Annotated in this window: 44 protein-coding genes and 1 tRNA gene (2 of these 45 cut by a window edge); 30 read left to right on the top strand and 15 right to left on the bottom strand. The window is 70.8% G+C overall.

Annotated elements, in window-relative coordinates; all coding sequences use genetic code 11:
- From G6N64_RS23935 to G6N64_RS30725, 6 genes are all read right to left on the bottom strand, one after another.
- A protein-coding gene (locus G6N64_RS23935) for a S53 family peptidase (protein ID WP_163800322.1) crosses the window boundary here: on the bottom strand, positions 1-502 show its start. The gene continues 1,124 nt to the left of window position 1, outside the view; the window shows 502 of its 1,626 coding nt (coding positions 1-502); it begins with the start codon at positions 500-502; its stop codon lies off the left edge, out of view.
- Positions 503-587: 85 nt separating this feature from the next.
- Positions 588-839 carry a hypothetical protein gene (locus G6N64_RS23930; RefSeq protein WP_308206627.1) on the bottom strand — a complete coding sequence of 84 codons (252 nt, stop codon included), beginning with the start codon at positions 837-839 and terminating at the stop codon, positions 588-590.
- A gap of 186 nt (positions 840-1,025) precedes the next feature.
- The gene (locus G6N64_RS23925) at positions 1,026-1,745 is read right to left on the bottom strand and encodes a sirohydrochlorin chelatase (RefSeq protein WP_246230781.1); all 720 of its coding nucleotides are present in this window, start codon (positions 1,743-1,745) and stop codon (positions 1,026-1,028) included.
- A gap of 4 nt (positions 1,746-1,749) precedes the next feature.
- Positions 1,750-2,454, bottom strand: coding sequence for a phosphoadenylyl-sulfate reductase (locus G6N64_RS23920; RefSeq protein WP_163800320.1), 705 nt, complete (start codon positions 2,452-2,454; stop codon positions 1,750-1,752).
- Positions 2,455-2,457: 3 nt separating this feature from the next.
- Positions 2,458-4,149, bottom strand: a complete 1,692-nt coding sequence (locus tag G6N64_RS23915; protein ID WP_163800319.1) for a nitrite/sulfite reductase — start codon at positions 4,147-4,149, stop codon at positions 2,458-2,460.
- Between the two features lie 115 nt (positions 4,150-4,264).
- On the bottom strand, positions 4,265-4,378 hold the full coding sequence (locus G6N64_RS30725) for an Ms4527A family Cys-rich leader peptide (RefSeq protein ID WP_409370781.1): 114 nt from the start codon (positions 4,376-4,378) through the stop codon (positions 4,265-4,267).
- Between the two features lie 83 nt (positions 4,379-4,461).
- Between G6N64_RS30725 and hemW the strand changes: the two genes are divergently transcribed.
- Complete coding sequence (hemW, locus tag G6N64_RS23910) at positions 4,462-5,604, top strand: radical SAM family heme chaperone HemW (RefSeq protein ID WP_163800318.1); 1,143 nt, start codon at positions 4,462-4,464, stop codon at positions 5,602-5,604.
- Positions 5,605-5,672: 68 nt separating this feature from the next.
- Positions 5,673-10,892 (top strand): type I polyketide synthase, encoded by a 5,220-nt coding sequence (locus G6N64_RS23905; protein WP_163800317.1) that lies wholly within the window; start codon positions 5,673-5,675, stop codon positions 10,890-10,892.
- A 17-nt stretch (positions 10,893-10,909) separates the two neighbouring features.
- Here the strand turns inward: G6N64_RS23905 and G6N64_RS23900 are convergent, their stop codons facing one another.
- Positions 10,910-12,562 (bottom strand): (2,3-dihydroxybenzoyl)adenylate synthase, encoded by a 1,653-nt coding sequence (locus tag G6N64_RS23900; protein ID WP_163800316.1) that lies wholly within the window; start codon positions 12,560-12,562, stop codon positions 10,910-10,912.
- Positions 12,563-12,663: 101 nt separating this feature from the next.
- On the opposite strand from G6N64_RS23900, the gene G6N64_RS23895 reads away from it, so the two are divergent.
- The 9 genes from G6N64_RS23895 (at position 12,664) to G6N64_RS23855 (ending at position 33,155) form a co-directional block, all read left to right on the top strand.
- Entirely contained in the window at positions 12,664-16,158 is a 3,495-nt protein-coding gene (locus G6N64_RS23895; protein ID WP_163800315.1) for a non-ribosomal peptide synthetase, read from the top strand.
- A 13-nt stretch (positions 16,159-16,171) separates the two neighbouring features.
- A complete protein-coding gene (locus tag G6N64_RS23890) occupies positions 16,172-16,921 on the top strand; it encodes a thioesterase II family protein (protein ID WP_163800314.1) in 750 nt (249 codons plus the stop codon).
- A complete protein-coding gene (locus G6N64_RS23885; protein WP_163800313.1) occupies positions 16,911-18,218 on the top strand; it encodes a beta-ketoacyl [acyl carrier protein] synthase domain-containing protein in 1,308 nt (435 codons plus the stop codon). Before G6N64_RS23890 ends, G6N64_RS23885 begins: the two co-directional genes overlap by 11 nt.
- On the top strand, positions 18,218-21,181 hold the full coding sequence (gene mbtD / locus G6N64_RS23880) for a mycobactin polyketide synthase MbtD (RefSeq protein ID WP_163800312.1): 2,964 nt from the start codon (positions 18,218-18,220) through the stop codon (positions 21,179-21,181). Before G6N64_RS23885 ends, mbtD begins: the two co-directional genes overlap by 1 nt.
- Positions 21,178-26,577, top strand: coding sequence for a non-ribosomal peptide synthetase (locus G6N64_RS23875; protein ID WP_409370780.1), 5,400 nt, complete (start codon positions 21,178-21,180; stop codon positions 26,575-26,577). Before mbtD ends, G6N64_RS23875 begins: the two co-directional genes overlap by 4 nt.
- On the top strand, positions 26,565-30,935 hold the full coding sequence (locus G6N64_RS23870) for a non-ribosomal peptide synthetase (protein ID WP_163802077.1): 4,371 nt from the start codon (positions 26,565-26,567) through the stop codon (positions 30,933-30,935). The genes G6N64_RS23875 and G6N64_RS23870 overlap by 13 nt, the downstream gene beginning before the upstream one ends.
- The gene (gene mbtG, locus G6N64_RS23865; protein WP_163800311.1) at positions 30,936-32,228 is read left to right on the top strand and encodes an NADPH-dependent L-lysine N(6)-monooxygenase MbtG; all 1,293 of its coding nucleotides are present in this window, start codon (positions 30,936-30,938) and stop codon (positions 32,226-32,228) included.
- Positions 32,206-32,421 carry an MbtH family protein gene (locus tag G6N64_RS23860; protein ID WP_163800310.1) on the top strand — a complete coding sequence of 72 codons (216 nt, stop codon included), beginning with the start codon at positions 32,206-32,208 and terminating at the stop codon, positions 32,419-32,421. Before mbtG ends, G6N64_RS23860 begins: the two co-directional genes overlap by 23 nt.
- Positions 32,422-32,549: 128 nt before the next feature.
- A complete protein-coding gene (locus G6N64_RS23855; protein WP_163800309.1) occupies positions 32,550-33,155 on the top strand; it encodes a DUF998 domain-containing protein in 606 nt (201 codons plus the stop codon).
- Positions 33,156-33,209: 54 nt separating this feature from the next.
- Here the strand turns inward: G6N64_RS23855 and G6N64_RS23850 are convergent, their stop codons facing one another.
- On the bottom strand, positions 33,210-33,539 hold the full coding sequence (locus tag G6N64_RS23850; protein ID WP_163800308.1) for a type II toxin-antitoxin system VapB family antitoxin: 330 nt from the start codon (positions 33,537-33,539) through the stop codon (positions 33,210-33,212).
- 177 nt (positions 33,540-33,716) lie between these two features.
- Here G6N64_RS23850 and hrcA point away from each other — a divergent pair, with 177 nt between their 5' ends.
- The 8 genes from hrcA to era all read left to right on the top strand — a co-directional run bounded on the left by hrcA (position 33,717) and on the right by era (position 40,886).
- Positions 33,717-34,748 carry a heat-inducible transcriptional repressor HrcA gene (gene hrcA, locus G6N64_RS23845; RefSeq protein WP_163800307.1) on the top strand — a complete coding sequence of 344 codons (1,032 nt, stop codon included), beginning with the start codon at positions 33,717-33,719 and terminating at the stop codon, positions 34,746-34,748.
- Between the two features lie 49 nt (positions 34,749-34,797).
- On the top strand, positions 34,798-35,943 hold the full coding sequence (gene dnaJ, locus G6N64_RS23840; RefSeq protein ID WP_163800306.1) for a molecular chaperone DnaJ: 1,146 nt from the start codon (positions 34,798-34,800) through the stop codon (positions 35,941-35,943).
- Positions 35,944-35,950: 7 nt separating this feature from the next.
- Positions 35,951-36,715 carry a 16S rRNA (uracil(1498)-N(3))-methyltransferase gene (locus tag G6N64_RS23835; RefSeq protein ID WP_163800305.1) on the top strand — a complete coding sequence of 255 codons (765 nt, stop codon included), beginning with the start codon at positions 35,951-35,953 and terminating at the stop codon, positions 36,713-36,715.
- Between the two features lie 83 nt (positions 36,716-36,798).
- Positions 36,799-37,851 carry a PhoH family protein gene (locus tag G6N64_RS23830; RefSeq protein ID WP_163800304.1) on the top strand — a complete coding sequence of 351 codons (1,053 nt, stop codon included), beginning with the start codon at positions 36,799-36,801 and terminating at the stop codon, positions 37,849-37,851.
- Positions 37,848-38,384, top strand: coding sequence for an rRNA maturation RNase YbeY (gene ybeY, locus G6N64_RS23825; protein ID WP_163800303.1), 537 nt, complete (start codon positions 37,848-37,850; stop codon positions 38,382-38,384). The genes G6N64_RS23830 and ybeY overlap by 4 nt, the downstream gene beginning before the upstream one ends.
- Positions 38,381-39,670, top strand: coding sequence for a hemolysin family protein (locus G6N64_RS23820; RefSeq protein ID WP_163800302.1), 1,290 nt, complete (start codon positions 38,381-38,383; stop codon positions 39,668-39,670). Before ybeY ends, G6N64_RS23820 begins: the two co-directional genes overlap by 4 nt.
- Before the next feature lie 56 nt (positions 39,671-39,726).
- Positions 39,727-39,990, top strand: coding sequence for a cytidine deaminase-like protein (locus G6N64_RS23815; RefSeq protein ID WP_163802076.1), 264 nt, complete (start codon positions 39,727-39,729; stop codon positions 39,988-39,990).
- Positions 39,987-40,886 carry a GTPase Era gene (era, locus tag G6N64_RS23810; protein ID WP_163800301.1) on the top strand — a complete coding sequence of 300 codons (900 nt, stop codon included), beginning with the start codon at positions 39,987-39,989 and terminating at the stop codon, positions 40,884-40,886. Before G6N64_RS23815 ends, era begins: the two co-directional genes overlap by 4 nt.
- Positions 40,887-40,901: 15 nt before the next feature.
- Here era and G6N64_RS23805 read toward each other — a convergent pair whose 3' ends face one another.
- Positions 40,902-42,347 (bottom strand): amidase, encoded by a 1,446-nt coding sequence (locus G6N64_RS23805; RefSeq protein ID WP_163800300.1) that lies wholly within the window; start codon positions 42,345-42,347, stop codon positions 40,902-40,904.
- A 78-nt stretch (positions 42,348-42,425) separates the two neighbouring features.
- Between G6N64_RS23805 and recO the strand changes: the two genes are divergently transcribed.
- Genes recO through G6N64_RS23790 form a run of 3 tightly spaced genes read left to right on the top strand, consistent with a single transcriptional unit; the run spans position 42,426 to position 44,595 of the window.
- Entirely contained in the window at positions 42,426-43,268 is an 843-nt protein-coding gene (gene recO / locus G6N64_RS23800; protein ID WP_163800299.1) for a DNA repair protein RecO, read from the top strand.
- Positions 43,216-44,100, top strand: a complete 885-nt coding sequence (locus G6N64_RS23795) for a decaprenyl diphosphate synthase (RefSeq protein WP_163800298.1) — start codon at positions 43,216-43,218, stop codon at positions 44,098-44,100. Before recO ends, G6N64_RS23795 begins: the two co-directional genes overlap by 53 nt.
- Before the next feature lie 48 nt (positions 44,101-44,148).
- Entirely contained in the window at positions 44,149-44,595 is a 447-nt protein-coding gene (locus G6N64_RS23790; protein WP_163800297.1) for a hypothetical protein, read from the top strand.
- Here the strand turns inward: G6N64_RS23790 and G6N64_RS23785 are convergent.
- A complete protein-coding gene (locus G6N64_RS23785; protein ID WP_163800296.1) occupies positions 44,585-44,983 on the bottom strand; it encodes a Fur family transcriptional regulator in 399 nt (132 codons plus the stop codon). The genes G6N64_RS23790 and G6N64_RS23785 overlap by 11 nt on opposite strands.
- Positions 44,980-45,354, bottom strand: a complete 375-nt coding sequence (locus G6N64_RS23780; RefSeq protein WP_163800295.1) for an ArsR/SmtB family transcription factor — start codon at positions 45,352-45,354, stop codon at positions 44,980-44,982. Before G6N64_RS23780 ends, G6N64_RS23785 begins: the two co-directional genes overlap by 4 nt.
- 82 nt (positions 45,355-45,436) lie before the next feature.
- Between G6N64_RS23780 and G6N64_RS23775 the strand changes: the two genes are divergently transcribed.
- Both G6N64_RS23775 and G6N64_RS23770 read left to right on the top strand, forming a co-directional pair.
- A complete protein-coding gene (locus G6N64_RS23775; protein ID WP_163800294.1) occupies positions 45,437-46,822 on the top strand; it encodes a glycine--tRNA ligase in 1,386 nt (461 codons plus the stop codon).
- Between the two features lie 161 nt (positions 46,823-46,983).
- Entirely contained in the window at positions 46,984-47,871 is an 888-nt protein-coding gene (locus G6N64_RS23770; RefSeq protein ID WP_163800293.1) for a type IV toxin-antitoxin system AbiEi family antitoxin, read from the top strand.
- Between the two features lie 74 nt (positions 47,872-47,945).
- Here G6N64_RS23770 and G6N64_RS23765 read toward each other — a convergent pair whose 3' ends face one another.
- Complete coding sequence (locus tag G6N64_RS23765) at positions 47,946-49,949, bottom strand: TPM domain-containing protein (RefSeq protein ID WP_246230779.1); 2,004 nt, start codon at positions 49,947-49,949, stop codon at positions 47,946-47,948.
- A 63-nt stretch (positions 49,950-50,012) separates the two neighbouring features.
- On the opposite strand from G6N64_RS23765, the gene G6N64_RS23760 reads away from it, so the two are divergent.
- The 3 genes from G6N64_RS23760 (at position 50,013) to G6N64_RS23750 (ending at position 53,546) form a co-directional block, all read left to right on the top strand.
- Complete coding sequence (locus G6N64_RS23760) at positions 50,013-51,287, top strand: deoxyguanosinetriphosphate triphosphohydrolase (protein ID WP_163800292.1); 1,275 nt, start codon at positions 50,013-50,015, stop codon at positions 51,285-51,287.
- 4 nt (positions 51,288-51,291) lie between these two features.
- The gene (gene dnaG / locus G6N64_RS23755; RefSeq protein ID WP_163800291.1) at positions 51,292-53,202 is read left to right on the top strand and encodes a DNA primase; all 1,911 of its coding nucleotides are present in this window, start codon (positions 51,292-51,294) and stop codon (positions 53,200-53,202) included.
- A gap of 65 nt (positions 53,203-53,267) precedes the next feature.
- Positions 53,268-53,546 carry a DUF7155 family protein gene (locus G6N64_RS23750; protein ID WP_163800290.1) on the top strand — a complete coding sequence of 93 codons (279 nt, stop codon included), beginning with the start codon at positions 53,268-53,270 and terminating at the stop codon, positions 53,544-53,546.
- Here the strand turns inward: G6N64_RS23750 and G6N64_RS23745 are convergent.
- Complete coding sequence (locus tag G6N64_RS23745) at positions 53,543-53,788, bottom strand: hypothetical protein (RefSeq protein ID WP_163800289.1); 246 nt, start codon at positions 53,786-53,788, stop codon at positions 53,543-53,545. The two genes, G6N64_RS23750 and G6N64_RS23745, sit on opposite strands and share 4 nt — an antisense overlap.
- Before the next feature lie 157 nt (positions 53,789-53,945).
- Here G6N64_RS23745 and G6N64_RS23740 point away from each other — a divergent pair.
- Together G6N64_RS23740 and G6N64_RS23735 are read left to right on the top strand one after the other, a co-directional pair.
- Positions 53,946-54,021 (top strand) — tRNA-Asn (locus G6N64_RS23740).
- 15 nt (positions 54,022-54,036) lie between these two features.
- Positions 54,037-54,516 carry an LppP/LprE family lipoprotein gene (locus G6N64_RS23735; protein ID WP_163800288.1) on the top strand — a complete coding sequence of 160 codons (480 nt, stop codon included), beginning with the start codon at positions 54,037-54,039 and terminating at the stop codon, positions 54,514-54,516.
- 83 nt (positions 54,517-54,599) lie between these two features.
- Here the strand turns inward: G6N64_RS23735 and G6N64_RS23730 are convergent, their stop codons facing one another.
- Positions 54,600-56,570, bottom strand: coding sequence for an acyl-CoA dehydrogenase family protein (locus G6N64_RS23730; protein ID WP_163800287.1), 1,971 nt, complete (start codon positions 56,568-56,570; stop codon positions 54,600-54,602).
- 101 nt (positions 56,571-56,671) lie between these two features.
- On the opposite strand from G6N64_RS23730, the gene G6N64_RS23725 reads away from it, so the two are divergent.
- Positions 56,672-57,403: a VIT1/CCC1 transporter family protein gene (locus tag G6N64_RS23725; RefSeq protein WP_163800286.1), complete on the top strand. Its 732-nt coding sequence runs from the start codon at positions 56,672-56,674 to the stop codon at positions 57,401-57,403.
- Here G6N64_RS23725 and G6N64_RS23720 read toward each other — a convergent pair.
- A protein-coding gene (locus tag G6N64_RS23720; RefSeq protein ID WP_163800285.1) for an MFS transporter crosses the window boundary here: on the bottom strand, positions 57,400-57,671 show its final stretch. It continues 940 nt past the right edge of the window; 272 of the gene's 1,212 nt are visible here — the last part of the coding sequence; its start codon lies off the right edge, out of view — the gene reads right to left on this strand; its stop codon occupies positions 57,400-57,402. The two genes, G6N64_RS23725 and G6N64_RS23720, sit on opposite strands and share 4 nt — an antisense overlap.

The raw sequence follows: 57,671 nt of genomic DNA, 5'->3' as shown, positions 1-57,671 counted from the left end.
GGACGTCCAGCGGGAACGTTCCCGGCCGTGCCTCGCGGTGCGGGGTGAAGCCGAGGATGCGGCCGAGGTCGGTGACGCCGTCGCGGACCGCCTCCGGAACCGCGGGCTGGCTGGGCGATGCGTAGAACACCTCGTCCCGCCGACCGCGGTAGTCGTGCACGGGCACGTCGAAGGCATCGGCGACGGCGTCGGCCGAGCCCTCGACGATGGCCCAGTCCTCGCCCGGGTGCCAGCGCACGCCGAGACCCACCCCGTCGGCCCACCGCATCAGGGCCGATGGGTGCGCAGAATCCCGGAGCGCCACTGTCAGTCGAGCGTCGGCCCGACGGGAGGGGCCGAGATCCACCGCGCTGGCCAGCAGCGCGGCGTACGGGCCGCCGATGGTCGAGGAGGCCTCCGGTCGCTGCCCGGGATCAGGCGCGAGCACGGTCGTGGCCAACAGCATCGTCACCGTCAGCCAGCCGCCGAGGATCAACCTCGCCGGTCCGCGTGTACGTGTCATGACGTCGTCGTCGATGAGCCGATGTCCCGTGCGCCTCCCGCGGAGCGACGACGCCGTCGCGCTCCGCCGGAGCCGCTGGACACGATCAGCTGCGGTGGCCGCCGTTCTCGCGGTGGTTTCCGGGTCCCTGAGTCGGGGCCGGCGGCGCCAGGACGGGAGGCGAGAAGCTGTTCGCGCCGCCGGGGGTGAGCCCCTTCTCCGTCGGCGTGGGAGCGACGGCGGACGTCGTGGTGGTGGTCGTCGGCGTGGTCGACGGAGTCGGCTCCTCGCTCGTGCCACAGCCGGCGGTGAGTGCACCCATCGCGATGATCGCTCCGCCGCCGGCAACGAGTGCCAAGCGACGGGTGATACGACCTGAAATCATGGTGTTGTCCATTCTCATCCCCGGGATTGGCACCGACCGCTGCTGTACGAGTGGTCGGCGTTGCAACACTGACGTCAATATGATGCCACAGATTTGACGGACCGAAGCGTAGCCGCAAACCACACGGCTGTGCGACGAACCTCCTGGATCGGCAGCCGGTCAGGCAGCGGCGTACGCGGACAGCGTTTCGTCGAAGCGGTCCAGCAATGTCGCGGCCACCAGGTTGTGGGCACCCAGCGGAGCGGCGACCGAGCAGCCGAGGGCTGCCGCCGAGACCGCGACGCGGTCGGTGATGCGGCCGGGCGCCAGGAACCAGGGCGCCACGACCAGACGTCGGGCCCCGCGCAGGCGCAGCGCGCGTGCCGCGTCGGCGACGGTCGGCTCCGGCCGCGTCGCGAACGCCACCTCCGCACCCGCCCAGTCCGTGGCGGACTCGAGTGTCGTCGCGACGGACGCCGTGCGCGCGTTCGCGGCGTCGCTCGACGATCCGACCGAGGTCACGATCACGCCGAGTTCGGGATCGTCCGGTGCGACGCCGTGCTCGGCGAGGCGCTGACCGAGCAACCCGATGAGCGCCGGGTCCTCGCCGAGGACGTCGGCCAGCCGGACGTGTGCGCCGGACGCCTCGATCATCCGCGGGATGTCGACCCGTGCGTGGTACGCGCCGGCGAGCAGCATCGGCACGACGACCGCGGAATCCCCGCGGGTGGCGACGTCGGCGAGAACGTCGGCCAGGTTGGGCTCCGACTGTTCGACGAAGGCCACCCGGACGTCCAGCCACGGGCGCAACCGGCGCATCCGTCCCGCCAACGCGTGCGCGACCGCGGACGACCGCGGATCGGCGCTGCCGTGTGCGGTCAGGACGAGTACCTCGGTCACGAGGTCACGAGGCGTGTAGCCCGCACTCCGTCTTGGCCAGCCCGGCCCAACGCCCGCTGCGGGGATCGGCGCCGGCGATCGGCTTGGCGGTGCAGGGCAGGCAGCCGATGGACGGGTAGCCCTCGTCCACCAGAGGGTTGACCAGGATGCCATGCTCGTCGATGTAGTCCTGCATCTCGTCGTCCGACCAGGGCGCGATCGGGTTGATCTTCACCAGACCGAAGGCCTTGTCGAAGCTGATCAGCGGGGCGTTCGCGCGCGTCGGCGCCTCGACCCGCCGGATGCCGGTCACCCACGCGGAGTAGCCCTTGAGGGCCCGTCCGAGGGGTTCGACCTTGCGCATCCCGCAGCACGCCCCGGGATCGCGGGCGAACAGGTCTTTGCCGTGAATCGAGTCCTGTTCGGCCATCGACTTCTCGGGCCGCACGTTGACCACGTTCACGTCGTAGACCGCCTCGACGGCGTCACGGGTGCCGATCGTCTCGACGAAGTGGTAGCCGGTGTCGAGGAACAGCACGTCCACACCCGGCCGGATCTTCGCGGCCAGGTCGACGAGGACGGCGTCCTGCATGTTGGAGGCCACGATGTAATCGCCCGCGAAGTGGTCGTCGGTCCAGCGCAGCAGTTCCACCGCCGACGCGTCGGCCATCTCCCGTGCGCCGCGCTCGGCGAGTTCGATCAGGTCGTGCTCTGTGCGCAAATCAGTCATGTGCTACCTCAAATCGGCTTCGTCTGCTCGTACTGCCCACGTAGCGAAACGCTCGCCGTCCTCGCGTTGTTTCACGAAGTTGCGAACGACCCGCTCGATGTAGTCGCCGAGTTCGTCCGACGTCACCTTGTGCTGACGCAGTTTGCGGCCGAAACCGCTGTCCAACCCCAGGCTGCCACCGAGGTGGACCTGGAAACCCTCGACCTGTTCGCCGTTGCCGTCGTCCACCATCTGGCCCTTGAAGCCGATGTCGGCGACCTGGATCCGGGCGCACGAGTTGGGGCAGCCGTTGATGTTGATCGTCACCGGCACGTCGAGCTGGGCGTTGAGGTCGTCGAGCCGCTGCTCCAGTTCGGGCACCAGCACCTGAGACCGACTGCGGGTCTCGGCGAACGACAGCTTGCAGAACTCGATTCCCGTGCAAGCCATCAGGTTTCGACGCCAGTGCGACGGTTGGGAGGGCAGGCCCAGCTCGTCGAGTCCCGCGCGCAGCGCATCCAACTGGTCGTCCGGAACGTCCAGGATGATCAGCTTCTGGTACGGCGTGAACCGGATCCGGTCACTGCCCGCGGCCTCCGCCAGGTCGGCGACCTTGGTGAGGATCGTGCCCGACACGCGCCCGGCGATCGGCGCGACGCCCACCGCGTTGAGCCCGTTCTTGAGCTTCTGCACGCCGACGTGGTCGATCGGCCGGGTCGCCGGCGTCGGGGCGGGGCCATCGATCAGCGGACGCTTCAGGTACTCGGTCTCGAGCACCTGGCGGAACTTCTCGACACCCCAGTCCTTGATGAGGAACTTGAGACGCGCCTTCGCGCGCAGACGGCGGTAGCCGTAGTCGCGGAAGACGCTGACCACGCCCTCCCAGACGTCGGGCACCTCGTCCAGCGGCACCCATGCGCCGACGCGCTGGCCGAGCATCGGGTTGGTGGACAGCCCGCCGCCGACCCACAGGTCGAAGCCGGGGCCGTGCTCGGGATGCTCGACGCCGATGAAGGCGACGTCGTTGACCTCGTGCACCACGTCCTGAAGGCCGGAGATCGCGGTCTTGAACTTGCGCGGCAGGTTCGAGTACTCGGGCTTGCCGACGTAGCGCTTGACGATCTCGTGGACCGCGGGGGTGCCGTCGATCACCTCGTCGAGGGACTCGCCCGCGAGCGGGGAGCCCAGCACCACGCGGGGGCAGTCGCCGCACGCCTCGGTGGTCTGCAGGCCGACCTCGTCGAGGCGACGCCAGATCTCCGGCATGTTCTCCACGCCGATCCAGTGGAACTGGACGTTCTGCCGGTCCGAGATGTCGGCGGTGTCCCGTCCGAAGTCGGTGGAGATTCCGCCGAGGGTGCGCAGCGATGCCGCGGTCAGCGCGCCGCCGTCGCTGCGGACGCGCAGCATGAAGAACTCGTCCTCGAGCATGTCGGTGTTGTCGTCACCGGTCCACGTGCCGTCGTACCCGGGCTTGCGCTGGGTGTAGAGGCCCCACCAGCGGAAGCGGCCACGCAGGTCGCCCTTGTCGATGCTCTCGAATCCGCCCTTGGCGTAGATGCTCTCGATGCGTTCGCGGACGTTGAGCGGGTTGTCGTCCTTCTTGGCCTGCTCGTTCGCGTTGAGCGGTTCCCGGTAGCCGAGCGCCCACTGGCCTTCGCCGCGAGGACGCTTGGCGGGCTTGGCCTTGGGCGGCGTGGATTCTGCTGTGGTCATGGGGTTCGCCCCTTCTCGCAAGGAGCCGGCGTTCGGATCGCTACGCACCGGGGGCTGTCCGGCGTCGAGGATCCGGAGCGGCCAGCTGAAGTTCAGTGTGGCTGGTGGTCCGAGATCAAACGTTGCAGGGAAGACAGCAACTGCTACAGACCCGCTTGAAGTCGACATGCCGCCGGGCCACCAGCGATACGCGGGTGGGCGAGCTGAAGGCGACAGTCACGGAGCCCATTCTGCCACGGTCGGCCCATCGCGCCCTAATGGGGCCAGATTCAGGCTCGTGGTGAGCAAAAGTCGTTCTGGGACACTGGTCGGGTGAGCATCGCGGTCGGTCGAGGGGCATTCGGCATCTACGTACACGTCCCGTTCTGTGCCACCCGCTGCGGATACTGCGACTTCAACACCTACACGCCGTCGGAGTTGGGTGGGGCGAACCCCCGGGGCTGGCTCGAGGCGCTGAAGCAGGAACTGGCGCTGGCCGCCGCGACGCCTGCGGGCGCACGCGCGGTGAACACGGTGTTCGTCGGCGGCGGGACGCCGTCCATGCTGGGTTCCGACGGCCTCGCCGAGGTGCTGGACGCGATCCGGTCCGAGTTCGTCCTGGCGCCCGGCGCGGAGGTCACCACCGAGTCCAACCCGGAGTCGACGTCGTCCGAGTTCTTCGCGAGGCTGCTCGACGCCGGGTTCACCCGGATCTCGCTGGGCATGCAGTCGACCGCCCCGCACGTGCTCAGGGTGCTCGACCGCGTGCACTCGCCCGGCCGGGCAGTGGAGGCGGCGCTGGAGGCCCGGTCCGTCGGGTTCGACCACGTCAACCTGGACCTGATCTACGGCACGCCGGGAGAGACCGACGACGATCTCCGTCGTTCCATCGACGCCGCGATCGGCGCCGACGTGGACCACGTGTCGGCGTACGCACTGATCGTCGAGGACGGCACGGCGCTGGCACGCAGGGTGCGCCGGGGCGAGGTCGTCTCGCCGGACGACGACGTGATGGCGACCCGCTACGAGCTGCTCGACGAGCGTCTGGCCGCCGCCGGCCTCGACTGGTACGAGGTGTCGAACTGGTGCCGTCCCGGCGGCGAGTGCCTGCACAACATGGGCTACTGGGCGGGCGGCGAGTGGTGGGGTGCGGGTCCGGGGGCGCACGGGTACGTCGACGGCAGGCGCTGGTGGAACGTCAAGCACCCCAGCACGTACGCCGAGACGCTGGCGCGCGGAGAGCTGCCGGTCGCGGGCTTCGAGGAGCCGTCGACCGCCGAACGCCACCTCGAGGACGTGATGCTGCGGATGCGGCTGCGCGACGGCCTGTCCGTGGACCTGCTGGAGGACCGCGAGCGGGCACGTGCCGAGAGTCTGTGCCAGGACGGGCTTCTCCTCGGCGGCGACGGTCGCCTGGTACTGACCGACCGCGGCCGGCTGCTGGCCGACGCCGTCGTGCGCGACCTCCTGGACTGACCGCTCGGGGCCTGGTCCCCGGTCCGGGTAGTCGTCCGTCGCGGGTGTCCTCGTGCCAAGATTCTGGCATGAACTTAGGCAAGGCTATCCAGAGTTCGGACGGTGGCCCGCTGCCCACGCCCATCGCCGTCATCGGCCTCGGCTGCCGCGTCGCCGGTGCGGTCGGCACCCCCGCCGACTTCTGGACCTTCCTGCTCGACGGTCGCAGCGACGTCCGCGAGGTGCCCGAGGAGCGCTGGGAGCCCTACCTGCACCGTGATCCGCGCAACGCCGCCGTGCTGCGGGAGACCACCCGATGGGGGACCTTCCTCGACGACCTGCCCGGCTTCGACGCGGAGTTCTTCGGCGTCTCTCCCCGCGAGGCGGAGCTGATGGATCCGCAGCAGCGGCTCGCCCTCGAGGTCAGCTGGGAGGCGCTCGAGCACGCCGGTGTCCCGCCGTCGTCGCTGGCGGGCAGCGACACGGCCGTGCTCATGGGCGTGAACTCCGACGACTACGGCAAGCTGATCATGGAGGACCTGTCCGGCGTCGAGGCATGGACCGGGATCGGAACGTCGTTGTGCGGCATCGCCAATCGCGTGTCGCATCTGCTCGACCTCCGCGGTCCGAGCGTCGCGCTGGACGCTGCCTGCGCCGCCTCGCTGGTCGCCGTCCACCAGGCCTGCCAGATGCTCCGGGCTGGCGAGACGTCGCTGGCGCTGGCGGGCGGCGTCAGCGCGCTGATCGGTCCGGGGCTGGTCCGGGTCCTCGACGAGGCCGGCGCCACCGCCCCGGACGGACGGTGCAAGACGTTCGACGCCGCGGCCGACGGCTACGGCCGCGGCGAGGGAGCGGGCGTCGTCGTCCTCAAGAGACTGGACGACGCCCGCCGCGACGGCGACCGCGTGCTCGCCGTCGTCCGGGGCGGCGCGATCGCCCAGGACGGCAGGACCGTCGGGATCATGTCGCCCAACGGGGAGGCCCAGGCGGACATGTTCCGGCGGGCCTGCGCCACCGCCGGCGTCGACCCGGGGAGCGTCGGCTTCGTCGAGGCGCACGGCACCGGCACGCCGACGGGTGATCCCACCGAGGTGCGGGCCATCGCCGAGGTCTACGGCGTCGGCCGCAGCGCCGGCGACGCCTGCCGGATCGGATCGGTGAAGCCCAACGTCGGCCACCTCGAGGGCGGTGCAGGGGTGATCGGGTTGATCAAGGCGGTCCTCGCCCTGCACCACGAGGTGATCCCGCCGACTGCCGGTCTCCGCCGATTGACCCCGGCCGTGGACTGGGCGGGCAGTGGTCTGCGGGTCCCGACCGAGGTGGAGCCCTGGCCCCGCTCCGCGACGCCGCGGCGTGCCGCGGTGTGCAGCTACGGCTACGGGGGCACGATCGCGCACGTCCTGCTGGAGGAGGCGCCCGCCGCCGTCGCGCCGCGGAACCGCGACGTCGCCGGACCGCTGGTGGTCCCGGTGTCGGCCCGCTCGGGGAGCCGCCTGGCGAGCCAGGCCGAGGCACTCGCCGACCACCTGCGGACCGCCGACGTCCCCGTCGACCGGGTCGCCGCGACGGCCTGGACCCGTCGGGGCCACGAACGGTTCCGGGCCGCCGTGGTCGCCGAGCGCCCGCACCAGCTGACGGGTGCCCTCGACGCCCTCGCCCGCGGGGAGGCCGCCACCGACCTGGTGACCGGAACCGTGCCCGCCGACGGCGGCGCGGACGCGGTGTGGGTGTTCTCCGGGCACGGCTCACACTGGCCGGGCATGGGCCGCGAACTGCTCGCCGCCGAGCCGGTCTTCGCCCGCGTCGTCGACGAGGTCGACGAGGTGTTCGCCACCGAACTGGGGTTCTCCGCCCGCGCGGCCCTCGAGTCGGGAGACCTCGGCGGAACCGACCGGGTGCAGGCACTGACGTTCGCGATGCAGGTCGGGTTGGCGGCCGTGCTCCGCGAACGCGGCGTGACGCCCGCGGCCGTCATCGGTCACTCCGTCGGCGAGGTGGCGGCATGCGTCGTGTCCGGTGTCTTCACGCTCCGCCACGGTGCGGCCGTCGCCTGCCACCGTGCCCGCGGGTTCCGGTCGGTGGCGGGGGAGGGCGCCATGGCGCTGGTCCGGTTGCCGTTCGACGAGGCCGAGCGCCGGCTCGCCGGCCGGACCGACGTGGTCGCGGCGATCAGCGCGTCGCCGGAGTCGACGGTGATCTCCGGGCTCGTCGACGCCGTCGAGGCCGTCGGCGCTTCGTGGTCCGACGACGGCGTCGTGGTGCGCCGCGTCAACACCGACGTCGCATTCCACAGCCCGGCGATGGACGCGCTCACCGGTGACCTCGCGCGCAACGTGGCGGCGCTCGCGCCGTCGCTGGACGCCGACGTCCCGCTCTACTCGACCGCGCTCACCGATCCGAGGTCGACCGCCGCGCGCGACGCCGCCTACTGGGTGGCCAACCTGCGCGGCAGGGTGCGCTTCGCCGAGGCGGTCACCGCGGCCGCCGAGGACGGTCACCGGCTGTTCCTCGAGGTGTCCGCGCACCCGGTGGTCTCGCACTCCATCGCCGAGACCCTGCTGACCCTCGGCATCGACGAGCACGCCGCCGTGCCGGTGCTGCGCCGCGACGCCCCCGAGATGCGTGCCGTCGCCACCGCGGTGGCGTGGCTGTACTGCCACGGCGCGTCGATCGACCACGGTCTCTCCACGACGGACGCTTGGGCGGGCGACCTGCCCGGCACCCGGTGGCAGCACCGCCGCTTCTGGCGGACCCCGACCCCGCCGCCCGGTGGCAGCGGCCTGCACGACACGTCGACCCACACGCTGCTGGGCGGGCGGACCGACGTCACCGCCGGCGTGCCCACCGCGATGTGGCAGACCCGCCTCGACTACGACAGTCGCCCATATCCCGGCACGCACCCCGTTCGGGGCACCGAGATCGTTCCCGCGGCAGTGCTTCTCACCACCTTCCTGGCGGCGGCGCGCACCGGACGATCCGTCCGCACGGGTGGCTGCGAGGGTATCGGGCTCGCAGACGTCCGCCTGCGCACCCCGGTCGCGCCGGCGCGCGCCCGCGACCTCCAGATCGTCCTGCAGGACCGCGAGCTGACGCTGTCGTCGCGGCTGGTGGACGGGCCCGAGGGCGGGTGGCTCGTCCACAGTCGTGCGGTGGTCGCCGTCGGGGACGACATCGACGAACTCCTCGCCACCACCTGCGACCTGGCGGCCGTTCGACGGAGATGCGCCGAGGTGCTGCCCGCGCCTCACGTCGTCGACGCGCTGGCCGGTCTGGGTGTCGCAGACATGGGATTCGATTGGGACGTAGACGATCTCCGTCGTGGCGACGGTGAACTGCTGGCCGTGGTGGCCGCGGCCCGCGACGGATCGGTGCCGGCGTCGTGGGCACCGCTCGTCGATGCGGCGACGTCCGCGGCGTCGGTGATCTTCGACGGTCCACCGCGGCTGCGCATGCCCGCCCGAATCGAACGCGTGCACGTGCACGGCGAACCCCCCGCCGTCGCGACGCTGGTGGTCCGACGCAGGCCGGACACCACGGTCACGGACGTCTGGATCACCGACGAGTCGGGGTCGGTGCTGATGTCGATCACCGGGATGGGCTTCGAGGAACTCGAGAACCCCGGTTCGGAACCCCTCGCCGACGACGTCGGCCGGATGCTGCACCACGTGGCATGGCGCGAGGTGGCGTGCCCGCCCGGGGTGAGGCCGACGCACGTGCTGCTCGTGGGTGGGGACGCCGATGGTCTCGCCGCCGCCGTTCGCGACGTCTCGGCCGCCGGGGTGCCCTACCGCGCGGTGGAGGATCCCCGCGAACTGGTCAGTTCGAGCGAGAGTGATTCGACCCCAGCAGATCTCGGCGCCGGGGCAGTGGTGCTGGTACTCCCGCGCCGCGACGACGATCCGGTGCAATCCGTCGACCTCGTCGTCCGGACGCTGCGCCGGATGCAGGAGCTGGCGTCGACCGCGCGTCTATGGGTCCTGACCACCGGCGTGCACGAGGGTGCCAACCTCGCACACTCGCCGCTGTGGGGTCTCGCCCGGATCGCCGCAGCCGAACACCCGAATCTGTGGGGTGGTGTCGTCGACGTGGCGGACGGCCGTCCACCCCTCGCGGCACTCGCGTCGTTGCACGGGCACGGTGTCGTCGTCGTCCGTGACGACACCGCACTGGTCGCCCGGCTCGCGCCGATCGAGCCGTCGGCCGGCGTCCCCATGGAGTGCTCACCCGGTGGCACGTACCTGGTCACCGGTGGCACGGGCGCTCTCGGTCTGCTCGTCGCGCAGCGACTCGCCGATCTCGGCGCCCGCAGACTGGTCCTGCTGTCGCGCTCGGGTCTGCCGGAGCGGTCCGCGTGGGGCGGGGCCGGCCAGTCCGCGGCGGTTCGCGGCGTCGCGGCGCTCGAGGACCGCGGCGTGTCGGTCACGATCGCCGCCGTCGACCTCGGTGCGCCGGGCTCCGCCGACGACCTGCGGGCGGTCCTGCGCGACCTTCCCCCGGTCCGCGGCGTCGTCCACGCCGCGGGAGTGGAAGCCGGTGCGCTGCTTGCCACTACGACACCGTCCGACTTCGCGGCCGCGATGCATCCGAAGGTGCGCGGCACGCTCGTCCTGCACGAGGTGTTCCCGCCCGAGCAGCTGGACTGGATGGTGCTGTTCTCGTCGTGCGGGTACCTGGCCGGCTTCCCCGGGCAGGGCGCCTACGCCTGCGCGAACTCGTTCCTCGACGTGATGGCTCGCCAGCGGCGCAGCCTGGGTGACCGCACGACGGCGATCGCGTGGACGGCATGGCGCGGGCAGGGGATGGGCTCGTCGTCCGAGTTCGTCGCCGCGCAGCTCGACGCGCTGGGCATGGGTACCGTCGGCGTCGACGACGCGATGCGCGCACTCGACCTCGCGATGCGCGACGACGATCCGAATGTCGTCGTGCTGCCGCTGCTATCGGCGGCGGCACGGGTGCCGATGCTCGCCGAGGTGGCACCTGCGGCACGCCGCGACGGCTCGGACGGGGAGTCGGATGCCGACCCCCGGGTCGAGTCGGGACCTGCCGACCCGGAGTGGGTGAGTGGTCAGGTCCTCGCGGCGGTGGCCGCACAGGTCGGTCTGCCCGAGAGCGACGTCGACCTCGACCTGCCGCTCGTCGAACTCGGGGTCGACTCGATCATGACCGTTCGCCTGCGCCGCCAGCTCGAGAAGCAGACCGGCCTGTCGCTGTCGCCCACGCTGCTGTGGGAGCACCCCACCGCGGCCGCGGTCATCGAGATGCTCTCCGAGCTGCTGTCGGCCGAGGAACGGACGGCCCCGGCGCGCTGATCCGCGGCAGGCGCGGGTCAGTGCGCCGACACCGCGGCGATCACCTTCTTCTTGTCCACCTTGCCGACCGCCGTCATCGGCAGCGACGGCATCGGCACCAAGACGTCGGGACGGGCGTGCGTCGACGCGCCACGCTCGTCGAGGAAGCCGTTCAGTTCGGCCAGTCCGACGGGGGTGCCCCTGAAGACGACTGCGGCGCAGATCTTCTCGCCGAGGTACTCATCGGGCAGGGCGACCGCCGCGGCGGCGTAGACGGCCGGATGGGTGAGCAGGTGGTCCTCGAGGTCCGTCGCGGACACGGTCTCGCCGCCTCGGTGTATCACGTCCTTGATGCGCCCGACCACCTCGACGTTCCCGGCCAGCGGCCCGTCGGCGAAGATGCGCACCCGGTCACCCGACCGGTAGAAGCCGTCCGGGCTGAACGACCGGGCGTTGGCCTCGTCGGCACGGTAGTAGCCGTTGAGCGTGTAGGGCCCGCGCACCAGGAGTTCGCCCACCGCGCCGGGCGTCACGTCGACACCGGCCTCGTCGACGACGCGCAGTTCGTCGTGCGGCGAGACGGGCCGCCCCTGCGTGTTGGCGACGACCTCGACGGAATCGCCGGGGCGGGTGAACTGCAGCATCCCCTCGGCCATGCCGAAGATCTGCTGCAGGCCGGTGGTCAGACCGTCGTAGATGTAGCGAGCCTCGTCGGGCGACAGCCGTGAGCCGCCCACCTGGACCAGGCGCAGCGACGTCGGGAGCACCGGCTCCCACTCGCACGCCTGGGTCCACAGCTTCGCCAGCGCGTTGACCAGAGCGGTGACCGTGACGCGGTGCCGTTCGATGAGGGGGAACGCCGACTCCGGGCTGGGGTCGTCGGTGAAGACGGTGGTGGCCCCGACCGTCATCGAGCCGAGCATGCCGGGGCACGCGAACGGGAAGTTGTGGCCCGCTGGGAGCACCACCAGGTACACGTCGTCGTGGACCAGGCCGCACGCTCGGGCGCTGGCCGTTGCGTTGTAGACGTAGTCGTCGTGCGTGCGGGGGATCAGCTTGGGCAGTCCCGTGGTGCCGCCGGACACGAGCAGCAGAGCGGGTGCCGACGTGTCGACGACGACGTCCGGCGGTCCGGTGGGCGTCTCGTCGGCGAGCGCGGACCACGATTCGTGCGGGCCCGGGTCGCCGAGCACCAGGACGTGACGCAAGCCGGGATTCGCCGCGGCGACGTCGGTTGCCATGTCGCGGTAGTCGAATCCGGCGACGACGTCCGGGATGACCATGCCGACCGCGCCGCTGACCGAGGCGAAGTGACCCATCTCGGCAGAGCGGTGGCCGGGCAGGCACAGCACGGGCACGATGCCGGCCCGCAGGAGTGCGAACGCGGCGACGGCGAACTCCCGGGAGTTCGGCAGCTGCAGCAGCACACGGTCGCCGGGACGCAGCCCGCGTGCGGCGAGTGCGGCGGCGATGCGGTCGGCCAGGGCGTCCAGTTCGGCGAAGCCGTACGAGCCGCCCGCGTCGACGACGGCCGCCTTGTCCGGCCACTGCGCCGCGGCCTGCCGAAGGATGGTGTCGAGCGCACGCCCCTCCCAGTAACCGGCCTGCCGGTACACGGCCGCCCGGTCGTCGGGAAACGGGACGAAACCCCGCGTGAGATCACGTTGCTGGTGGTCGAAACCGGTGCTCATGGGTGACCGCTGGCCCTCCGGGTAGGTGTGTTCGGCACGTCGAGGATAGGGTAGCCTCCCCCAAGTTAGGGCAGCCTTTACTAATTGTTGGAGGATCCACCGTGGGTGTCGCCGCGACGAGTCCGCAGACCGTGCGCGAGGAGGTCGCCGAACTGCTCGGCATCTCGTCCGACGCCCTCGACCCGCACGCCGACCTCATCGCGTCCGGCCTGGACTCGATCCGCATGATGTCGCTGTCCGGCCGATGGCGCAAGCAGGGGATCGACGTCGGGTTCGCCGCGCTCGCAGCGCAACCCACGGTCGAGGCCTGGGCGGCCCTCGTCGCCGAACGCACCGGTGTGGAGCGTTCCGAGCCGGCGCCGGACACGATCGACCCCGGTGATCCCGACGCGCCGTTCCCCCTCGCCCCGATCCAGCACGCGATGTGGGTGGGCCGGCACGGCGAGCAGGAACTCGGTGGCGTCGCCGCGCACCTCTACGTCGAGTTCGACGGTTCGGGAGTCGATCCCTCGCGCCTCGCCGCCGCGGCGGCCAGACTCGCCGAGCGCCATCCCATGCTGCGCCAGGAGATCCTGCCCGACGGGACGCAGCTGATCGGCGATCGGGAACTGCCCGTCACGGTCGCCGACCTCCGCGACCTCGATGCCGCGGACGCCGAGGCCGAACTCCTGCGGATCCGCGACGCGAAGTCCCACCAGCTGCTCGACGGCGAGGTGCTGCAGATCGCGCTGTCGCTACTCCCCGGCGGTCGCACCCGCCTGCACGTCGACATGGACATGCAGGCAGCCGACGCCGTCAGCTACCGCAACTTCATGGCCGACCTCGCGGCGTACTACCGGGGTGCCGACCTTCCCGGCCTCGGCTACACCTACCGCGAGTACCGCGCGAGGCTGACCGCGACCACGCCGCCTCCACCGGAGGAGGACGTGCGGTGGTGGGCCGAGCGGATTCCGGATCTGCCCGAACCCCCTGCGCTGCCGCTCATCCCGCGCGACGAGCAGCAGGACCCGTTGCGCAGCATCCGGCTCTGGCACGTCTTCGACGTGCCCACCCGCGACGCGCTGTTCGATGCCGCACACCGGCGTGGCATCACCCCCGCGATGGCCGTCGCCGCCACCTACTCGAACGCGCTCGCGCACTGGTCGACCGACTCCCGGTTCCTGTTGAACCTGCCCATGTTCGGCCGGGAGCCCTACCATCCCGACGTCGACGCGCTGGTGGGCGACTTCACCTCGTCGCTGATGCTCGACATCGACCTCGCCGGCACCGACACCCCCGCCTCGCGGGCGCGTGCCGTCCAGGAGGTGCTGCACGCGACCGCCCGGCACTCCTCGGTGTCCGGCCTCGACGTGCTCCGCGACGTCAGCCGTCACCGCGGCACGCAGACCCTGGCCACCATCGTGTACACCAGCGCGCTCGGCCTTGGCGATCTGTTCGCCGGTGACGTCACCGACCAGTTCGGCGAGCCGGTGTGGACCATCTCGCAGGGGCCGCAGGTGCTCATCGACGCCCAGGCGACGCCGTTGACCGACGGGTTGATGATCAACTGGGACGTCCGCAGGGACGCCTTCCCGCCAGGGGTGCCCCAGGCGATGTTCGCCCATCAGCTCGGCGAACTGGCCCGACTCGCCACCGACGACGCCGCCTGGGACGCGCCCGACCCGCCGGCACTGGCACCGGAGTCCCGCGCGGTCCGCGACGCCGTCAACGCCACCACGGCCACCCCGAGCGGCGAGACGCTCGTCGACGGCTTCCACCGGCACGCCCGGGACTCTCCCGGCGCGATCGCCGTGATCTCCGACGGCGGCACGCTGACCTACGGCGAGCTGCGTGACGAGGCGCTGGCCATCGCCGCCGCGCTGCAGTCGCGCGGTGTGCACCGCGGCGACGTGGTGGCGCTGATGGGGCCGAAGGACGCCGAGCAGATCCCGGCGCTGCTCGGAATCCTCACCGCCGGTGCGGCGTACCTGCCGGTCGGCGTCGAACAGCCCGCCGAGCGCGCTGCCCGGATGCTCGAGACCGGCGGCGTCGAGTTCGCGCTCGCGACGGGTGACCGGCTGCCCGACGTCCTCGACGACTGCGGCATCCCTGGGCTGACCGTCGCCGACGCCGGGATCGTCGGCGATCCGGCGCACTTCGACCGGCCGGCCATCGGACCGGACGACCTGGCGTACGTCCTGTTCACCTCAGGGTCGACCGGTGTGCCCAAGGGCGTCGAACTCACCCACGACGCCGTGCTGAACACGCTCGAATTCCTCTACCAGCACTTCGAGATCGACGCCCGCGACCGCGCGCTGGCGCTGTCGCACCTGGAATCCGACATGTCGGTGCCCGACGTCTTCGGCACGCTCCGCGTGGGCGCGGCCCTCGTCGTGGTCGACGAGGAGGATCGCCGCAACCCCGACGCCTGGGCACGGCTCATCGCACGGCACGGGGTGTCGGTGGTCAACTTCCTGCCGGGCTGGCTGGAGATGCTCGTCGAGGTGCCGGGCGACCTGTCGTCGCTGCGCGTGGCGATGATCGGCGGCGACCTGGTGCGGCCGAGCCTCGTGCGCGCTGTGCGCGAGCGCTCCCCGCTCGTCCGGTTCGCCGGCCTCGGCGGCGCGACGGAGACCGCGGTGCACGGCACGATCTTCGAGGTCGGCCCCGACGTCGACCAGGCGCTGCCCACGCACGCGCCGCTGGTGCCCTACGGAATCCCGTTCCCCAACAACGCCTGCCGGGTGGTCGACGCCCGCGGCGAGGACTGCCCCGACTGGGTGTCGGGTGAGTTGTGGTTCACGGGTAGGGGGATCGCCCGCGGGTACCGGGGCAGACCGGACCTGACGGCGGAGAAGTTCGTCGAGCACGAGGGCCGCACCTGGTACCGGACCGGTGACCTCGCCCGCTACCGTCCGGACGGCACGCTTGAGTTCGTCGGGCGCGCCGACCACCGCGTCAAGATCAGCGGTTACCGGATCGAACTTGGCGAGGTGGAGGCAGCGCTGGCCCGCACGCCCGGCGTCGGCGCGGCGGTCGCCGCGGTGGTCCCCATCGACGGCGGCCGCGACGTCCTCGGTGCGCTGCTGCGCATCGACGACCCGGCCCTCGACACCGCCGCCGTCGCCGCGCGCCTCGCCGACGTACTGCCCGCCCACATGGTCCCGCAGGTGCTCGTCGCGGCGGACCGGATCCCGTTCCACAACGGCAAGATCGACCGCAGGGCCGTCGCCCGGCGCCTCGCCGAGGAAGGCATCGACGCCGAGCGGAGCTACCGCGCGCCGTCGACGCCGCTGGAACTCGCGCTCACCGCGATCGTCGGCGACGTGCTGGGCCGCGACGAGGTCGGCATGGACGACGACTTCTTCGCGCTCGGTGGTGATTCCGTGCAGGCGACCGCAACCGTCGCCCGGATCCGCGACTGGTTGGACACGCCCACCGTGATGGTGCCGGACGTGTTCGCGACCAGGACCGTCGCGGCGCTGGCTCGTCGGCTCGTCGAGCGCGAGTCGGGGAGCGACCGGCTCGAGCAGGTCGCCGAGCTGTATCTGGAGATCTCCGCAATGGACGGCGCCGAGGTCGACTCGGAGCTGGACCGCGCGTCGGCGTCGCGATGAGCGGAGGGCCACGATGAGCGACGTCGACCAGCTCGGCTTCCAGCGCTGGATCAAGCGGTATCCGGCGGCGGGGCAGTCCGATTCCGGTTCCACGGTCGTGTTCCCGCATGCGGGCGGCGCTGCACTGGCGTACCGCTCGCTCGGCACCGCGCTGGCCGAGGCAGGCACCGACGCCTACGTGATGCAGTACCCCCAGCGCGGGGACAGGCTCGGCCATGCCGCGCCCGCCACCGTCGCCGACCTGGCGCGCGACCTCTTCGATGCGGGCGACTGGGCGGCACTGAGTCCGCTTCGTCTCTTCGGGCACTGCATGGGTGCGGTGGTGGCCTTCGAATTCGCCCGGCTCGCGGAACGGCGTGGCGTCGCCGTCGACGCGCTGTGGGTATCGGCCAGCGAGGCGCCCTCGACCGTCGCCGCTCGACCCGATCTGCCGATGGCGCAGGACGAGATCCTCGCCGAGATTGTCGACCTCGGCGGCACCGACCCACGGCTGCTCGACGACGACGACTTCGTCGAACTGCTGCTGATGGCCGTGCGGGCGGACTACGCCGCGTTCAACCGCTACGGGTGCGGTCCCGACGTCGCGATCGCCGCCGACGTCCACGCCCTCGGAGGTGAGACCGACCACCGGGTCAGCGAGGACATGCTGCGGCACTGGGAGACCCACACTCGCGGTGCGTTCACGCTGTCGATGTTCGATGGCGGGCACTTCTACGTGAACGACCACGTCGCGGACGTCGCGGAGTTGATCAGTGACCTCTGATCCCGATCCGGTGGTGATCGTCGGGATGGCCGTCGAGGCTCCCGGCGGTATCGCCACCGCGGCCGACTACTGGTCGCTGCTCACCGAGCAGCGCGAGGGTCTCGGACACCTTCCCACCGACCGTGGCTGGTCGATCCGCGAACTGCTCGACGGCTCCCGACGCGACGGCTTCAAGCCGATCCACGACCTCGGCGGCTTCCTCACCGACGCAGGCAGTTTCGACCCCGCCTTCTTCGGGATCTCGCCGCGCGAGGCCGTGGCGATGGACCCGCAGCAGCGGGTGGCGCTTCGGCTCGCGTGGCGTGCGCTCGAGGACGCCGGGATCAACCCCGACGAGGTCGCCGGCCACGACGTGGGCTGCTACGTCGGGGCGTCCTACCTGGAATACGGTCCCGAGCTGGCCGAGTTCTCCAAGCACAGCGGACACCTCATCACCGGTACGTCCCTCGGCGTGATCTCCGGACGCATCGCGTACACCCTGGACCTCGCCGGGCCGGCGATGACCGTGGACACGTCGTGCTCGTCGGCGCTGACGGCGTTGCACCTCGCCGTGCAGGCCGTCCGCTCGGGGGACTGCGACATGGCGCTCACCGGCGGTGTGTGCGTGATGGGCACGCCCGGTTACTTCGTCGAGTTCTCCAAGCAGCACGCCCTGTCCGACGACGGACACTGCCGGCCCTACGGCGCGTTGGCCAGCGGGACGGTCTGGGCCGAGGGCGCGGCGATGTTCGTGCTCCAGCGCAGATCCCGCGCGCTGGCCGACGGGCGCCACGTCCTGGCCGAGGTCCGCGCCACCTGCGTCAACCAGGACGGCCGAACGATCGGGCTGACCGCCCCGAGCGGCACCGCCCAGGCCCGGCTGTTCACCCGCGCGATGCAGGTTGCGGACGTGCGGCCCGAGGACGTCGGCATGATCGAGGGACACGGCACGGGGACCCGTCTCGGCGATCGCACCGAATTGCGTTCCCTCGCAAGCACGTACGGAGCCACCGCACCGGGTGCGGGCGCACTTCTCGGGTCGGTCAAGTCGAACGTCGGTCACGCCCAGGCCGCCGCGGGTGGTCTGGGGCTGGCGAAGGTACTGCTCGCCGCACGCCACGGCGTCGTACCGGCGACGCTGCACGTGGACGAGGCCAGCCGCGAGATCGACTGGGACGAACAGGGCCTGCGCCTCGCCGTCAAGCAGACCCCCTGGCCCGCGCTCGACGGCCGACGGACCGCCGCGGTCTCCGCGTTCGGCATGAGCGGCACCAACGCCCACGTCGTCGTGTCGATGCCCGACGGGCAGGCCGCCTGATGCCCGGCCCCACGCTCGCCGCCCTACTGCCCGACGGCCGCACCCCGGTGCTGCTCAGCGCACACGCCGAGGATCTGCTCGGCCGGGACGCCGCCGCCATCGTCGCGTACCTCGACGCACGAGACCCGGCGCCCGACGTCGTGGACGTCGCCGGGACGGTCCTGCGCACCCGGCGGCTCCGACGCCACCGGGCCGTCGTCCGTGCCGCCGACCGGGCCGAGATGCGCGCCGGTCTCACCGCACTGGCCGACGGCGTGGACCATCCGCTGGTCACGCGCAGCACCGCGGCGGGTGCCCACGCCGACCCGGCACGCATCGCGTTCGTCTTTCCCGGCCAGGGCAGCCAGTGGCCCGCCATGGGGCACGACGCCTACGAGCGGCTGCCCGAATACCGTGCCGAGGCGGACGCGTGCGCCGCGCTGTTCACCGCCGCGGGGGCGGCTTCACCGCTGGACTACCTGCTGGCCGAGCCGAGTGCGGTGACCAACGACTTCAGCCAGGTGCAGATCCAGGGCGCGCAGTTCGTGCACGGCGTCGCCCTCGCCCGGGTGTGGCGGTCCGCGGGCGTCGTACCCGACATCACGGTGGGTCACAGCCTCGGGGAGATCGGTGCGGCCTACGTGGCCGGCTCGCTCACCCCGGCGGTCGCGGTGGACGTCGTCATCGCGCGCGCCACGCTCCTCGACCGACTCACCGGCCCCTACCGGGTCGCCGTCCTCGGGATCACGGCCGATGAGGCCCGCGACGTGATCGCCGGTACGCCGGGCTGGCTCGAGCTGTCGGTGGTGAACTCCCGGTCCTCCGTCGCGATCTCCGGCGACGGTGATGCCGTCGCGGCGGCGGTGCGCACGGTCGGCGCCCGCGGCTCCTTCGCCAAGGAGATCGAGATGTGGTTCCCGGCGCACACGACCGCGCTGGACCCGATGCGGGCGGACCTGGAGGCACTCCTTCCTCGCGGTGCCTTCACCGACACCGCCGTGCACGTCATCGGTTCGGCGACCGGAGGCGTCGTCGCCCCCGGCACCTCGTTCGCCGACTACTGGTACGCCAACCTGCGATCCACCGTCCGATTCGACCTCGCCGTCGAGGCCGCCGTCGCCGCGGGCGCTCGGATCTTCGTCGAGATGTCCGCCCATCCCGCACTGCTGTTCGCGATCGGCGACGTCCTCGACGGTCTCGACGTGCCCGACGGCGCGGTCACCGTGGTCGGATCGGGTCGTCGCGACGAACCCGTCGTCGAACGGCTGTCGGCCAACCTCGTCGCGGTCGCACTGGCCGATCCCGGACACCGGTGGGCCGACGCCCTCGGTGGTCGACGGGATGCGCTGCGCGAGTTCCCCTTCGCGCCCATGCGCAGCGATCACCTCTGGGCCGCACCCGAACCGCTCCCACCGGTGGCCGGGCTCACCGTCGCGCTCGAGCACTGGGAACCGACGCAGGCGCCGGCACCGTCGACCGTGCGACGGGTCGCGATCCTCGGCGCCGGCGAACTCGCGGCCCGACTGCGCGACGCCGTCGCACGCCTCGACCGCACCGAGTCCGCCGACCCTGCCCATGCCGACCTGCTCGTCGTCGTCGCTCCCGAGGTGGGTCACGATGACGTCGCCGCCGCGGTGGACGATCTTGCGCGCCGCGTCGGCCACGGACCGTTCGCCCACATGGACGCCATCGGGGCGTCGACCCGCGCGGTGTGGCTGGTGACGACCGGCGGCGAACGGGTCACCGCCACCGACCCCACGCCGTCGCCCACACACGCCGCGCTGGCGGCCATGCACCGCAGCGTCGGGTTCGAGTTCCCGGAGCAGCACTTCGGTCACCTCGACCTGCCCCGCCGGAACGTCGACGCCGATGCGGCGGTCGCGGCCATGCTCGGCGACGACGACGTGATCGCGCTGCGGGACGGTCGGATTCACCGTCGAGGCATGCGGGACGTCACCACGCAGGCTCCACCGTGGACGCGGGCGTCCGGGATCCTCGACGAGGTGGTGATCACCGGTGGCGGGGGAGCGATCGGGATGCACTACGCGCGTGGGCTGGCGCAGCGTGGCGCCCGCCGCGTCACCCTGCTGAGTCGCGGCGGCGCGGATGCCGCCGTACTGGCCGGCCTGACCGAGGCGTACGGCACCGAGTTCCGGGCACCGCGTTGCGACGTCACCGACGGCGACCGGGTCGCCGCCGCGGCGATCGAGATCGGTGTGGGCGCGGCGTCTCTGGTGATCCACGCCGCCGGTACGGCCGTCGTCGCACCGCACCGCGAACTGACCGCGGCGGCCGCACACGACACGTTCGCCGCGAAGGTCCTCGGACTGGCGACTCTGATCACGAACTGGCCCATCCGGTCCGACGCTCGCATCCTGGCGTGCTCGTCGGTGTCCGGGCCGTGGGGCGGGCGCGGGCACGCGGTGTACTCGGCGGCCAACAGGCTGCTCGACGTGCTGGTGGCCCAGCTGCGCTCGGCCGGCCGGGACGCGACGGCGATCCGCTGGGGACTCTGGGAGGGCGCGGGGATCATCGACGCCTCGGCCATGGAGGACGTCGAGCGATCCGGACTGCGGGCGATGCGCCCCGACCGTGCCGTCGAGGAGAGTCTGCGCGACCACGTCGGCGACCCCCTCGTGTTCTCCGCGGACCCGATCCGTCTGCGCGCCTTCCTCGGTGAGCGGGTGACGGTCACCGAGAACGCGCGCCCACCCGTCGAGGACGCCGAGACCCGGCTGGACGCCACCGGTGCGTTCCGCCTCGCGCTCGGATCGGTCCTCGACCTGCCCGACGACGGGCCGCTCGACCTCGATGCCTCCCTGCTCGACCTGGGGGTCGACTCGCTGCTCGCGCTCGATCTGCGCAAGCGGCTCAAGAAGGCCACGGGGCGCACGGTGCCCCTGGCCACCATCCTCGGCGGGGCCACGGCCACTGAGGTCATCGGACTGCTGGACACACCCGAGGAAGGGGCACGCGAGACGTGACCGACATCGCAGACTCGCGGCTGGAACTCATGCGGCGCAGGCTCGCCGAGCGCGGGCTCTCGTCGTCCCGGGCCACCACCGGCGTCGAGGTCGACCCGTCGGCGCTCACCGACGGTCAGCGCCGCATGTGGTTCGTACAGGCCGTCGATCCCGGCGGCGTGCTGCTCAACATCTGCCTGTCCTACCGGCTCACCGGCGCACTCGACGCGGACCGGGTCCGTCGGGCCCTCGCGGCCGTCGCACGGCGACACCCCATCCTGCGCACCACCTACGCCGCCGACGAGAACGGCGACCCCCGTGCCACCGTGCACGACGACCTGCTGCCGGCCTGGGCGGTCCACGACCTGTCCGACAAGTCGGAACGGGCGCGCAACCTCCGCCTCGAGGTGCTCGCCCAACGCGAGTTCGGCACGCCCTTCGACCTGACCACGGACTCGCCGCTGCGGATCACCCTGATCCGCACCGCGGCGGCGGAACACGTGATGCTGCTGGTCGCGCACCACATCGCCTGGGACGACGGGTCGTGGGGCGTGTTCTTCGGTGACCTCACCCACGCCTACGACGGGGTGCCGCTCGCCCCGATGCCACGACCGCAGGCGGCGCCCGCCGACACCGTCGCCGAGGACCTCGAGTACTGGCGGACGGTGATGGCGAATCCGCCCGAGCCGCTGGAGCTTCCGGGCCCGAACGGCTCCGCCGTGCCGACGAGCTTCCGGAGCCGACGCAGCACCGTCCGACTCCAGGCATCCACCGTCGAGGCGGTGTCGACCTTCGCGCGGGACACGGGGGCCACGCCGTACATGGTGCTGCTCGCGGCATTCGGCGTCCTCATCCACCGCTACACCCACACCGACGACTTCCTGGTCGCCTCGCCCGTGCTCAACAGGGACACCGACGACACCATCGGCTACTACGGCAACACCGTCGCGATGCGGTTGCGACCCACGGCGGCCATGGCCTTCCGCGACGTCGTCGCGGCAGCCCGGGACACGGCACTCGGCGCGTTCGCCCACCAGCGGGTGAACCTCGACCGCGTCGTCCGGGAACTCAACCCGGACCGCCGCCACGGCGCCGAACGGATGACCCGGGTCAGCTTCGGGTTCCGCGAACCCGACGGCGGCGGGTTCAGCCCCGAAGGCGTGCACAGCGCCCGCGCGGAGCTGCGTGGCCACACCACCCAGCTGCCACTGGGTTTCATGATCGAACTCGACGAGACCGGTGCGACCGTCGAGGCCGAGCACCTGACCGAGATCATCGACGCCCGGCTCGCCGCGCAGATGCTCGATCACTTCGCGGTGCTGCTGGACGACGCACTCGCCCGCCCGGACGTCCCGCTGTCGCGGCTGCGCGTCCTCTCCGCCGATGACGCCGCGTGGATGCGCCGCGTGGAGACCGGTGAGGACTTCCAAGTGCCGGGCACCACGCTGGGCGACCTCGTCACCGAGCAGGCCGCCCGCACCCCGGACGCGGTGGCCGTCGTCTACGAGGGCCGCCACCACACCTACCGCGAGATCAACGAGGCCGCGAATCGACTGGCGCACTGGCTGATCCGGCAGGGAATCGGTACCGAGGACCGGGTCGCCGTCCTGCTGGAGAAGTCACCGGACCTGGTCGTCACCGCACTGGGCATCGCCAAGGCCGGCGCCGTCTACCTGCCGGTCGACCCCACGTATCCCGAGGACCGGCTGGCCTTCGTCCTCGCCGACTCCGACCCGATGCTCGTCGTCGACAAGCCGGTCACCGGGCTCGACGATTACCCCTCGACCGATCCGACCGACGCCGACCGGGTCCGGCCGCTGCTGCCGGACAACACCGCGTACCTGATCTACACGTCGGGATCGACCGGCCTGCCCAAGGGCGTGCCCGTGCCGCACCGGCCGATCGCCGAGTACTTCGCGTGGTTCGGACCCGAATACGGAGTCTCGCAGGAGGATCGCCTGCTGCAGGTGGCCTCGCAGAGCTTCGACGTGTCGATCGGCGAGATCTTCGGCATGCTCGCCGCCGGTGCGCGCCTGGTCATTCCGAAGCCGGGTGGGCTCAACGACATCGGATACCTGACCGAGCTGCTCCGCACCGAGGGCATCACCTCGATGCACTTCGTGCCATCTCTGCTCGGACTGTTCCTGTCGCTCCCGGGCGTCAACGAATGGCGCACCCTGCGACGGGTCCCGATCGGCGGTGAGGCACTGCCGGGTGAGATCGCGGACAAGTTCCTTGCCACCTTCGACTCACTTCTGCACAACTTCTACGGCCCCACCGAGACCGTCCTGAACTGCACCCGGTTCAAGGTCGAGGGGAAGCAGGGCACCCGCATCGTGCCGATCGGCACCCCGAAGATCAATACCCGCATCTACCTCCTCGACGATGCGCTCGCACCGGTACCGGTCGACGTCATCGGGGAGATCTACATCGGCGGAACGCACGTCGCGCACGGCTATCACGACCGCTTCGGTCTGACCGCCGAGCGCTTCGTGGCCGACCCGTTCAACCCGGCCGGCCGGATGTACCGGTCCGGTGACCTCGCGCGCCGCAACGCCGACGGTGACGTCGAGTTCGTCGGCCGCGCCGACGAACAGGTAAAGGTGCGCGGCTTCCGCATCGAACTCGGCGAGGTGGCCGCCGCCATCTCCGTCGATCCGTCCGTGGGCCAGGCGGTCGTGGTGGTCAGCGAGCTGCCCACCCTCGGGCGGAGCCTGGTCGCGTACGTCACGCCGGCCGGCGGCGGCGGCGACGTCGAGGTCGACCGCATCCGGGCGCGCGTCGCCGCGGCGCTGCCGGACTACATGGTCCCCGCCGCCTACGTCGCGATCGACGAGATCCCGATCACCGCCAACGGCAAGATCGATCGACGGGCGCTGCCGGAGCCGGACATCCAGGCGGCGACGGCCTACCGCGAACCGGCGACCGACACCGAGATGGTGGTGGCGAGGTTGTTCGGCACCCTGCTCGACCGCGACTCCGTGGGCGCCGACGACTCCTTCTTCGAACTCGGCGGGCACTCGCTGCTGGCCACCAAGCTCGTCTCCGCCGTTCGCGCGGAGTGCCGCGTGGACGTCGGCGTGCAGGACGTGTTCGAACTCGCCACCGTCGCGGCCCTCGCGGCGCGCGTCGACGAACTCGCCGCAGCCGGTGGCGACACGAGGCGTCCGCCCATCGAGGCGATCCCGCACGACGGCCCGCTTGAGATGTCGGCCGCCCAACTGCGCCAGTGGTTCCAGTTCCGCATCGACGGCCCCAACCCGGTGAACAACATCCCGTTCGCCGCGCGGATCACCGGACCCAGCGACCCCGACAGCCTCGTCGCCGCGATCAACGACGTCGTCGGTCGGCACGAGATCCTGCGCACCACCTATCGCGAGATCGGCGGCGCGCCCTACCAGCTGGTCGAGCCGATGGCCCCGCTGACGGTGCGCCGAGCGCGCGGCGCCGACGACGAGTGGTTGCGCGGCGAACTCGACGCCGAACGCAAGTACTGCTTCGACCTCGAGACCGACTGGCCCATCCGCGCGGCCGTGCTGTCGACGCCGGACCATCACGTGCTGTCGATCGTCGTGCACCACATCGCCGCCGACCACTGGTCGGCCGGCGTCCTCTTCACGGACGTACTCACCGCCTACCGAGCGCACCGTGCGGGGGAGCAGGCCGCGTTGCCACCGTTGGCCATCCAGTACGCGGACTTCGCCTCCTGGCAGGCGGGGCTGCTGGCCGACGACGGCGACGCGGTCGTCGCCCAGCGCGAGTACTGGACACGACGGCTGGCCGGTCTCCCCGAGGAGAACGGCCTGCGACCGGACTTCCCGCGGCCACCCGTCCCGGCCGGCGGCGGCGACGCGTTCGCCTTCACGATCGACGCGGACACCCGGACGAAGCTGACCGAGCTGACCCGCGAACTCGGCGTCACCGAATTCATGCTGCTGCAGGCCGCCGTCGCGGTGGCGCTGTACGCCGCGGGCGAGGGCGTCGACATCCCTTTGGGCACACCGGTGGCGGGCCGGACGGAGCCGCAACTCGACCAGCTGATCGGCTTCTTCATCAACATCGTGGTGCTCCGCAACGACCTGTCGGGCAACCCGTCGCTGCGCGAGGTGCTGCGCCGCTCGCGCGAGATGGCGCTCGCCGCCTACGAGCACCAGGATCTGCCGTTCGACCGCGTCGTCGACGCCGTCAGCCCGGTGCGGTCGCTGTCGCGCAACCCGCTCTTCGGGGTCGTCGTCCACGTGCGCGAGGAACTCCCGGCCGACCGCGTGATCGACAGCGGACCGGAGGGCGAGACCCGCTTCACAGCACTGGAACCCACGTTCGACGTGGCGCACGCCGACCTGTCGCTGAACTTCTTCGCCACCGACGGCGCGGGGTATCAGGGGACCGTCGTCTACCGGACCGAACTCTACGAGCGGTCCACCGCGGAACGGCTCGTCGCGTCTCTGACGAGGATCGTCGACGCGTTCGCGAACGACGCCCACCAGACGCTGCGCGACCTCGTGGTCGTCGACCCGGCCGAGCGCAGGCTCGTCGTCGACGAGTGGAGCCGACGGGCCGTGCCGCCCGCCGGCCTGCCGCAGACCGAGGGCGCCGACCGCGTCTACGTGCTCGACGAGTGGCTGGACCCGACCGGTGCCGGGGTCATCGGCGACGTCTTCTACGGCGGGGGCGCAGTCGACGCGTCCGCCGCCGCCGCGAACGCCGTCAGCCGGACCCGGTTCGTGCCGAGCCCCTTCGCCGACGGCGCACACCTCTACCGCACCGGGGACCGTGCGCGGTGGACCGAGGACGGCCGGCTCGACGTCGTCGACACCGGCGACCATCGGGTGCAGGCCGCGCTCGAGGCAATCGACGGGGTCGCCGCGGCAGCCACGCGCGCGTGGCCGGGCAGGGTGGGCACGCAGCTCGCCGCCTACGTCGTATCAGCACGGCCCATTCCCGCCGCGGCCGACCGCGACGCGTTCGTCGACGCCCTGCTCGCCACGCTGCCCGACGACCTGCGGCCGCCGTCGCTCACCGTCGTCGACGACGTGACCCGAGACGCGTTGCGGCGGCCGGTGTTCACCGTCGTCACGTCGACCGAGCCGGCGCGCACCGACACCGAGCGCGCGCTCGCGGCCATGCTGACCGAGGTGCTCGGCGCGCCGACCGTCGGGCGTCGGGACGACTTCTTCACACTCGGCGGGGACAGCATCCTGGCCGTCCAGCTGGCGGCGCGATCACGCGACGCCGGTGTCCCGCTCACCGCGCGCATGGTCTTCGAGCACCCCGAACTCGCCGCACTCGCCGCGGCTGTGGACGCCAAGGGCCTTGTCGGCGAGCATGATTCCGTCGACACCCACCACGCGCCGATGGCGGCGTCGGGACTGTCGCCGGACGAACTCGCGGCACTGACCGCGGGCTGGCGCCCGTGAGCGCACCCCCCGGCGTCGACGATGTCCTCGCGCTGAGCCCCCTGCAGCAGGGGCTGTACTCGCTGGCGGGCCTGACCGACCACGACGGCGCCGACCCCTACGTCATCGCGATGGCGGCCGACGTGACCGGAGCCGTCGACGTCGAGTTGCTCCGGTCGTGCGCCGAGAAGATGCTGGTGCGCCACCCGAACCTGCGATCGAGCTTCTTCCAGGGGAACCTCAGCAGGCCCGTTGCCGTCGTGCCCACGGCGGTCGACGTGCCGTGGCGGCACGTGCGCGCCGGCGAGGCCGAGGCGGTCGCGATCGAGGCGGACGAACGGCTGCGCCCCTTCGACCTCGGCCGCGGACCGGTGATCCGGTTCCTCCTCGTCGAGAAGCCCGAAGACCACTGGCGACTGGTCGTCGTCGCGCACCACATCGTCATCGACGGCTGGTCACTCCCCGTCTTCGTCGGCGAACTCATCGCGCTGTACGCCGCCCGCGGGGACGTCGGCGCACTCCCGGCCGCACCGCGGCCCTACCGCGACTACATCGGGTGGCTCGCCGGACGCGATCCGGAGGTCAGCCGGGCCCGCTGGCGCAGTCACCTCGCCCACCTCGACGGACCCACCCTGCTCGCTCCGGCGCTGTCCGAACGCGAGGCCGCACCCGGCCTGCCGCACCGCACCGAGGTCAGCCTCGACGAGCAGGCCACCGCTGATCTACTGGACGCCGGCAGGGTCCGCGGCGTCACCGTCAACACGCTGTTCCAGATGGCCTGGGCCTCGATACTGTCGACGTTCACCGACCGCACCGACGTGGTCTACGGCGTCACCGTCTCCGGACGGCCGGACGACCTGTCCGGGGTGGAGACCATGGTCGGCCTCTTCGTCAACACGGTCCCGCTGCGCGTGCGACTCGATCCCACGGACACGGTGCGAAACCAATGCCTGGCGCTGCAACGGGAGTCCGCCGACCTACGCGACCACGGCTACCTCAGCCACGCGGACATCCGCTCGCTGGGGGGTGTCGGAGAACTGTTCGACACGCTCCTGGTCTACGAGAACTTCCCACCCGGCGGCCTGGTGGGGAGCGACGAGTTCGCCCTCGGCGCAGCGGTGTTGACGCCGTCGGCTCTGGAGAGCCTGTCGCACTTCCCGGTCACGATCGCCGCACACCCGACCCATGGCCGGTTGACCGTCCTGGTCGAGACGCTGCCCGGCGCGCTGGGCCCGATGTCCGCCGAGAGCCTGGGGCGACGCATCCTCGTCGTCGTTCGGCGCCTCCTGACGTCGTGGGACCGGCCGCTGCGGGAGGTCCCCGTCACCCTGGACGACGAACGGCGAATCACGGCAAGGCCGGAGACGGTGCGGCGGGGCGGCTTCCACACCGCCTTCGAGGCGGTGGCTGCGCAGAACCCGGACTCGATCGCGCTCAGCTGGAACGGCGGCGACCTGGACTACCGGGCGCTGGATCGGGCCGCCGACCGGCTTGCCGCCGACCTGGTGCGGCGAGGGGTGCGGGCGGAGACGCCGGTCCCGATCCTGCTGCGCCGCGGCCCCGACTACGTCGTCGCGATGCTCGCGGTGCTGAAGGCGGGCGGGCTCATCGTGCCGTTGGACCCGTCGGTGCCCGCCGATCGGATCGACGAGATCATCGCGCAGACGGATGCGACGATCGTCATCGACGATGCCGCGGCGGCCTCCGGCGACGCGGTGCCGGACTTCCGCTCGGCGGACGTGGCACCGGGGCAGGGCGCGTACGTCGTCTTCACCTCCGGCACCACCGGAAAACCGAAGGGCGTCATCGGAACCCACGAGGCACTACTGGCCTACGGCGCCGACCACGCGCGCCATGTCCTGCGCCCCGGAGCGGAACGCATCGGCCGGCCGCTGCGCATCGCACACGCCTGGTCGTTCACCTTCGACGCGGCGTGGCAGCCGCTGGTCGCGCTGCTCGACGGCCACTGCGTGCACATCGTCGGCGATTCCGTTCAGCGCGACGCCGAGTCGCTCGTCGCGGAGATCGACCGCCACCGCATCGACATGATCGACACCACACCATCGATGTTCACCCAGTTGCGCTCGGCCGGGCTGCTGTCGACGGTGCCGTTGGCCGTCCTCGCGCTGGGCGGGGAGGCCATCGACACCGCCGCCTGGCACGGCATCCAGGCCGAGTGCGCACGGACCGGCATGTCCGCGCACAACTGCTACGGCCCCACCGAGACCACCGTCGAAGCGGTGGTGGCCGCCATCGCCGACCACGAGTCCCCGTGCATCGGGCACCCGACCGACTCGACCACCGCCCACGTACTCGACTCCTGGCTGCGGCCCGTGCCTGACGGCGTTGCCGGCGAGCTGTACCTGACCGGCGGGCAACTCACCCGCGGCTACCTGGGCCGTCCCGGTGAGACGTCGGGCCGCTTCGTCGCCGATCCCGTCACCGCCGGCGCGCGGATGTACCGCACCGGGGACGTGGTGCGTCGCAACCCCCTGGGCGCCATCGAATTTCTCGGCCGCAGCGACGACCAGGTCAAGATCCGCGGCTTCCGCGTCGAGCCCGGCGAGGTCGTCGCCGCGCTGCGCAGGCATCCGGGGGTGCGCGGCGCGCACGTCGCCGTGCGGCGCCATCGCAGCGGTCCGCGGCTGACCGCGTACGTGGCGACCGACGCCGACGTCGGCGAGCTGCGGCGCATGCTGACGTCCGCACTGCCGAGATACCTGGTGCCGCACCACATCGTCGCCGTGCCCGAGATCCCGCTCACCGTCAACGGCAAGGTCGACGCGCCCGCCCTCGCCGCCGTCAACGTGGGCAATGGATCGGATCACGTCGAGGGCCCGGCGACCGACACCGAGGCGGTGCTCCGCGACGTCCTCGCCGAGGTGCTCGACGCGTCGGAGATCGACGTCACGGCCGACTTCCTCGATCTCGGCCTCGACAGCATCGTGGCGCTGTCGGTGGTGCAGGTGGTGCGGCGCCGTGGACTGAGCCTGCGAGCCCGCCTCCTGCTGGAGTGCTCGACGGTCCGCGAACTCGCCGCCGCCATAGACGCGGACAAGGGTGCCGCCGTCCGTGCCGCGGACGACGGGGACGATCCGATCCCGTTGCTGCCCAACGCACACTGGCTGCTCGCCCACGGCGACGCGCGGCGGCTCGCGCAATCGGAGGCGATCCGGCTGCCCGACGGCATCACCCGCGAGCACCTCGACGCGATGCTGCGTGCGGTCGTCGACGGACACCCGGTGCTGCGCAGCCGACTCGATCCCGACACCATGACGCTGATGCCTCGGGCAGCGACGGACGTCCTGCGGGAGGTGATAGTCGAGGGGGGCATGGCCGCCGCGGTCACCGAGCAGACCCGCGACGCCGTCGAGCGACTCGACCCGCGGCGCGGGGTGATGCTGGACGCCGTGTGGCTGCGTCCCGCGGACGGGCCGGGCGTGCTGCTGTTGACGCCGCACGTGCTGGCCGTGGACCCCGCGTCCTGGCGGATCGTGCTCGGCGAACTCGAAACCGGTTGGCACGCAATCGTCCAGGGTCGAACCCCCACGCCGGTTCGCGAGCACACCACGCTTCGGGAATGGTCCAAACTGCTGGCCGAACGCGCCCTCAAGCTCGAGACCGCCGACTTCTGGGTGCACCAACTGGCCGGTGCCGATCCCGACCTCGGGTCCCGGCGGGTCGATCCCGACACCGACCGCGCGGCCGACGTCGTCGTAACCCTCGCGCTGGCGGATGCGGAACTCACCGATCGCCTCCTCGCGGGCCCCGTGCCCGTCACGGACGCACTGATCGCGGCCACCGCTCGGATGGTCACCGCGTGGCGCCGCCACCGCGGGCAGGAGGCGCTGACGCCGTTGCTCGCGCTCGAGACACTCGGTCGCGCCGACGCCGTCGTGGCATCGGGTTTCGGCGCCGACGCCCTCGACGTGGACACCGGTGACACCGTCGGACTGCTCAGCGCCATCTACCCGCTGCGCATCGACGCCGAGGACGCCGCGGCCGTGCGCGAGCGTCTCGTGGCGGTCCCCGGTGACGGGATCGACTACGGGCTGCTGCGCTACCTACGCTCCGACACTGCGGAACGGCTTGCAACGCATCGTGATCCGCAGGTGCTGGTGAACTACCTGGGCCGCTTCCACCAGGACGGCGCGGCCACCGCACTGCGGTCCGATCGCACGCTGCTGACGGAGGCGTCCCGACTGCCCGAGCCGGACCTCGCGGTGCGTCACGAACTCGTGCTGATGGCCGCGATCCTCGAACGGGACGGCAGGCCCGTCCTCGGATCGCAGTGGCGGACCGTGCCCGACATCCTGTCCTCCGACGACGTCGTCACCCTGCAGGCGATGTGGCTGGACGCTCTGCGAGAGGTGATCTGAGTGAACCCCACCCGTGCCACCCTGGCCGTGATCGGCGCCGGCGCAAAGGCGGTCGCCGTCGCGGCGAAGGCCGCCGAACTGCGGGACATGGGCGTCGACGCGCCCGACGTCGTCGCGGTCGAACGCTCGGGCGTGGCGGCCAACTGGCAGTCCGGGGGCGGCTGGACCGACGGTAGTCACCGGCTCGGCACCGGACCCGAGAAGGACGTCGGCTTTCCCTACCGGTCGTCACTCGTGCCGCGGCGCAATGCCGAACTCGACGAGCGGATGACGCGGCACAGCTGGCAGGCCTACCTGGTGTCGACGGGTCAGTTCGCCGAGTGGATCGACCGCGGCAGGCCGGCGCCGACGCACCGGCGGTGGAGTCAGTACCTGCGCTGGGTCGCTCAGGACGTCGGCATGTCCGTCGTCCACGGCGAGGTCGAGAGCATCTCCATCGACGACCACCGGTGGGCGCTGCGGACGGCCGAGACCACCGTCCACGCCGACGGCGTCATGGTGACCGGCCCGGGCCAGCCGGAGAGATCCGTGCTGCCCGGCAACCCGCGGGTCATGTCGATCGCCCAGTTCTGGCATCACGCCGCACAGCACGACCGCATCGCCGCCGAGCGGGTCGCCGTCATCGGCGGCGGCGAGACCGCTGCGTCGATGCTCAACGAGTTGTTCCGACACCGGGTCTCGACGATCACCGTGATATCGCCGTCGGTCACGCTGTTCACCCGCGGCGAGAGCTTCTTCGAGAACACGCTCTTCTCGGACCCGACCGGATGGGTCGGGCTGACCCTCGCCGAGCGGCGCGATGCGCTCGCCCGCACGGACCGCGGGGTGTTCTCGGCGAGGGTCCAGGAGGCGCTGCTCGCCGACGACCGCATCCGGCATCTGCGCGGTCGCGTCGCGCACGCGGTTGCCCGCGACGACCGGATCCGACTGACGCTCAGCACGAACACCTCGGGGGAGGCCGTCGAGACGGTGCACGGCTTCGACCTGGTGATCGACGGATCCGGCGCGGACCCGCTGTGGTTCCTGCCGCTGTTCACCCAGGACGCGCTCGACGTCCTGGAACTGGGCCTCGGCCGGGCGTTGACCGGCGAGTCGCTGCAGGAGTCCATCGGATACGACCTGGCGCTCGAGCACGTCCACCCCAAACTGTTCCTGCCCGGGCTGTCCGGACTCACCCAGGGACCGGGCTTCCCGAACCTCAGCTGTCTGGGGCTGATGTCGGACCGTGTGCTCGGCGCGGACCTGTTGGATCTCTCGACGAGGAGGCTCGATGAGCACCAATCCGTTCGATGACGAGAACGGCACCTTCGTGGTGCTGGTGAACGACGAGGAGCAGCACAGCCTGTGGCCGACGTTTGCCGACGTCCCCGCCGGCTGGCGGACCGTGTTCGGGGAGGGCACCCGGGCCGACTGCCTCGCCTACGTCGAGGAGAACTGGACCGACCTGCGCCCGAAGTCCTTGCGCGACGCCATGTCCGCGGACTGAGTTCCCTTCCTCGGCGAGCGTGCTCCCCGCGAGCGTGCGTGTCTGCGGGCGACACACCGGTCTCAGACCTGAGTATGTGCACGCTCGCGCCGAGGTCCGTCTGTGCGGCGTCGCCTACCCTGGGCCGGGTGTCCATCCGGCTCGGTAGCTCGCTGTGGATCGTGTCCGCCCTCGCCTACTTCGTCGTGGAGGCGTACGCGGCGGCAGCGATCGACGGTTACGGCTACGCGAGCGATTACATCAGCACACTGGGTGACCCCGTCGTCTCGCCGCGCGCAGGGTTGATGAACGCCGCGTTCTTGCTGCAGGCGGTAGCTCTGCCGCTCGGCGGTTGGCTTCTGGTCCGCGGCAGCAGTTCCCGCGCCGCGGTGCCCTTTCGGATCTTCGTGGCGCTCAACGGGGTCGGCAACGTCCTGGTGGCCACGGTGCACAGCGGAACGGGTTCGCCGTGGCATGGTGTGGGCGCCGCCCTGGCCATCGCCGGTGGCAACCTGGCAGTACTCGCCGGAGCGTGGGCACTTCGACCCGCGGCGTCCACCAAGGCGTTCATCGCGGCGTCCGTTGCGCTCGGCGTCGTCGGCCTGCTGTGCCTGCTGCCGGTGGCGGCCACGACTGCGCCGATCGGCGCCTGGGAACGGGGCAGCGTCTACACGATCTACGGGTGGCAGGTGCTGGCCGCGATCGCCTTTCTCGCCGCCGGTCGTCGCCGCGAGCGTGCGCTTACTCAGGTCTGACGTCGGCGTGTCGCCCGCAGACACGCACGCTCGCCGGAGGAAGGAACGGAGCCGCTAGAGCTGGGTCGGGCCCGTCTGCTCCTCGAACGGGCGGTCGGTGTCGTAGACGCGGGCGTGCATGACGGTCCGGTTCCGCAGCGCCGCCCGGACCGCCCGGTGCAGGCCGTCCTCGAGGTAGATCACGCCCTGCCAGCGCACGGCGTGCGGGAAGAGGTCGCCATAGAACGTCGAGTCCTCCGACAGCAGCCTGTCCAGCGCCAGCACGGTGGTGGTGGTGACCAGTTCGTCGAGGCGGATCTGCCGCGGTGGGATCTGCGCCCACTGGCGATAGGACAGCCCCAGATCTGGGTATGGCTTGCCGTCCCGGACGCCCTTGAAGATCACGGGCGGGCCATCGCAGCGGTGTGCTCCGTCAACGTCGGCGTCGGCATGAGACGAAGGTTAGTGCGCCGGGCACGCGTTGTCCTCGGCATGGGGCGGGCCGGGGGACCGGCGCGCGGCGGCGACGGCGCAGGTCAACGTAAAATGGACACGACGACTTCAGGCGAGGCAGGTGAACACGTGAGTAGTGCCGATGATCGACGCTTCGAGGTGCTTCGTGCCATCGTTGCGGACTTCGTGACGACCAAGGAGCCGATCGGTTCCAAGTCGCTGGTCGAACGTCACAATCTCGGGGTGTCGAGCGCCACCGTGCGCAACGACATGGCGGTGCTCGAGGCCGAGGGATACATCGCTCAGCCGCACACCAGCTCGGGACGCATCCCGACCGAGAAGGGTTACCGCGAGTTCGTCGACCGGCTCGACGACGTCAAGCCGATGTCGGCCAGCGAGCGGCGCGCCATCCTCACGTTCCTCGAGACCGGCGTGGATCTCGACGACGTCCTGCGCCGCGCGGTGAAGCTGCTGGCCCAGCTCACCCGTCAGGTCGCGATCATCCAGTACCCCACGCTGTCGGCGTCGACGGTGCGTCACCTCGAGGTGGTGGCACTGACGCCCGCGCGGCTGCTGCTGGTCGTGATCACCGACTCAGGGCGGGTCGACCAGCGCATCGTCGAGCTCGGCGACGCCATCGACGACCACCAGCTCTCGCAGCTGCGCGAGCGTCTCGGCTCGGCTCTCGAGGGCAAGCCGCTGTCGGCGGCTTCCGTCGCCGTCGCCGACCTCGCCGCGCAGCTCGTCGGACACGGAAACCTGGGCGACGCCGTCGGACGGGCGGCCACGGTGCTCGTCGAGACGCTCGTCGAGCACACCGAGGAACGGCTCATGCTCGGCGGCACCGCCAACCTCACCCGCAACACCGCCGACTTCGGTGGATCCCTGCGGTCGGTGCTCGAAGCTCTCGAGGAACAGGTGGTCGTCCTGCGGCTGCTCGCAGCGCAGCAGGAAGCCGGTAAAATCACGGTGCGGATCGGCCACGAGACCGAAGCCGAGCAGATGGCCGGCACGTCGGTGGTCTCCACGACGTATGGATCTCTGGGCAAGGTGTACGGCGGCATGGGTGTGTTGGGCCCCACCCGGATGGACTATCCGGGAACCATTGCCAACGTCGCGGCGGTTGCTCTGTACATAGGCGAAGTCTTGGGCACCCGGTAGGGGTGTGAATCGCCGCGCAAGCGGCACGAAGGTTTGTGGAAGGGTTGGCGTGGCACGCGACTATTACGGGCTGCTCGGTGTGAGCAAGGGTGCGAGCGAGTCGGAGATCAAGTCCGCCTATCGCAAATTGGTGCGCGAGCTGCACCCCGACGTGAATCCCGACGCAACGGAGCAGTTCGCCGAGGTCAAGCTGGCCTACGAGGTGCTGACCGACCCCGACCGGCGCCGCATCGTCGACATGGGCGGCGACCCCATGGAGACCGGCGGCATGGGCGGTGGCGGTAACGGGTTCAGCGGCTTCGGCGGGCTCGGCGACGTCTTCGAGGCCTTCTTCGGTGGAGGCGGCGGCGGAGGCCGCGGGCCCATCGGGCGCGTGCGTCCCGGGTCGGATTCGCTGCTGCGGATGCGGATGGATCTGTCCGAGTGCGCGACCGGTGTCACCAAGCAGGTCACCGTCGACACCGCCATCCTGTGCGACCTCTGCCACGGCAAGGGCACCCACGGCGACACCACGCCGGTCACCTGCGACACCTGCCACGGCCAGGGCGAGGTGCAGACGGTCCAGCGCTCGCTGCTGGGACAGGTCATGACGACGCGGCCCTGCCCGGTGTGCGCGGGCGTCGGCGAGACCATCCCGGACCCGTGCCACCGCTGCGGCGGCGACGGTCGGGTGCGCGCGCGCCGCGAGGTCAGCGTGAAGATCCCGGCCGGTGTCGGCGAGGGCATGCGGGTGCGGTTGGCCGCCCAGGGCGAGGTCGGCCCGGGCGGCGGCCCTGCCGGTGACCTGTACGTCGAGGTGCACGAGCAGCAGCACGACGTGTTCGTGCGCGACGGCGACGACCTGCACTGCACGGTGTCGGTGCCCATGGTCGACGCCGCACTCGGCACCACGGTCTCGGTCGACGCGATCCTCGACGGTCCCGTCGACATCACCGTCGCGCCGGGCACCCAGCCCAACACGGTCACCACCCTGCGCGGTCGCGGCATGCCGCACCTGCGGTCCGGGGTCCGCGGCGATCTGCACGCCCACATCGACGTCGTGGTGCCGTCGCGTCTCGACCATCAGGACACCGACCTGCTCCGCAAGTTGAAGGAGCACCGGGTGCGCGACGTCGCCGAGGTCAAGTCGACCCAGTCGCCGGCACCAGCGGGCGGCTTGTTCAGCCGGTTGCGCGAGACGTTCACCGGGCGGTAGTCCCGGCGTGAGTAGCGCGCTGTTCTACGTCGACTCGCTGCCCGACGACGCGGCGACCGTGGTCGTCGACGGTGACGAGGGATTCCACGCGGCCAACGTCCGTCGGATCCGCGTCGGCGAGCGCATCGACGTGGGTGACGGCGCCGGAGTGGTCGCGCAGTGCGTGGTCGACGAGGTCACGAAGGGCCGGCTCGTCGCGCGCGTCGAGCGCATCGGGACCGTCGACGAACCCGTACCCGCCGTCACCGTCGTGCAGGCGCTGCCCAAGTCGGATCGTGCGGAACTCGCCGTCGAACTGGCCACGGAGGCCGGCGCCGACCGGTTCCTGGCTTGGCAGTCCGAGCGGTGCGTGGCCCGCTGGGACGGCGAGGCCAAGCGCGACAAGGGGCTGCGGCGGTGGCAGGCCGTCGCGCGTGCGGCCGCGCGCCAGTCGCGGCGCCCACGGGTACCGACCGTCGACGCCGTCGTGTCGACGTCGCAACTGGTGGCCACCGTCGCCACTGCGGTCGACGACGGCGCCGTGGTGCTGGCGCTGCACGAATCGGCGACCGAACCGCTGACCGGGCCGACGCTGACCGCCCGACTCGGCGACGCCCGATCGGTGTTCCTCCTGGTGGGGCCGGAGGGTGGGATCAGCGATGCGGAGGTCGCCGCGCTCATCGAGGCAGGTGCCGTCGCGGTGCGCCTCGGGCCGTCGGTCCTGCGCACCTCGACCGCGGCGGCGGTCGCCCTCGGCGCCCTCGGCGTGCTCACACCCAGGTGGCGGTGGTAATCGCTTTGGGACGTGGCGGTGACCGGCGGTAAACTCGGACCCAGCACCGTCGCCCAACCCAGGAAGTAGGCACTGAACCCCACGTGACCCCCCGCGAGACGAACGCGGCCTCGTCCTCCGGACGAAGCGACAGCCCCGTACGCAGCAACATCAACGTGCCGCCCGATCTGGTCATGGGCCTTCTCGGCTCCGCCGACGAGAACCTGCGGGCCCTGGAGAATCTGCTCACCGCAGACGTGCATGCGCGTGGCAACGCGCTCACGCTGTCCGGCGAGCCCGCCGACGTCGCGATCGCCGAGCGCGCCATCACCGAGTTGCTGGCCGTGGTGTCCAGCGGGCAGGCGCTCACCCCCGAGACGGTCCGCCACACGGTGTCGATGCTGACGGGCAGCGGCGGTGAGTCGCCCGCCGACGTGCTGACGCTCGACATCCTGTCGCGCCGGGGCAAGACGATCCGCCCAAAGACGCTGAACCAGAAGCGCTACGTCGATGCGATCGACAACCACACCATCGTGTTCGGCATCGGCCCCGCCGGTACGGGCAAGACCTATCTGGCGATGGCGAAGGCCGTCAGCGCGCTGCAGACCAAGCAGGTCTCGCGCATCATCCTGACCCGGCCCGCCGTGGAAGCCGGTGAGAGCCTTGGCTTCCTGCCCGGAACGCTGAGCGAGAAGATCGATCCGTACCTGCGCCCGCTGTACGACGCGCTGCACGACATGATGGACTCCGAACTCATCCCGAAGCTCATGAGCACGGGCGTCATCGAGGTCGCGCCGCTCGCGTACATGCGCGGGCGCTCGCTGAATTCGGCGTTCATCATCCTCGACGAGGCGCAGAACACCACCGCCGAGCAGATGAAGATGTTCCTGACCCGCCTGGGATTCGGCTCCAAGATCGTCGTCACCGGCGACACCACCCAGATCGACCTGCCCGGTGGTGCACGGTCGGGGCTGCGGTCGGCGGTCGACATCCTCGACGGCATCGACGACATCCACGTCTCCGAACTCACCAGCGCCGACGTGGTGCGACACCGCCTGGTGGCCGAAATCGTGGACGCCTACGCGAAGTCGGAGGGCGCTGCCTCGACCCTCAACAGGGCGCAGCGGCGCGCGGACACCGGTAGGTCCCGCCGGTGAGCATCGAGGTCTCCAACGAGTCCGGCATCGACGTGTCCGAGACCGAGTTGATCAGCGTCGCCAGGTTCGTCATCGAGCGGATGGACGTCAACCCCGCCGCCGAGCTGTCGATGGTGCTGCTCGACTCGGCCGCGATGGCCGACCTGCACATGCGGTGGATGGACCTGCCCGGTCCCACCGACGTGATGAGCTTCCCGATGGACGAGTTGGAGCCCGGTGGCCGGCCGGACGCCCCGGAGCCCGGGCCGTCGATGCTCGGCGACATCGTGCTGTGTCCCGAGTTCGCAGGCAAACAGGCCGAGACGGCGGGACATTCGCTCGGCCAGGAACTGGCGCTGCTCACCGTGCACGGCGTTCTGCACCTGCTCGGGTACGACCACGCCGAACCGGACGAGGAGAAGGAGATGTTCGCGCTGCAGCGTGAACTCCTCGAGGGCTGGGTGGCCGACCAGGTCGACGGGTACCACCGGGACCGGCAGATCGAGCGCGATCGGACGCTGCTCGACAAGTCGCAGTTCTACGACCTGTCGTGACCGGACTCGCGCCCCTGTTCGGGGCTGTGGCGCTGATCCTCCTGGGCGGGTTGTTCGCGGCGATCGACGCGTCGATCAGCACGGTCTCGATGGCCCGGGTCGAGGAACTCGTCCGCGACGAGCGCCCCGGCGCGGCACGTCTGGCGCGCCTGATGGGCGACCGGCCCCGCGTCATCAATCTCGTGGTCCTGCTCCGCATCACGTGCGAGACCATCGCGACCGTCCTGCTCGTCGCCTACCTCGTCGAGGACCTCGGCCTCGAGTGGGGTCTAGTCGCGGCCGCCGCGATCATGGTGGTGGTCAGCTTCGTCGCGATCGGCGTGGGCCCGCGAACCCTCGGCAGGCAGAACGCCTACACGATCGCGTTGATCTCGGCCCTTCCGCTGCAGGCGATCTCGGTTCTGCTGGCCCCCATCAGCCGACTGCTGGTGCTCATCGGCAATGCGCTGACGCCGGGTCGCGGCTTCCGCAACGGGCCCTTCGCCTCGGAGATCGAACTCCGCGAGGTCGTCGACCTCGCCCAGCAGAGCGGCGTGGTGGCCGACGACGAGCGGCGGATGATCCAGTCGGTCTTCGAACTCGGCGACACCGCGGTGCGCGAGATCATGGTGCCGCGAACCGAGATGGTGTGGATCGAGGCCGACAAGACCGCCGGGCAGGCCACCTCTCTCGCCGTGCGCAGCGGGCACTCGCGAATACCGGTGATCGGCGAGAACGTCGACGACGTCATCGGCGTCGTCTACCTCAAGGACCTCGTCGAGCAGACCTACAACTCCACCAACGGCGGCCGGGACACCAAGGTCGAGCAGGTCATGCGGCCCGCGGTGTTCGTGCCGGACTCCAAGCCACTCGACGAACTGCTGCGCGAGATGCAGCGCGACCGCAACCACATGGCCCTCCTCGTCGACGAATACGGCGCGATCGCCGGTCTCGCCACCATCGAGGACGTGCTCGAGGAGATCGTCGGCGAGATCGCCGATGAGTACGACACCGACGAGGTGCAGCCCTGGGAGGAAGTGGGCGACGACGAGTTCCGGGTGTCCGCGCGTGTGCCGCTCGAGGACCTGAGCGACCTGTTCGAGGGCCTCGAGATCGACGACGACCTCGACGTCGACACCGTCGGCGGGCTGCTCGCGCACGAACTCGGCAGGGTTCCGCTGCCCGGCGCCGAGGTGGCATGGGGTCCGTTGCGGCTGCGCGCGGAGGGCGGCCGCGACCACCGCGGCCGTGTGCGCGTCGGCACCGTGCTGGTCTCCCGCACCGAAACACAGGAGGACGACCAGTGAGTGCAGCAGGACTCGACGCCGAGGACGCCAAGCTGGTGGTGCTCGCCCGGGGTGCGATGGGCAGGGCGGAGGCAGGCAACGGTGCCGCCGTGCGCGACCTCGACGGCCGCACCTACGCGGGCGCGCCCGTGACGCTCGCGGCCCTCGAACTGAGCGCGCTGCAGGCCGCCGTCGCGGCTGCGGTGTCCAGCGGAGCGGCGGGAATCGAGGCCGCCGTGCTGGTCGGGGGCAGCGCCGACGACCCCGGGATCGCGGCGGTGCGCGAGATGTCGGCCGACGCCGCCGTGACCGTCACCGATCGGTCGGGCACCCCGCTGTGACCGAGTTCCGTTCGGGCTTCGTGTGTTTCGTCGGCCGGCCCAACACCGGCAAGTCGACGCTGACCAACGCGCTCGTCGGCGAGAAGGTCGCGATCACCTCGAACCGGCCGCAGACGACGCGTCACACCATCCGCGGCATCGTGCACCGCGAGGACTTCCAGATCGTGCTCGTCGACACCCCCGGTCTGCACCGGCCGCGCACGCTTCTCGGGGAGCGGCTCAACGAATTGGTCAAGGGCACGTACTCCGAGGTCGACGTGATCGGGCTCTGCATCCCTGCCGACGAGACCATCGGGCCGGGCGACCGCTGGATCTACCAGCAGATCCGGACCATCGCGCCCCGGACGACCCTCGTCGTCGTCGTCACCAAGATCGACAAGGTGTCCAAGGACAGGGTCGGCCAGCAGCTGCTCGCGGTCAGTGAGCTGACCGGCGGGCAGGCCGAGATCGTTCCCGTGTCGGCCACCGTGGGCGAGCAGCTCGACGTTCTCATCGACGTCCTCGTGGCCCAGCTGCCGCCCGGCCCGGCGTTCTACCCCGACGGCGAACTCACCGACGAGCCGGAGGAAGTCCTCATGGCCGAACTGATCCGGGAAGCGGCGCTCGAGGGCGTGCGTGACGAGCTGCCGCACTCGCTGGCCGTCGTGATCGACGAGATCATCCCGCGCGAGGACCGCGACGACCTCATCGACGTCCACGCGATCCTGTACGTGGAACGCGACAGCCAGAAGGGCATCGTCATCGGGAAGGGCGGTGCGCGGTTGCGCGAGGTCGGGACCGCGGCGCGCATCCAGATCGAGAAGCTGCTCGGCACCAAGGTGTACCTGGACCTGCGGGTCAAGATCGCCAAGAACTGGCAGCGCGATCCCAAGCAACTCGGCAAGCTCGGGTTCTAGACGTCACCGCAGGTCCTACGCGGCGGACCACCACGGGTCGGGTTGAGTGCCCGCCCAGTTGCCGATGACCTCGAGCTGTCCGGCGAGCGAGATCAGCAGCGGCTCGCTGTTGGCCGGTCCCATCAGCTGCACCCCGATCGGGAGCCCGTCGGAGGTGAACCCGGCGGGAATGCTGATCGACGGCCAACCCAGCAGGTTCCACGGCCAGGTCACCGGGCAGTCGCGGATCATCGCGCGGTCGGTGGCGAGGCTGCTGCGACCGTCGTAGTCGTGCAGGCCCGCCGGTGGCTGCGCGGTGGTGGGTGCCAGGACCACGTCGGCGAGGTTGAAGATGAACCCGATGCGACGTCGGCTGTCGGCCTCGCGGGCCCGGGCCTTGCTCAGCGCCCGCTCCGACAGCAGCCGACCGGTGACCAGGTTGCCCCGGGTGCGCTTGTCGAGGTCGACGGCCGGTCCGTACCGGTCCGCCCAGTCCAGCAGCCCCGACGTGGACCGGGCCAGGAAGTTCCACGACATCCCGACGCCGTAGTCGGGGTCGGCGCGTCGGACGGTGTGCCCGAGTTCGTCGAGCTGCCCGGCGACCGCCTCCATCGCCGCACGGATCTCGGGATGCAGTCGCGCGGAGAAGAAGGTGTAGGGGAACTTCGTCGACATCGCGACGGTGAGGGGCCCGGGTGCCCGCGCGACGTGCTCGGACGCGCGGATCGGTGGCGGCTGATGCAGATCGCCGTCGACGTTGCCCGACGCCGCGTCGAGGACGAGTGCCGCGTCGGTGACCGTGCGGGCCAACACCCCGTTGACGGTGATCCCGTTGAAGGCCTCCGGCAGCGGCGACGTGGAGATCCGGCCGCGCTGCGGTTTGATGCCGACGAGGTGCGTCCAGGCCGCGGGGATGCGGACGCTGCCCGCGCCGTCGGAGCCGATCGCGGCCGGCACGAGGCCTGCGGCCACCGCTGCCGCGCTGCCGCCCGACGAGCCGCCGGGGGAGTGGTCGGCCGACCAGGGGTTGCGGGTGTGGCCGAACCCCGGTCCGCTGGTGAAGGGCCACTGCCCGAACTCGCACGTGTTCGTCTTGCCGACGATGACCGCCCCCGCCGCGCGGAGGCGACGTACGACCTCGCTGTCGGCCGTCGCGAGCGGCGGCTCGGCGACGGTCCCGAAGCGCGTCGGCACGCCCTCGACGTCGACGTCGTCCTTGACCGCGATCGGGATGCCCAGCAGCGGACGGTAGCGACCCTCCGCCCTGGCCCGGTCGGCGTCCCGTGCGTCGGCGATGGCCCGCTCGGTGAGGACGACGCGGAACGCGTTGAGCGTCGGTTGGCTCGCGTCGATCGCATCCAACGACCGCCGGACCAGCTCCTCGGAGGTGGTCTGACCGCTGGCCAGCTGGTACAGCTCCTGCGTGAGCGTGGGAAACCGGGAGGCGGAGGGGCGATGCGTGCGAGATGAAGTCTGAACCATGACGGTCCCGAGAATATCGGTCGTCGACGACGGGCGGGCCTCGCCGCGGTTGTCGCCGGCGGATGGGACACTGGTGCGATGCGGTTGTACCGGGATCGAGCGGTCGTGCTGCGCCAGCACAAGCTCGGCGAGGCCGACCGGATCGTCACGCTGCTCACCCGCGAACACGGCCTGGTCCGTGCGGTCGCCAAGGGTGTGCGCCGTACCCGCAGCAAGTTCGGTGCCCGCCTGGAACCCTTTGCGCACATCGACGTTCAACTGCACCCGGGGCGCAACCTCGACATCGTCACCCAGGTGCAGGCCATCGACGCCTTCGCCACCGACATCGTCAGCGACTACGGCCGGTACACCCTGGGATGCGCGGTGCTGGAGACCGCCGAGCGCCTCGCGGGCGAGGAGCGTGCCCCGGCGCCCGCGCTGCACCGGCTCACCGTGGGGGCTCTGCGTGCGGTCGCCGACGGCGCCCGGGCCCGGGAACTCGTCCTGGACGCCTATCTGCTGCGCGCGATGGCCATCGCGGGCTGGGCGCCCGCGCTCGTCGAGTGCGCCCGGTGCGCCACCCCCGGTCCGCACCGCGCGTTTCACGTCGCCGCGGGCGGCAGCGTCTGCGTGCACTGCCGGCCGTCGGGGTCGGTGACCCCGCCCCAGGGCGTCATCGACCTGATGGCCGCGTTGAACGACGGGGACTGGGAGACGGCCGAGGCGTCGACGTCGGCGCACCGCAGCCAGGCCAGCGGGCTGGTCGCCGCGCACCTGCAGTGGCACCTGGAACGCCAGATGCGGACGTTGCCACTGGTGGAACGGGTCTACCGCGCCGATCTCACGGTCGCCGAGAAGAGGGCCGCCCTGGTCGGGCAGGATGTGGCACATGGCATCCACACGGGCGAGGGAGACGTACCCCCAGCTGCCTCCAGCGCCTGACGACTACCCGGTCTTCCCGGACATGTCGACGTGGCCCGTGGTGTTCCCCGCCCTTCCCGCGAACACCAACGGTCGGTTCTCCCGGCCCCCGCAGCACCCGTCCAAGGCGACCGCCCCCCGCATCCCCGCCGGCCAGGTACCCCACCACGTCGCCGTCGTCATGGACGGCAACGGTCGCTGGGCGACGCAGCGCGGCCTCAGCCGCACCGAGGGCCACAAGATGGGCGAGGCGGTGCTGATCGACATCGTCTGCGGAGCGATCGAGATCGGCGTCAAGCACCTGACGGTGTACGCCTTCTCGACCGAGAACTGGAAGCGCAGTCCCGAGGAGGTGCGCTTCCTGATGGGCTTCAACCGCGAGGTCGTCCGGCGCCGCCGCGAGGAACTCGACGCCATGGGCGTGCGGATGCGCTGGGTGGGCTCCAGGCCGCGGTTGTGGCGCAGCGTGATCAAGGAACTCGAGATCGCCGAGGAGATGACGCTTGGCAACGACGTCATCACCATCAACTACTGCGTGAACTACGGCGGCCGAACCGAGATCATCGAGGCGGCACGGGAACTCGCCCAGGAAGCGGCGGACGGCAAGATCAATCCGGCGCGCATCGGCGAGTCCACCTTCGCCAAGCACCTCCATCGCGACGACATCCCGGACGTCGACCTGTTCATCCGGACCTCGGGGGAGAAGCGCGCGAGCAACTTCCTCCTGTGGCAGGCCGCCTATGCCGAGTACGTCTTTCAGGACACGCTGTGGCCCGACTACGACCGCCGTGATCTGTGGGAGGCATGCGTGGAGTACGTGAATCGCAACCGGCGCTTCGGCAGAGCCGAATGACCGGCCTGAGCGGCAGAGCCGAATGACCGACCTGAGCGGCAGAGCCGAATGACCGACCTGCGACAGCGTCTCGCGTCGGTGCTCGCCGAGGTGATGACCGTGCTGTCGGAGGACGACGAGGCGCTGACCGTGGCGCACGAGGGCACGGTCGCGTCGCTGCGGGTGCTGACGATCGCCGAGGATCTGGAGCTGGTGTCGCTCACGCAGCCGCTGGCGTGGGATCTGCCGTTGACCAACAAGACGCGAGAGCGCGTCACCGCGCACGCGGGCAGGACGATGCTCGGCTCGGTGGTCTTGGTGGAGAAGCTCGTCGAGGCTCCGGTGAACGGGTCGTCGACGACGTCGGCGAAGCGACGGTCGAGCGTCAAGAAGGTCGCAGACGTGTTGCTGCGCTACAACTTCCCCGCGGCGGGGCTCACCGACGATGCGCTGCGGACGCTGGTGCTGCTGGTCCTGTCGGCGGGCATCGACGTGCGCGCCGACCTCACCGCCTAGGCGCGCAGCCCGCGCAGACCCCGAAGATCTCGATGGTGTGGGTGACGTCGGTGAAGCCGTGCTCCCTGGCGACGTCGGCGGCCCACTTCTCGGCGGCGCCGCCCTGCACCTCGATGGTCGTTCCGCAGCCCCGGCACACCAGGTGATGGTGGTGGTGCTCGGAGCAGCGGCGGTACACCGATTCGCCGCTGTCGGTGCGCAGCGTGTCCACCTGGCCCGCGGCCGCCATGGACTGCAGCGTGCGGTAGACGGTGGTGAGGCCGATTCCCTCGCCGCCGCGGCGCAATTCGTCGTGCAGTTCCTGCGCCGACCGGAATTCGTCGACGTTCTCCAGCAACGCGGCGATGGCCGCGCGCTGCTTGGTCGCGCGCACGGCGACACCGGTCACGGGCGCTCCTCGGCCGAGTGGTCGACGGCGGCCAGGACGATCTCGCACAGGTGGTGGTCGACCAGTCGGTAGTGCACCTCGCGGCCCGATCGCTCCCCGGCCACGACGCCGGCGGCCTTGAGGATGCGCAGGTGCTGGCTGACGAGCGGTTGCGGCACCCCGAGTGCGTCGACGAGTTCGTGGACGCAGCGAGAGGATTCGTGCAGTTGCAGCACGATCGCGATCCGGACCGGCGCGGCGAGTGCGCGCAGCAGTTCGCCTGCGGAGTCGAGGACCTCGCGCGAGGGCAGCGCGGGCGTCGGTGCACCGTCGTGGTCGTGGGGGGTGTGCGCACCGTCGGAGCGGTCTGCCAAACTGGAAACCGTTTTCATTATGAGTCGAGAATACATGCACGGCTGCGCATGTCAATGCACGTGCGGTCGCCACCGGTCCACCTGACTAGGCTATGCACCCGTGGCGACGACTATCGACAGCATCGCGAACCTTGCAAAGCGCCGTGGCCTGGTCTATCAGTCCGGTGAGATCTACGGGGGCACGAAGTCGGCGTGGGACTACGGTCCGCTCGGCGTCGAACTCAAGGAGAACATCAAGAAGCAGTGGTGGCGCTCCATGATCACGCGTCGTGACGACGTCGTCGGCCTGGACAGCGCGATCGTGCTGCCGCGGCAGGTGTGGGTGGCCTCCGGGCACGTCGAGGTGTTCAACGACCCGCTCGTCGAGTGCCTCAACTGCCACAAGCGTCATCGCCAGGACCACATGCAGGAGGCGTACGCGGAGAAGAAGGGTCTCGACGACCCCGAATCGGTGTCGATGTCGGAGATCACCTGTCCCGACTGCGGCACCAAGGGGCAGTGGACCGAGCCGCGCGACTTCAACATGATGATGAAGACCTACCTCGGCCCGATCGAGTCCGAGGAGGGTCTGCACTACCTGCGGCCCGAGACGGCGCAGGGCATCTTCGTCAACTTCGCCAACGTCGTCACCACCTCGCGCAAGAAGCCGCCGTTCGGCATCGGCCAGATCGGCAAGAGCTTCCGCAACGAGATCACGCCCGGCAACTTCATCTTCCGCACCCGCGAGTTCGAGCAGATGGAGATGGAGTTCTTCGTCGAGCCGTCGACCGCCAAGGAGTGGCACCAGTACTGGATCGACACGCGCCTGCAGTGGTACGTCGACCTCGGCATCGACCCGGAGAACCTGCGGCTCTTCGAGCACCCGAAGGAGAAGCTGTCCCACTACTCGGACCGCACCGTCGACATCGAGTACAAGTTCGGCTTCCAGGGCAACCCGTGGGGTGAACTCGAAGGCGTGGCCAACCGGACCGACTTCGACCTGTCCACGCACTCCAAGCACTCGGGTACCGACCTGTCGTTCTACGACCAGGCCACCGACAACCGGTTCGTCCCCTACGTGATCGAGCCGGCAGCCGGCCTGACCCGGTCGCTGATGGCATTCCTCGTCGACGCCTACACCGAGGACGAGGCGCCCAACGCGAAGGGCGGCGTCGACAAGCGCACCGTCCTGCGCCTCGACCCGCGGCTCGCGCCGGTCAAGGCCGCGGTGCTGCCGCTGTCCCGGCACGCCGACCTGTCGCCCAAGGCGCGCGACCTCGCCGCCGAACTGCGCCAGACGTGGAACGTCGAGTTCGACGACGCGGGTGCGATCGGCAGGCGCTACCGCCGTCAGGACGAGATCGGCACGCCGTTCTGCGTGACGTTCGACTTCGACTCGCTCGACGACCACGCCGTCACCGTGCGCGAGCGCGACGCGATGGCGCAGGAGCGGGTCGCGATCGACGCCGTCAGCGACTACCTGGCCGTCCGCCTCAAGGGCTGCTGACCCCCTCTTCGGCGAGCGTGCGTGTCTGCGGGCGACACGCCGAGTGTGGACCCGAGTTTCCGCACGCTCGCTGGCGGGATGTTCATCCCTAGACGCGGGTTCATCCCCAGATCGTCGTAGCGATCTGGCAGCAGTCCGCCGCCGCGGCCGACGATCACGGCGTGATCGACGACGTAGTACGACTTCTCGCAGCGCAAGGCGGCGTGGCCGGCACGGGTCAGCTGCTGACCGTGCTGACCCGCAGCCAGTTCGACCGCCTCGTTGCGCGTGGTGATCTGGTCAGGGTCTGGCCGGGTGTGTTCGCGAGCGTGGAGCCCGACGACCATCTCCGACTCCGCGGGCTCGATCTGCGCGCCGGCGAGCACGTGGCGGTCTGCCTCGGAACGGCGGCAGCGGCGTTCGGCTTCGACACCGAGACCGACTCCGACCTGCACGTCCTGAATCCGGTCCACCACCAGCTGCGCAACTCCGACGGGCTGGTCGTGCACCGCCGCGACGGGGCGCCGTTGACGCGAATCGACGGCAGACGAGCGACCACGCCGGCGTGGACGGCGGTCGAGGTGGCGCGGGGGCTTCGCCGGCCGAGGGCCCTGGCAACATTGGATGCGGCCCTGCGATCGGGGACGTGCACCCGCCAGGACCTGCTCGTGGCGGCCGTCGAACAGTTCGGGCGCCGCGGCATCGTCCACGTCCGCGAACTCATTCCGCTGGCGGACCCGCGCGCGGAGTCGCCGATGGAGAGCGAGGCCCGGTTGATGATGATCGACCAGGGATTGCCTTGTCCTGAACTGCAATTCGAGGTGATCGACCGGTCGGATCGGACGTGGCGGTTGGATTTCGCCTGGCCGGATCGGAGGATTGCCGTCGAGTTCGACGGGTTCCAATGGCACAGCGACCCGGAGGCGTTCCGGCGGGACCGGCAGAAACGGGCGGCGCTGCTGGACATGGACTGGTCGGTGACGTCGATCGTCGCCGACGACGTCAGGAAACGTCCCTACGAGACGGTCCTGAGCATCAGACACGAGCTGATGCGCGATCGTGCGGCCTGAGCGTGCGCGAACTCAGGTCTGCGTTCGGCGTGTCGCCTGCAGACACGCACACTCGCCGAAGAAGAAGAACCCCGTCAGAAGCGGCCGCCGCCGCCGCTGAAGCCGCCGCCGGATCCGCCGAAGGTGGTGGAACTCCAGCCGCCGCCGGAGCCGCCACCGAGCCCGCCGCGCAACGCGCCGGACAGGATGTTGCCGATGATGATGCCGCCGATCATCGCGCCGGTGTTGCCACCGCCGCCGCCTCCGCCGTAGCGGCCCACGTAGGCCTGCTGGGCGTTGTTGACGTCGACGTTCGCCAGGGTCTGCGCCTGGCCTGCGAGAGTCGCGGCGCCGTTTGCGTGCGCTATCGCGTCGGGCAGATTGGTGCCGCGCTTGGCCTGCGCCGCCTCGAGCTGACGGACCGCCTCCGACAGTCGCGTCCTCGCCTCAGGCCCCACGCTGCCGCGGCGGGTGTCGATGAAGTCCGACACCGACCGCACCCGCGACTGCGCGGTGTAGAGCGCCTGATCGAACGCGCGGCTCAGCCGCTCGGCCGTCTCCCTCTCCTCGGTGACGGTCTCCAGCAGCCGGTCCAGGTCGGCGTCGGCCTGAGTCAGCTCGGTGAACGCCCCCAGCGGGTCGGCCCCACCCTCGGACTGCGCCGTGGCCACCGCGGCCGTCGCCGCGTCGCGGGCGGCGCGCAGCTCATCGGCCCTGGGCACCGATGGCTGGCCGAGCAGTTCACCGGCATGCCTGATGCCGTTCTGCACGTCGGCGATCTCGTCGGGCAGGCCGGCGACGGCGCGGGTGATGTCGGTGGCGGCGCTGTCGACGGCGTCGAGCGTCATCCGCGCCTGCCCCAGCGCGGACTCTGCCGCCCGGATCGCGTCGACGAGGCCGCCCTGGCTGCCGGCGGGCCGGGCGACGAGAGTCCGTGCGTTGGTGATGTTCTGGTCGGCGAACTCCAGGCGTTGCCGGGCCAGGTCGACGTTGCCGACGATCGACGTCAGCGCGGTCTCGGCGAACTGCGCGCGCAGCGACGTCAGGGTCTGCTCGGCGGGCTCGAGGCGCGCGGTCAGGTCGACCAGCTGCTGGGTCAGGGCGTCGAGGCGACTCGGCGCGTTGATGATCAGGTCACGAAGCCGCTGGAACGCCTCGCGTTGCGCGTCGAGTTCGCGGTCGGCCTTCGCGGCCGCCACGATGACGCGCACGAGGAGGTCGCGCCGCTGCTGCGGGGTCTCCGGCACGGCGTCGTCGAGGATCTGCCGCACGTTGAACGCCTGCGAGAGGGTCGTGCGCGCATCGGCGACGGCCTTCGTGAACGGAGCCGTGTCCCGCTCGCCGAATTCCTCGACGGCCAAGGCCAACTCGTTGTCACTGGTGCGTATCGCGTTGTCGACCTCGACCACGATCGACCGGGACAACTCGTCGAGCGCCTCCACGGGAACCGTGGCCAACGCGCCGGGGTCCGTCGGGTCGACGCGTTGCGCGGCGGCGTACTCGGCCTCGCGCCGCGTGCGCGCACGCCTGCGCCGCCACAGCAGCAGCGCGAGCACGGCCAGGCCGACGACCACGAGCATCGCGACCATCCCCACCCAGCTGATGCCGGTCCCGGAACCGGTCTGTGCGAGCCCCTCCGCCGCGGCCACCGCGGCGCCGGACCAGTTGGCCGCCCGCAGTGCGGGCTCGACCTCGTTGCGCCGCAGGGTGTCGACGTCGACGGTGCCTGCGGCGGCATCGGGTACGAGCAGGGCGTAGGCGCGATCACCGGTGGCGACCGCGAGCAATGCATCCTCCCCGCCGAAGTCGCTGAGCCGCATCGTGTTCTGGGTCCAGGTCTGGGCGGTCTGCCCCGAGAAGGACTCGACGTAGACCACCCACAGCCGGACGCGCCGGGCGGAGTAGAGGTCGTCGACCGCCCTCTGCACCTCGGCCAGCTGCGCCCCGCTCAGCGCTCCCGCCTCGTCGGTGACGTAGTTGGCCAGCCGCTGCGGCGGAGTGGCCGACGCCGTCGGCGACAGGGGAGCGACGAGGAGCGCCGCGAGCAGGGCGACGAGTAGCAGGGTGAGTGACGGGGTGCCTCGAAACATCCTGCGCATGCGCCCAATCTAGTGGGCACGGGTCGGCGGCCACGGAGATCGGCCCTGGCAGACTGTCGACCGGTGGCGCACACAGACGAGGACCCCTACGACGACTTCGACCGGCAGCGACTGGTGGTCGAAGCGCCGAAGAGTGCTGCACTGCCGGGCACGGTGGACGTCCGCCGCACCGACTTCGCGCGGGATCGGGCTCGGGTCCTGCACAGCGCCGCGTTCCGCCGCCTCGCGGACAAGACGCAGGTCGTGGGCCCCCGCGAGGGCGAGACCCCGCGCACCCGTCTCACCCATTCGATGGAGGTCGCACAGATCGGACGGGGCATGTCCATCGGCTTGGGCTGCGATCCCGATCTGGTCGACCTCGCCGGTCTCGCCCACGACATCGGCCACCCGCCGTACGGCCACAACGGCGAACGCGCCCTCGACGAGATCGCGAAGCCGTTCGGCGGCTTCGAGGGCAACGCGCAGAACTTCCGGATCCTCACGCGACTCGAGCCGAAGGTGCTCGACGGGGAGGGTCGGTCCGCGGGACTCAACCTGACCCGGGCATCGCTCGACGCGGTGGCCAAGTATCCGTGGCAGCGTGCCGCGGGCCGCAAGAAGTTCGGCTTCTACGACGACGACCTCGCCGGTGCCGACTGGGTCCGCGCGGGTGCGCCCGCCGAGCGGCCGTGCCTCGAGGCGCAGGTCATGGACTGGGCCGACGACGTCGCCTACTCGGTGCACGACATCGAGGACGGCGTGGTCTCGGGTCGCATCGATCTGCGGGTGCTCGCCGACGCGGACGCCGCCGACTCGCTGGCCCGCCTGGGCGCGGCGGCGTTCCCGACCCTCGCCCTCGACGACCTGCGGGCGGCCGCCGAGCGGCTGTCGAACGTGCCGGTGGTGGCCGCCGTCGGGAAGTACGACGGCACCGTGGCGGCGTCGGTCGCGCTGAAGCGGATGACCAGTGAGCTGGTCGGGAGGTTCGCCAACGCCGCGATCACCGAGACGAGGGCCGTGGCCGGTGGCGGCGCGCTGCGACGGTTCGACACCGACCTCGCCGTCCCCACGCTGGTGCGCACCGAGGTCGCGGTGCTGAAGATGCTGGCGCTGCAGTTCATCATGTCCGACCACGGACACCTCCGGCTGCAGGCCGATCAGCGGACACGCATCCACGAGGTCGCCCTTGCGCTGTGGGGTCAGGCGCCGGGCAGCCTGGACCCGCAGTTCGCACCCGACTTCGACGCTGCGGCCGACGACGGGGCGCGGCTGCGCGTGGTCATCGACCAGATCGCCTCCTACACCGAGGGGCGGCTGGAAAGAGTCCACGAGGCGCGATCGCCGAGGCCACTAGACTGACCGCGTGGCCGGCCGCATCTCAGATCGTGACATCGCCGCCATTCGCGAACGCATCCGCATCGAGGACGTCGTCGGTGACTACGTCCAGCTGCGCCGGGCGGGCGTCGACTCCCTGAAGGGCCTCTGCCCGTTCCACGACGAGAAGTCGCCGTCGTTCCACGTACGCCCCAACCACGGCCACTTCCACTGCTTCGGCTGCGGCGAGGGCGGCGACGTCTACGCCTTCCTGCAGAAGATCGAGCACGTCAGCTTCGTCGAGTCGGTGGAGATGCTGGCCGACCGGATCGGCTACACCGTCACCTACACGGGCGGTTCGACCACCAACGTGCAGCGCGACCGGGGGAGTCGCAGCAGGCTGATCGCGGCCAATGCCGCCGCGCAAGAGTTCTACGCCGAGACGCTGACCTCCGCGGAGGCCGCTCCGGCCCGGCAGTACCTCCTCGACCGCAACTTCGACGCCGACTCCGCGAAGTTGTTCGGATGCGGGTTTGCGCCGTCGGGCTGGGACACGCTGACCAAGCACTTGCTGCGCAAGGGATTCGAGTTCAAGGAACTCGAGGCGGCCGGGTTGTCGCGCGAGGGCAAGCGCGGTCCGATGGACCGCTTCCACCGGCGGCTGCTGTGGCCCATCCGCATCTCGACCGGCGAGACGATCGGCTTCGGCGCCCGCCGCCTGTTCGACGACGACCACATGGACGCGAAGTACGTCAACACGCCCGAGACGGTGCTCTACAAGAAGTCGAACGTGCTGTTCGGCCTCGACCTCGCCAAGCGCGACATCGCGCGGGGGCACCAGGCGGTGGTCGTCGAGGGCTACACCGACGTGATGGCGATGCACCTGGCGGGGGTGACGACGGCGGTCGCGTCCTGCGGCACCGCGTTCGGCGACGAGCACCTGTCGATGCTGCGCCGACTGATGATGGACGACAACTTCTTTCGCGGCGAACTCATCTACGTGTTCGACGGTGACGCGGCCGGCCGGGCCGCCGCGGTCAAGGCCTTCGAGGGCGAGCAGAACCTGGCGGGCCAGTCCTTCGTCGCCGTGGCCGACGACGGCATGGACCCCTGCGATCTGCGCCTGAAGTCCGGCGACGGCGCGCTGCGCGACCTGGTGGCCCGCCGAACGCCGCTGTTCGAGTTCGTCATTCGCACCGCTCTCGCCGAACACGACATGGACAACGCGGAGGGACGCGTCGGTGCGCTGCGACGCTGCGTGCCCATGGTCGCCAAGATCAAGGACCCCTCGCTGCGCGACGAGTACGCCCGCCAGCTCGCCGGCTGGGTCGGCTGGGAGGACGTCGCCCAGGTCATCGGACGCGTGCGCGAGGAGGCCGGGCGTTCCGGGGGTCGCCCGTCCGGCCGCCGTGGCGCCGCCGACACGTCGAGTCGCGCCCGCCCCGCGGCGCAGCCGGTGTCGCGGCCCGATCCCCGAGACCCGACCCTGTGGACGCAGCGCGAGTCCCTCAAGGGAGCGCTCCAGTACCCGGCCATCGCCGGGCCGGTCTTCGACTCCCTGACCGCGGAGAGCTTCACCCATCCCGCGTACACGGGTGTCCACGCGGCGATCCGTGCCGCCGGGGGCACGTCGACGGGGTTGTCTGGCGCCGACTGGATCGAGGCGGTCCGCGAACGCGTGCCGACACCCGAACTCGCCAACCTGATCAACGAATTGAGCGTCGAGGCCATCAACGTCGTCGACGACGAGCGCCTGCCCCGCTACATCGGTGGCGTGCTGGCGCGCCAGCAGGAGGTATGGGTCGGCAGGCAGATCGCCGAGATGAAGTCGAAGCTGCACCGCATGTCGTCGGTGGACCACAGCGACGACTACCACGCGCTCTACGGCGACCTCATCGCGCTGGAGACCTACCGCAAGAGCCTGATCGAACGGGCCAGCGGCGACGACGTCACGGCGTAACACCGGTGCAGGACGAGAACGATCACGTTAAGGTAGGCATGCTGTCGTCCATCGGAAGGTTGTCCATGAGCATCCGTGCACCCCGCTTCGTCGCCGCAGGCGCACTCGCCGTGGCCGCCGTGGCGGCACCGATCGCCATCGCACTGACCAGTGTCGAGGCCACCGCCTCCGCAGCGCCGCCGTGCCTGTCCTGGGTCGGCAACAAGGAAGACGGCAACTGCCTGTCCTACTCGAACGGCAACGGCGTCAACGTCGGCTCGAACATCCTGGGAATCTACGGGCCCAACGGTGCCGGCGGCGGCGCCCTGCTGCCCGGCACCACCTGGAATCGGCCCGGCTTCTAGCGGTCCTTCACGACCTCGGGCTGCAGCACCGAGGTTCCGGCGTCTATGGGCGTCACCGTCTTCATCTGCGGGTCGGGTGACAACTTCTCGGCCACCTTCCGGCGTCCGACGTCGATCAGAGCCTTCGTGCGCGGACTCTCGGTGACCGCCTTGTACGTGCCTGAGATCTGCTCGTAGCGGCGTCGGCCCGCCTTCGAACCCAACACGTAACCGGCTGCGAGCACGGCGGCGAAGCGGATCACTTGACTCCTTTCGGGACGGGGCGTCGCTTTCCATCCTGCCTCGTGCGGGCGGATGCGGTCGGCTCGAGGCGCACCCCTCCCCGATTCCCACGAGGGGCGTCTCGTAGGCTAGAGTCATGCCTCGGTTCGCGGGAGGGTTCCGCGGTCCGACGGGTAATCCCCTGTAGCTCAATTGGCAGAGCTTCCGACTGTTAATCGGACGGTTCCTGGTTCGAGTCCAGGCGGGGGAGCCACCGTAAACTCGCGTCATGCGAGTACTTTCGGCCGTGGCCCTGTCATCTGCGGTGTTCCTTGCCGCCGGGTGCGGCTGGAGCCCGCCGAGCGGTAACCAGTCCGCCCCGAGCACGTGCACCCCGACCGACGGCCCCTCGGCCGACGACGTCGGTCAGGCCATCGCATCACTCCCGAACGACGAGCAGTGGCGGGAGACGGCGCGCGGCACCACCTCGGACTGCCGCCTGCACTGGGTCCAGGTCGCCGCGACGAGCCCGGCGGCCGACGCGCCCGGACAGGTGCTGTTCTTCGACCGTCAGACGCCCATCGGCACGCCCACCCCCCAGCCGCGCCCCTACGTCGCGGTGGTCGACTCCGGCACCGACACCGTCACCGTGCAGTATCAGTGGCGCCAGGGCGGCGATCAGGCGTGCTGCCCGACCGGCATCGGTACCGTGCGCGTCCGGGCGGCCGACGGCGCACTCGAGGTCCTCGACCCGATCCCCGGCCCCTGACGGCCCCTACGACGCGACACTGCGGCCAGATCGAGATCCGGTGAGGATCGGCGATCTGACCGCAGTGTCGGTGGTGCTCGGGACTACTGGGCCTCGATGGTCCCGGCGCTGACGGCGTCCATCTCCTCGTGCTCGTCGGCGTCCGGGATGTGCTCGGGGTGGAGCATCTCGGCGTAGCGCAGCTGCTCGGGGATGCCGAAGCCCTCGACGAGGAGCTGTGCGTGCGGCCGGAGCTTGCGGCACCGGTCGTTGATGCCGCGGGTGACGGCCTTGGCGCGCTCGGTCGACAGGAAGCGGTGCTCGACGAACCACGCCTTGTCGGCCTCGATGACCGTCAGCGCGTAGAGATCGCAGACCAGCTCGAGGACGTGGCGGGCCTTGTCGTCCTCACACGTCGCGATGCCGGCGACGAACGCCTCCAGGATGATCCGGTCGATGTGCACCTCGGCGGTGTGCAGCACGTGGTCCTGGACGGAGTTGAACGCATCGAAGGGGGACATCTCCTTCGACTTGCTCTGCAGCCGCCGCGCCACCGACGCGAGCATGTACTGCTCGCGGTCCTCGAACATCTTGACCTGCGTGCCGCGGTTGAACAGCGAGCCCTCTTCCTCGTTGTCCTCGCGGGTGTCGACGATGGTCTGCATGATCGTCTGTGCCGCAGTGCGCTTCATGACGCGCTCGCCGGCGAAATTCGCGGCGAAGCGCACCCACTCGACGGGACTCATGCTCTTGACGTCGTCGGCGTAGGCCGTCAGCAGCTCCTTGGCGACGAGCTGCGTCAGCACGTGGTTGTCGCCCTCGAACGTGGTGAACACGTCCGTGTCGGACTTCAGCGCGATCAACCGGTTCTCGGCGAGGTAGCCGGCGCCACCACACGCCTCGCGTGCCTCCTGGATCGCCTTCGTCGCGTGCCAGGTGTTCGCGGCCTTGAGACCCGCCGCGCGGGACTCCAGCTCGCGCTGCTCCTCGGCGTCCGGATCGTCGGACGTCTGCAGCTCGTGGCACTTGGCCACCAGCTCGTTCTGGGCGAACTGCAGCGCGTAGGACTTCGCGATCAGCGGGAACAGGCGGCGCTGGTGGACGAGGTAGTCCATGATCAGCACCTCCTCCTCGGCGCCGGGAGCCTCGAACTGCCTGCGCTCCAACGCATATCGCGTCGCGATGTCGAGTGCCACGCGCGCAGCCGCGCCGGCGCTACCTCCCACTGTGACGCGCCCACGGATCAGCGTGCCGAGCATCGTGAAGAAGCGACGGCCGGGGTTCTCGATCGGCGAGGAGTACGTACCGTCCGCGGCGACGTCCGCGTACTTGTTGAGCAGGTTGTCGCGGGGGATGCGGACCTGGTCGAACTGGATGCGCCCGTTGTCGACGCCCGGTAGGCCGCCCTTGTAGTGGCAGTCCGACGTCGTCACGCCCGGCAGGTCGTTGCCCTCGTCGTCCCGGATCGGCACGACGAAGCAGTGGACGCCGTGGCCCTCGCCCTGGGTGATGAGCTGGGCGAACACCGCTGCCACCCGTGCGGTCTCGGCGGCACCGCCGATGTAGTCCTTGCGCGACGACGGGGTGGGGGAGTCGATGACGAACTCCCCGGTCTCGGGGTCGTACGTCGCGGTGGTCTCGAGTGCCTGGACGTCACTGCCGTGACCGGTCTCGGTCATCGCGAAGCAGCCGAGGACCTCGAGATCGATGAGCTTCTTGACGTAGGCCTCGTGGTGACGCTCGGTGCCGAGGTTCTCGATGGCACCGCCGAAGAGCCCCCACTGCACGCCGGCCTTCACCATCAGCGACAGGTCGGACATCGCGAGCATCTCGATCTGGGTGACCGCGGCACCGACGTCGCCGTTGCCGCCGTGTTCCTTCTTGAAGCCGTCCTCGGCCGCGCCCTTGCTGGCCATGATCCGCATCTGCTCGCCGACCTTCGTGCGGGCGATGACGGTGTTCGGCGTGTAGTGCGGTTTGAAGATGTCCGTCGACAGCTCGTCGCGCATGCGGTTCTTCATGTCGCGCCAACGGCCGTCGAGAGCGTTGCGCAGGTGGTCCGCAGTGGTCGTCATACCTCAATTTAGCCCTCCCGGCGCGCCGGGAAACTGTGATGTGGCAAACGCAGGGCATCCTCATCGATTCCGTCGGTCGGGCGAGGCGTTCAATCGTCCGCATGACTGAATCGGGTGGTCCGGCCGCGGCGGCCGGCATGCCGCACCAGATCGACCACCGGCACGCCGACGTGTCGGGCGGGTGGCTCCGCGCGGCCACCTTCGGTGCGATGGACGGCCTGGTGAGCAACACCGCGTTGATCGCGGGCGTGGCAGCGACCGCCAGCGTGCACACCGTGGTGCTGTCGGGGGTCGCGGGTCTGCTCGCCGGCGCGTTCTCCATGGGCCTCGGCGAGTACACCTCGGTGACGACGGCGAATGAGCAGCTCGACTCGGAGGTGCGCGTCGAGCGCCGGTCGTTCCTGCGGTACCCGGAGGAGGAACGGGCCGAGCTGGTCGCCACGTTGGTCGAGATGGGCATGACGCCGGAGACGGCGGGCCGGGCGACCGAGGAGATCCACCGCGACGAGACCCGCGCGCTCAACTTCCACCTGGTCCAGGAGCTGGGCGTCGACCCCAGCGACAAGCCGTCGCCGTGGGTCGCGGCCGGCTCGTCGTTCGTGATGTTCGCGATCGGCGCGATCGTGCCCCTCATCCCGTACCTGCTGGGGTACGGCCTGCTGTGGCTGGGGCTGGCGTGCGGAGGCGTCGGACTGCTCATCGCGGGCGGCGTCGCGGCGAGCTTCACCCGCAAGGGCGTGCTGCTGGGGTCGCTGCGCCAATTGACCTTCGGCGCGATCGCGATTGCCGCGACCTACGCCGTGGGGCACCTCATCGGCGCCGCGGTCGGTTAGCTCTCGCTGCCCACGGTCAACGCGGCCGCCTCGTCGGTCAGCTCGTCGAGCCGGTCCTCCTCGGCGTCGACCCCCGCCAGGTGCGCGCGGGTCGTGAAGAGCACGCCCGCACCGAGCAGGACGGCGCCGGCCCCGACCCAGTAGGGCAGGTGGACGCTGACCTGCTCGCCGAGCACCCCCGCGAGCCAGGGTGCGACGGCGGCACCGCTGAACCGCATGAAGCTGTACGCCGCCGACGCCGTCCCCCTCTCTACGGGTGCCGCCTTCA

This window comes from Mycolicibacterium sediminis, assembly GCF_010731735.1.
In the GTDB taxonomy this organism is placed as follows: domain Bacteria; phylum Actinomycetota; class Actinomycetes; order Mycobacteriales; family Mycobacteriaceae; genus Mycobacterium; species Mycobacterium sediminis.
This window is presented reverse-complemented; position numbering and strand designations above follow the sequence as displayed.

Coding starts and splice junctions, on each gene's coding strand:
- G6N64_RS23805 (WP_163800300.1), bottom strand. CDS start 42,347: ATGGTTCAGACTTCATCTCGCACGCATCGCCCCTCCGCCTCCCGGTTT.
- G6N64_RS23815 (WP_163802076.1), top strand. CDS start 39,727: ATGGGCAGGGCGGAGGCAGGCAACGGTGCCGCCGTGCGCGACCTCGAC.
- G6N64_RS23790 (WP_163800297.1), top strand. CDS start 44,149: ATGACCGACCTGCGACAGCGTCTCGCGTCGGTGCTCGCCGAGGTGATG.
- recO (WP_163800299.1), top strand. CDS start 42,426: ATGCGGTTGTACCGGGATCGAGCGGTCGTGCTGCGCCAGCACAAGCTC.
- mbtD (WP_163800312.1), top strand. CDS start 18,218: ATGCCCGGCCCCACGCTCGCCGCCCTACTGCCCGACGGCCGCACCCCG.
- G6N64_RS23735 (WP_163800288.1), top strand. CDS start 54,037: ATGCGAGTACTTTCGGCCGTGGCCCTGTCATCTGCGGTGTTCCTTGCC.
- G6N64_RS23920 (WP_163800320.1), bottom strand. CDS start 2,454: ATGACTGATTTGCGCACAGAGCACGACCTGATCGAACTCGCCGAGCGC.
- G6N64_RS23900 (WP_163800316.1), bottom strand. CDS start 12,562: ATGAGCACCGGTTTCGACCACCAGCAACGTGATCTCACGCGGGGTTTC.
- G6N64_RS30725 (WP_409370781.1), bottom strand. CDS start 4,378: ATGGGCTCCGTGACTGTCGCCTTCAGCTCGCCCACCCGCGTATCGCTG.
- G6N64_RS23765 (WP_246230779.1), bottom strand. CDS start 49,949: ATGCGCAGGATGTTTCGAGGCACCCCGTCACTCACCCTGCTACTCGTC.
- G6N64_RS23890 (WP_163800314.1), top strand. CDS start 16,172: ATGAGCGACGTCGACCAGCTCGGCTTCCAGCGCTGGATCAAGCGGTAT.
- G6N64_RS23730 (WP_163800287.1), bottom strand. CDS start 56,570: ATGACGACCACTGCGGACCACCTGCGCAACGCTCTCGACGGCCGTTGG.
- G6N64_RS23780 (WP_163800295.1), bottom strand. CDS start 45,354: ATGAAAACGGTTTCCAGTTTGGCAGACCGCTCCGACGGTGCGCACACC.
- G6N64_RS23725 (WP_163800286.1), top strand. CDS start 56,672: ATGACTGAATCGGGTGGTCCGGCCGCGGCGGCCGGCATGCCGCACCAG.
- G6N64_RS23905 (WP_163800317.1), top strand. CDS start 5,673: ATGAACTTAGGCAAGGCTATCCAGAGTTCGGACGGTGGCCCGCTGCCC.
- G6N64_RS23750 (WP_163800290.1), top strand. CDS start 53,268: ATGAGCATCCGTGCACCCCGCTTCGTCGCCGCAGGCGCACTCGCCGTG.
- G6N64_RS23860 (WP_163800310.1), top strand. CDS start 32,206: ATGAGCACCAATCCGTTCGATGACGAGAACGGCACCTTCGTGGTGCTG.
- G6N64_RS23795 (WP_163800298.1), top strand. CDS start 43,216: ATGGCATCCACACGGGCGAGGGAGACGTACCCCCAGCTGCCTCCAGCG.
- G6N64_RS23915 (WP_163800319.1), bottom strand. CDS start 4,149: ATGACCACAGCAGAATCCACGCCGCCCAAGGCCAAGCCCGCCAAGCGT.